Source organism: Arthrobacter liuii, from assembly GCF_014639275.1.
Classification (GTDB): domain Bacteria; phylum Actinomycetota; class Actinomycetes; order Actinomycetales; family Micrococcaceae; genus Arthrobacter; species Arthrobacter liuii.
In genome coordinates this window covers 1-56674 of the sequence record NZ_BMFW01000002.1, presented here as the reverse complement: position 1 = coordinate 56674, position 56674 = coordinate 1, and the positions used below count along the sequence as shown (strand labels likewise).

The 56674-nt window shown below is 66.0% G+C and carries 49 protein-coding genes, 1 tRNA gene and 2 pseudogenes (1 of these 52 cut by a window edge); 22 read left to right on the top strand and 30 right to left on the bottom strand.

The annotated features are described in order from the left end of the window. Both IEW19_RS02210 and IEW19_RS02205 read left to right on the top strand, forming a co-directional pair. On the top strand, nt 1-1149 hold the 3' portion of the coding sequence (locus IEW19_RS02210; RefSeq protein WP_188570063.1) for a TrkH family potassium uptake protein. 285 nt of this gene lie to the left of the window's left edge; 1149 of the gene's 1434 nt are visible here — the last part of the coding sequence; its start codon lies beyond the left edge, outside the window; the stop codon is at nt 1147-1149. Further along, nucleotides 1142-1828, top strand: coding sequence for a potassium channel family protein (locus tag IEW19_RS02205; RefSeq protein ID WP_188570062.1), 687 nt, complete (start codon nt 1142-1144; stop codon nt 1826-1828). Before IEW19_RS02210 ends, IEW19_RS02205 begins: the two co-directional genes overlap by 8 nt. Here IEW19_RS02205 and proC read toward each other — a convergent pair. From proC to IEW19_RS02180, 5 genes are all read right to left on the bottom strand, one after another. Continuing rightward, nucleotides 1825-2658 (bottom strand): pyrroline-5-carboxylate reductase, encoded by an 834-nt coding sequence (proC, locus tag IEW19_RS02200; protein WP_188570061.1) that lies wholly within the window; start codon nt 2656-2658, stop codon nt 1825-1827. The two genes, IEW19_RS02205 and proC, sit on opposite strands and share 4 nt — an antisense overlap. Nucleotides 2659-2869: 211 nt before the next feature. Beyond that, nucleotides 2870-3859 carry a Ppx/GppA phosphatase family protein gene (locus IEW19_RS02195; RefSeq protein ID WP_188570060.1) on the bottom strand — a complete coding sequence of 330 codons (990 nt, stop codon included), beginning with the start codon at nt 3857-3859 and terminating at the stop codon, nt 2870-2872. 7 nt (nt 3860-3866) lie between these two features. Beyond that, nucleotides 3867-4286 (bottom strand): SseB family protein, encoded by a 420-nt coding sequence (locus IEW19_RS02190; RefSeq protein ID WP_188570059.1) that lies wholly within the window; start codon nt 4284-4286, stop codon nt 3867-3869. A gap of 86 nt (nt 4287-4372) precedes the next feature. Next, a complete protein-coding gene (gene topA / locus IEW19_RS02185; RefSeq protein ID WP_188570058.1) occupies nt 4373-7099 on the bottom strand; it encodes a type I DNA topoisomerase in 2727 nt (908 codons plus the stop codon). 123 nt (nt 7100-7222) lie between these two features. Continuing rightward, nucleotides 7223-8896: a N5-glutamine methyltransferase family protein gene (locus tag IEW19_RS02180; RefSeq protein ID WP_188570057.1), complete on the bottom strand. Its 1674-nt coding sequence runs from the start codon at nt 8894-8896 to the stop codon at nt 7223-7225. Nucleotides 8897-8939: 43 nt separating this feature from the next. Between IEW19_RS02180 and IEW19_RS02175 the strand changes: the two genes are divergently transcribed. Continuing rightward, nucleotides 8940-9416 (top strand): DUF6023 family protein, encoded by a 477-nt coding sequence (locus IEW19_RS02175; protein ID WP_188570056.1) that lies wholly within the window; start codon nt 8940-8942, stop codon nt 9414-9416. 51 nt (nt 9417-9467) lie between these two features. Further along, nucleotides 9468-10031 carry a DUF6023 family protein gene (locus IEW19_RS02170; protein WP_229748267.1) on the top strand — a complete coding sequence of 188 codons (564 nt, stop codon included), beginning with the start codon at nt 9468-9470 and terminating at the stop codon, nt 10029-10031. A 22-nt stretch (nt 10032-10053) separates the two neighbouring features. Here IEW19_RS02170 and trhO read toward each other — a convergent pair whose 3' ends face one another. Next, on the bottom strand, nt 10054-10950 hold the full coding sequence (gene trhO / locus IEW19_RS02165; protein ID WP_188570055.1) for an oxygen-dependent tRNA uridine(34) hydroxylase TrhO: 897 nt from the start codon (nt 10948-10950) through the stop codon (nt 10054-10056). A gap of 150 nt (nt 10951-11100) precedes the next feature. On the opposite strand from trhO, the gene IEW19_RS02160 reads away from it, so the two are divergent. Then, nucleotides 11101-11793, top strand: coding sequence for a GNAT family N-acetyltransferase (locus IEW19_RS02160; protein ID WP_188570054.1), 693 nt, complete (start codon nt 11101-11103; stop codon nt 11791-11793). 70 nt (nt 11794-11863) lie between these two features. Next, the gene (gene sftH, locus IEW19_RS02155; RefSeq protein ID WP_188570053.1) at nt 11864-14239 is read left to right on the top strand and encodes a DEAD/DEAH box helicase; all 2376 of its coding nucleotides are present in this window, start codon (nt 11864-11866) and stop codon (nt 14237-14239) included. 22 nt (nt 14240-14261) lie between these two features. Here sftH and IEW19_RS23880 read toward each other — a convergent pair whose 3' ends face one another. The 7 genes from IEW19_RS23880 to ssd form a co-directional block, all read right to left on the bottom strand. Continuing rightward, complete coding sequence (locus tag IEW19_RS23880) at nt 14262-14744, bottom strand: Rv3654c family TadE-like protein (RefSeq protein WP_268236230.1); 483 nt, start codon at nt 14742-14744, stop codon at nt 14262-14264. Next, the gene (locus IEW19_RS02145) at nt 14741-15223 is read right to left on the bottom strand and encodes a TadE family type IV pilus minor pilin (RefSeq protein WP_308419963.1); all 483 of its coding nucleotides are present in this window, start codon (nt 15221-15223) and stop codon (nt 14741-14743) included. Before IEW19_RS02145 ends, IEW19_RS23880 begins: the two co-directional genes overlap by 4 nt. A 14-nt stretch (nt 15224-15237) precedes the next feature. Then, the gene (locus IEW19_RS02140; protein ID WP_188570052.1) at nt 15238-15639 is read right to left on the bottom strand and encodes a DUF4244 domain-containing protein; all 402 of its coding nucleotides are present in this window, start codon (nt 15637-15639) and stop codon (nt 15238-15240) included. Between the two features lie 222 nt (nt 15640-15861). After that, nucleotides 15862-16470, bottom strand: a complete 609-nt coding sequence (locus tag IEW19_RS02135; protein ID WP_188570051.1) for a type II secretion system F family protein — start codon at nt 16468-16470, stop codon at nt 15862-15864. After that, nucleotides 16467-17249: a type II secretion system F family protein gene (locus IEW19_RS02130; RefSeq protein ID WP_188570050.1), complete on the bottom strand. Its 783-nt coding sequence runs from the start codon at nt 17247-17249 to the stop codon at nt 16467-16469. The genes IEW19_RS02135 and IEW19_RS02130 overlap by 4 nt, the downstream gene beginning before the upstream one ends. 14 nt (nt 17250-17263) lie before the next feature. Further along, entirely contained in the window at nt 17264-18568 is a 1305-nt protein-coding gene (locus IEW19_RS02125) for a TadA family conjugal transfer-associated ATPase (protein ID WP_188570049.1), read from the bottom strand. Next, on the bottom strand, nt 18565-19605 hold the full coding sequence (gene ssd / locus IEW19_RS02120; protein ID WP_188570364.1) for a septum site-determining protein Ssd: 1041 nt from the start codon (nt 19603-19605) through the stop codon (nt 18565-18567). Before ssd ends, IEW19_RS02125 begins: the two co-directional genes overlap by 4 nt. Before the next feature lie 338 nt (nt 19606-19943). Here ssd and IEW19_RS02115 point away from each other — a divergent pair, with 338 nt between their 5' ends. Both IEW19_RS02115 and IEW19_RS02110 read left to right on the top strand, forming a co-directional pair. Next, nucleotides 19944-21680, top strand: coding sequence for a bifunctional 3'-5' exonuclease/DNA polymerase (locus IEW19_RS02115; RefSeq protein WP_188570048.1), 1737 nt, complete (start codon nt 19944-19946; stop codon nt 21678-21680). A 148-nt stretch (nt 21681-21828) separates the two neighbouring features. Continuing rightward, complete coding sequence (locus tag IEW19_RS02110; protein WP_188570047.1) at nt 21829-22011, top strand: YegP family protein; 183 nt, start codon at nt 21829-21831, stop codon at nt 22009-22011. 9 nt (nt 22012-22020) lie between these two features. Here the strand turns inward: IEW19_RS02110 and IEW19_RS02105 are convergent, their stop codons facing one another. The 3 genes from IEW19_RS02105 to IEW19_RS02095 all read right to left on the bottom strand — a co-directional run bounded on the left by IEW19_RS02105 (nt 22021) and on the right by IEW19_RS02095 (nt 24982). After that, complete coding sequence (locus IEW19_RS02105; RefSeq protein ID WP_188570046.1) at nt 22021-22698, bottom strand: NUDIX hydrolase; 678 nt, start codon at nt 22696-22698, stop codon at nt 22021-22023. Beyond that, the gene (nth, locus tag IEW19_RS02100; protein WP_188570363.1) at nt 22695-23489 is read right to left on the bottom strand and encodes an endonuclease III; all 795 of its coding nucleotides are present in this window, start codon (nt 23487-23489) and stop codon (nt 22695-22697) included. The genes IEW19_RS02105 and nth overlap by 4 nt, the downstream gene beginning before the upstream one ends. Before the next feature lie 83 nt (nt 23490-23572). Continuing rightward, the gene (locus tag IEW19_RS02095; protein WP_188570045.1) at nt 23573-24982 is read right to left on the bottom strand and encodes an energy-coupling factor transporter transmembrane component T family protein; all 1410 of its coding nucleotides are present in this window, start codon (nt 24980-24982) and stop codon (nt 23573-23575) included. Between the two features lie 409 nt (nt 24983-25391). Here IEW19_RS02095 and acs point away from each other — a divergent pair, with 409 nt between their 5' ends. Both acs and IEW19_RS02085 read left to right on the top strand, forming a co-directional pair. After that, nucleotides 25392-27413, top strand: a complete 2022-nt coding sequence (acs, locus tag IEW19_RS02090) for an acetate--CoA ligase (protein ID WP_188570044.1) — start codon at nt 25392-25394, stop codon at nt 27411-27413. Between the two features lie 96 nt (nt 27414-27509). Next, nucleotides 27510-28310 carry a DeoR/GlpR family DNA-binding transcription regulator gene (locus IEW19_RS02085; RefSeq protein WP_188570043.1) on the top strand — a complete coding sequence of 267 codons (801 nt, stop codon included), beginning with the start codon at nt 27510-27512 and terminating at the stop codon, nt 28308-28310. Here IEW19_RS02085 and IEW19_RS02080 read toward each other — a convergent pair. Next, nucleotides 28307-28873: pseudogene (locus tag IEW19_RS02080) on the bottom strand (LacI family DNA-binding transcriptional regulator); the annotation flags it as partial. The gene IEW19_RS02085 and the pseudogene IEW19_RS02080 sit on opposite strands and share 4 nt — an antisense overlap. 123 nt (nt 28874-28996) lie before the next feature. On the opposite strand from IEW19_RS02080, the gene aroQ reads away from it, so the two are divergent. Then, nucleotides 28997-29461, top strand: coding sequence for a type II 3-dehydroquinate dehydratase (gene aroQ / locus IEW19_RS02075; RefSeq protein ID WP_188570042.1), 465 nt, complete (start codon nt 28997-28999; stop codon nt 29459-29461). Nucleotides 29462-29471: 10 nt separating this feature from the next. Here the strand turns inward: aroQ and IEW19_RS02070 are convergent, their stop codons facing one another. Further along, complete coding sequence (locus tag IEW19_RS02070; RefSeq protein ID WP_188570041.1) at nt 29472-30656, bottom strand: MarP family serine protease; 1185 nt, start codon at nt 30654-30656, stop codon at nt 29472-29474. A gap of 195 nt (nt 30657-30851) precedes the next feature. On the opposite strand from IEW19_RS02070, the gene IEW19_RS02065 reads away from it, so the two are divergent. After that, entirely contained in the window at nt 30852-31529 is a 678-nt protein-coding gene (locus tag IEW19_RS02065) for a Crp/Fnr family transcriptional regulator (protein ID WP_011775987.1), read from the top strand. Between the two features lie 66 nt (nt 31530-31595). On the opposite strand, the gene arfA is transcribed toward IEW19_RS02065, so the two are convergent. The 8 genes from arfA to sp36 form a co-directional block, all read right to left on the bottom strand. After that, the gene (gene arfA, locus IEW19_RS02060) at nt 31596-33134 is read right to left on the bottom strand and encodes an arabinosylfuranosidase ArfA (RefSeq protein WP_188570040.1); all 1539 of its coding nucleotides are present in this window, start codon (nt 33132-33134) and stop codon (nt 31596-31598) included. Between the two features lie 55 nt (nt 33135-33189). Next, the gene (locus tag IEW19_RS02055; protein ID WP_188570039.1) at nt 33190-34086 is read right to left on the bottom strand and encodes a carbohydrate ABC transporter permease; all 897 of its coding nucleotides are present in this window, start codon (nt 34084-34086) and stop codon (nt 33190-33192) included. Between the two features lie 2 nt (nt 34087-34088). Then, the gene (locus IEW19_RS02050) at nt 34089-35063 is read right to left on the bottom strand and encodes a carbohydrate ABC transporter permease (RefSeq protein ID WP_188570038.1); all 975 of its coding nucleotides are present in this window, start codon (nt 35061-35063) and stop codon (nt 34089-34091) included. A gap of 25 nt (nt 35064-35088) precedes the next feature. Continuing rightward, entirely contained in the window at nt 35089-36423 is a 1335-nt protein-coding gene (locus tag IEW19_RS02045) for an extracellular solute-binding protein (RefSeq protein WP_188570037.1), read from the bottom strand. 206 nt (nt 36424-36629) lie between these two features. Continuing rightward, nucleotides 36630-37631, bottom strand: coding sequence for a LacI family DNA-binding transcriptional regulator (locus IEW19_RS02040; protein ID WP_188570036.1), 1002 nt, complete (start codon nt 37629-37631; stop codon nt 36630-36632). A 59-nt stretch (nt 37632-37690) separates the two neighbouring features. Beyond that, nucleotides 37691-38602 carry an NUDIX hydrolase gene (locus IEW19_RS02035; protein WP_188570035.1) on the bottom strand — a complete coding sequence of 304 codons (912 nt, stop codon included), beginning with the start codon at nt 38600-38602 and terminating at the stop codon, nt 37691-37693. A 15-nt stretch (nt 38603-38617) separates the two neighbouring features. Next, entirely contained in the window at nt 38618-39151 is a 534-nt protein-coding gene (locus tag IEW19_RS02030) for a RidA family protein (RefSeq protein ID WP_188570034.1), read from the bottom strand. Between the two features lies 1 nt (nt 39152). Further along, the gene (sp36, locus tag IEW19_RS02025; RefSeq protein ID WP_188570033.1) at nt 39153-39308 is read right to left on the bottom strand and encodes a Sp36 family protein; all 156 of its coding nucleotides are present in this window, start codon (nt 39306-39308) and stop codon (nt 39153-39155) included. A gap of 37 nt (nt 39309-39345) precedes the next feature. Here sp36 and IEW19_RS02020 point away from each other — a divergent pair, with 37 nt between their 5' ends. The 5 genes from IEW19_RS02020 to IEW19_RS02000 all read left to right on the top strand — a co-directional run bounded on the left by IEW19_RS02020 (nt 39346) and on the right by IEW19_RS02000 (nt 46518). Then, on the top strand, nt 39346-41649 hold the full coding sequence (locus tag IEW19_RS02020; protein ID WP_188570032.1) for a transglycosylase domain-containing protein: 2304 nt from the start codon (nt 39346-39348) through the stop codon (nt 41647-41649). 6 nt (nt 41650-41655) lie between these two features. Next, nucleotides 41656-42600: a metallophosphoesterase gene (locus IEW19_RS02015; protein WP_188570031.1), complete on the top strand. Its 945-nt coding sequence runs from the start codon at nt 41656-41658 to the stop codon at nt 42598-42600. Between the two features lie 133 nt (nt 42601-42733). Further along, entirely contained in the window at nt 42734-44542 is a 1809-nt protein-coding gene (locus IEW19_RS02010; protein WP_188570030.1) for an ABC transporter ATP-binding protein, read from the top strand. Next, nucleotides 44539-46365: an ABC transporter ATP-binding protein gene (locus tag IEW19_RS02005; protein WP_188570029.1), complete on the top strand. Its 1827-nt coding sequence runs from the start codon at nt 44539-44541 to the stop codon at nt 46363-46365. Before IEW19_RS02010 ends, IEW19_RS02005 begins: the two co-directional genes overlap by 4 nt. A 76-nt stretch (nt 46366-46441) precedes the next feature. After that, a tRNA-Pro gene (locus tag IEW19_RS02000) sits at nt 46442-46518 on the top strand. A gap of 139 nt (nt 46519-46657) precedes the next feature. Here IEW19_RS02000 and IEW19_RS01995 read toward each other — a convergent pair. Further along, nucleotides 46658-46885 carry a hypothetical protein gene (locus tag IEW19_RS01995; protein ID WP_188570028.1) on the bottom strand — a complete coding sequence of 76 codons (228 nt, stop codon included), beginning with the start codon at nt 46883-46885 and terminating at the stop codon, nt 46658-46660. 128 nt (nt 46886-47013) lie between these two features. Here IEW19_RS01995 and IEW19_RS01990 point away from each other — a divergent pair, with 128 nt between their 5' ends. Next, nucleotides 47014-48276 carry a helix-turn-helix domain-containing protein gene (locus IEW19_RS01990; protein WP_188570027.1) on the top strand — a complete coding sequence of 421 codons (1263 nt, stop codon included), beginning with the start codon at nt 47014-47016 and terminating at the stop codon, nt 48274-48276. An 84-nt stretch (nt 48277-48360) separates the two neighbouring features. Here IEW19_RS01990 and IEW19_RS01985 read toward each other — a convergent pair whose 3' ends face one another. Continuing rightward, complete coding sequence (locus IEW19_RS01985; protein WP_188570026.1) at nt 48361-49299, bottom strand: phosphoribosylaminoimidazolesuccinocarboxamide synthase; 939 nt, start codon at nt 49297-49299, stop codon at nt 48361-48363. 1 nt (nt 49300) lies between these two features. Then, nucleotides 49301-50617: a phosphoribosylamine--glycine ligase gene (purD, locus tag IEW19_RS01980; RefSeq protein WP_188570362.1), complete on the bottom strand. Its 1317-nt coding sequence runs from the start codon at nt 50615-50617 to the stop codon at nt 49301-49303. A gap of 99 nt (nt 50618-50716) precedes the next feature. Here purD and IEW19_RS01975 point away from each other — a divergent pair, with 99 nt between their 5' ends. The 3 genes from IEW19_RS01975 (at nt 50717) to IEW19_RS01965 (ending at nt 53800) form a co-directional block, all read left to right on the top strand. Beyond that, a complete protein-coding gene (locus IEW19_RS01975) occupies nt 50717-52303 on the top strand; it encodes a molybdopterin-dependent oxidoreductase (protein WP_188570025.1) in 1587 nt (528 codons plus the stop codon). 62 nt (nt 52304-52365) lie between these two features. Further along, the gene (locus IEW19_RS01970) at nt 52366-53382 is read left to right on the top strand and encodes an asparaginase (protein WP_188570024.1); all 1017 of its coding nucleotides are present in this window, start codon (nt 52366-52368) and stop codon (nt 53380-53382) included. A gap of 40 nt (nt 53383-53422) precedes the next feature. Next, complete coding sequence (locus tag IEW19_RS01965) at nt 53423-53800, top strand: sterol carrier family protein (protein WP_188570023.1); 378 nt, start codon at nt 53423-53425, stop codon at nt 53798-53800. A gap of 23 nt (nt 53801-53823) precedes the next feature. Here the strand turns inward: IEW19_RS01965 and IEW19_RS01960 are convergent, their stop codons facing one another. Then, a complete protein-coding gene (locus IEW19_RS01960; protein WP_373283549.1) occupies nt 53824-54612 on the bottom strand; it encodes an SDR family oxidoreductase in 789 nt (262 codons plus the stop codon). Between the two features lie 103 nt (nt 54613-54715). On the opposite strand from IEW19_RS01960, the pseudogene aceE reads away from it, so the two are divergent. Next, nucleotides 54716-56674, top strand: a pseudogene (gene aceE, locus IEW19_RS01955) (pyruvate dehydrogenase (acetyl-transferring), homodimeric type); the annotation flags it as partial.

Sequence of the window (56674 nt, the reverse complement as noted above, 5' to 3'; positions counted from 1 at the left end):
ACGGCGGTCCACTGGTCCTTCTTTGGCCAGCTGGTCATCCTGGTGGGCATCTTCATCGGCGGCTTGGGCACCTTGACGCTGGCTTCGTTGCTGGCGCTGATGGTGAGCAAGCGGCTGGGTGTGCGGGGCAAGATCATCGCGGCGGAATCCATGAACAACGCCGGCCGCCTGGGCGAGGTTGGCACCCTGCTGCGGATCGTCATCACTACCTCAGTGGTCATCGAAGGCATCCTGGCCCTAACCTTGATCCCGCGCTTCCTTACCCTGGGCGAGCCGTTCTGGCAGTCTGTCTGGCACGGCATCTTCTACTCAATCTCGTCGTTCAACAACGCCGGTTTCACTCCGCATTCGGACGGCATCGTGCCCTACGAGACGGACCTGTGGATCCTCATCCCCCTGATGGTGGGGGTTTTCCTGGGCAGCCTGGGCTTTCCCGTGGTGATGGTGCTGCAGCAGAACGGGCTGAACTGGAAGAAATGGAACCTCCACACCAAGCTCACCATCCAGGTCTCACTCATCCTGCTCGCCGCGGGCACGTTCCTGTGGGCGCTGATGGAGTGGGACAACGCCCGGACCATCGGGCCGATGGGCCTCGGTGACAAGATCACCCACTCGCTGTTTGCCTCGGTCATGACGCGTTCGGGCGGATTCAACCTCGTGGACCAGAACCACATGGAATCCACCACCAAGCTGCTGACCGACGCGCTGATGTTCGCCGGCGGCGGGTCGGCGTCGACGGCGGGCGGCATCAAGGTGACCACCATTGCCGTGATGTTCCTGGCCATCGTTGCCGAGGCCCGCGGCGATGCCGACGTGAAGGTGTACGGCCGGACCATTCCGCAGGGCACCATGCGGGTGGCCATCTCCGTGATCGTTGCCGGCGCCACCTTGGTTTCCGTCTCCGCCTTCCTGCTCCTGCAGTTCAGCGGTGCGTCACTGGACCGGGTGCTGTTCGAAACGATTTCGGCCTTCGCCACCGTTGGCCTGAGCACCGGCCTCAGCGCCGAGGTGCCGCCCGAGGGCGTCTACGTCCTAACGGCCCTTATGTTCGCGGGCCGCGTGGGGACCGTTACCCTCGCCGCTGCACTGGCATTGCGCCAGCGCAGCCAGTTGTACCACTATCCCGAAGAGAGGCCGATCATTGGCTAGTTCCACAGACGCCCCCCGGCGCCCCGCCCACAACGCCCCGGTCTTGGTGATAGGGCTGGGCCGCTTCGGATCATCCACCGCCGAGCAACTGGTCAAGCAGGGCCGTGAGGTCCTCGCCATCGAGCGGGACCGGAACCTGGTGCAGAAGTGGGCACCCCTCCTGACCCATGTGGTGGAGGCCGACGCGACTAACATCGATGCACTCCGCCAGCTGGGGGCCCAGGAGTTCAGTTCCGCTGTGGTGGGCGTGGGCACCTCCATCGAGTCCTCGGTACTGATCACCGTCAACCTGGTGGACCTCGGCATTGAGCACCTTTGGGTCAAGGCCATCACGCCTTCGCACGGCAAGATCCTCACGCGGATCGGCGCCAACCATGTCATCTACCCGGAGGCCGACGCGGGTGTCCGCGCCGCACACCTCGTGTCCGGGCGCATGCTGGACTTCATCGAGTTCGACGACGACTTCGCCATCGTGAAGATGTACCCGCCGCGCGAGACCGTGGGCTTCACCCTGGACGAGTCAAAGGTCCGTTCCAGGTACGGTGTGACCATCGTGGGGGTGAAGTCCCCCGGTGAGGACTTCACCTATGCCCGGCCCGAGACCAAGGTGTCCTCGCGGGACATGCTGATCGTCTCCGGCCACGTGGACCTGCTCGAACGGTTCGCCGCGCGTCCCTAGCCGAGCTGCCTGGTGATTTCCGCTGCCCGGTCGGCCGCCGCCCGGGCGCCGGCCGCGATGATCGCCGGGATGCCCTGTTCGTCGAACGTGGCGATGGCACGTTCGGTAGTGCCGTTAGGGCTGGTGACGGCTTTGCGCAGCGCTGCGGGGTCCGCCCCGGGTTCGGCGAGCATGAGGCCGGCACCAGCCACTGTTTCGCGCGCCAGCAGCAGGGACAACTCCCGGTCCAGGCCCAGTTCCTCCCCCGCTGAAGCCATGGCCTCGGCGAGGTAGAAGGCGTACGCCGGTCCGGATCCACTGATGGCCGACAACGCATCCACCTGCTCCTCGGGGACCTCGACAACAGTCCCGGCCCCCTGCAGGATGTCCTTGACCATTTGGAGCTGTTCAGGGGTGCAGTGCGTGCCGGGCGAGACGGATACGACGCCGCGGCCCAGCTTTGCGGGCGTGTTGGGCATCGTCCGGATCACCGGCTGCCCGGCAGGGAGTGCGGCCTCCAGCTGGGCGATCGACACCGCCGCGGCCACGCTGACCACCACCGTGTTCGGCGAAAGGGCAGGGCTGATATCCCGGGCCAGGTCCGCGATGCCCACCGGCTTGACGCCAAGGATGACGACGGCGGATCCCTTACTTGCCTGCCTGTTGTTGTCTGGTTCTTCCTCACCGGCGATCGCCGTGATCCCGTGGTACCGCTCGGCAAGTTCCGAGGCGCGCTCTGCGCGGCGGACCGTGGCCACCACATCCGCCGGATCCGTCCCTGCCTCCAGCAGGCCGCCAAGAATGGCTTCGTTCATGGATCCACAGCCAAGGAATGCGATTCGGTTGCTCATGCCTCCATCATTGCAGTTCGCACGCATTCACAGGCAACTCCCATCTTCAGCGCAGCCAGCGCACAACTTGGGACCCTAACGTAGTTATTACCTCATTGAGGGTGCGAGTGATGCGGCAGGCATGGGGATGTCTGCCAGGGCACCGGTGGCTCGGCAACAGGTTTTTCCCCCATTTTCCTGTTGCTGGCCCCGGTGCTTCCGCTTTTAACCGCTAGACCGCTGCTGCCACAGGTGGCGCGCCGGCTACATGCGGCGCAGGCTGCAAGGGCCCGGAAAATACCAGCTGGTCCAGGCGGCGCAGGATGAGCCCTTCACGCAGTGCCCAGGGGCAAATTCGGAGCTTCTTGAACTTGAACATCTCCAAGGCAGCCTCGGCCACCAGGGCACCGGCCAGGAGCTGGTGGGCCCGGGCCTCTGAGACTCCGGGAAGGTGCAGCCTGTCCTCCGAACTCATGGCCGAGATCCGCTGGGTCCAGATGCCAAGGTCCGAGGCGTGCAGTTCACGCTTGACGTAGGGGCCCTCGGCGCTGGGAGCGGCACCGGCGATCCGGGCGAGTGAACGGAAAGTCTTGGAGGTTCCGGCCACCACGTTTGCCCGTCCCAGGCCGTCGAATTCGCGGACGGCGGGCTTGAGCGTGGCCCGGATGTAGCGCCGGAGTTCCTTGACGCTCTTGGCCGAGGGCGGATCCTCGGCCAGCCAGTCTCTGGTGAGCCGGCTGGCGCCCAGCGGCACGGACGTGGCCACTTCCGGAAGTTCATCCTGGCCGAAGGCCATCTCGAAGGAACCGCCGCCGATGTCCAGGTTCAGGATGGGACCGGCACCCCACCCATGCCAGCGCCGCACAGCGAAGAACGTCATGGACGCTTCCTCGCTGCCGGTAAGTTCCTGGAGGGTCACCGTGGTCTCATGCTTGACCCGCGCCAGCACTGCGGGGCCGTTGGCGGCCTCGCGGATGGCCGACGTACAGAAGGCCAACAGGTCCTCGGCCTTGTGCCGGGCAGCAAACTCCCACGCTTCCAGCACGAACTCAGTCAGCTCGTGCTGGCCCTCGTCGCTGATGCTGCCATCCGGTTCAAGGTATTGCACCAGGGACAGCGGCCGCTTATGGGACGCGAAAGGAACCGGCTGCGCGCCGGGGTGGGCATCCACCAGGAGCAGATGGACAGTGTTGGACCCTATGTCGAGGACGCCTAGACGCATGGGGACATTATTGCTCGTCGGCGCGCTTGAAGTCGCGCCTGATGTTGGCCACGCCTTCGGGGTTGATTTCGAAACCGTAGGCGGCTCCGGGATTGATCACCATGCCCAGTTCTTCACCAAGGTTGGCGATGATGGCATCACCCTGCGTGCCCAGCACGTTTGGGGCAGCTTCCAGGTACTGCTGGTCCACCCTGCTGGGGTGCGAGAAAACGGCAAGGACGGGGTCGCCGTCGGCATTGGCAAGGACCAGGGGCTCCACCTGGGAGTCGACATCCTCAACGGTGTCCGAACTGATGATGTAGACCTCGCTGTTGAGGAACGACAGGATGACGTCCACGGGGTCCGCCTCAGGCTGCCCGCCGGTGGCGAGCTTCTCCTCAAGGTCATTGAGCGGGTTGGTTTCGTCGATTCCCTGCTGTTCAGTCATGAACCTAGCCGATCACGATCCGGTGGCCGGCGCAAACGCGCCGGCCAGGACACTGCTCCCAGGACACTGCTCCCAGCCAGCATGGGCTACTTCTTGGCCGTCGCCTTCTTCTTGGCCGGCGCCTTACGGGTGGCGGTCCGCTTGACGGGGCCCTTGGCGCGCTTCTCGGCCAGCAGTTCCACCGCCTGCTCACGCGTGAGCTCCTCCAGGGAAGTGGCGCGGGGAACCGTGATGTTGGTGATGCCATCGGTGATGTAGGGCCCGAACCGGCCTTCCTTCACCACGATGTTCTTCTCGGAGACCGGGTCCGGGCCGAACTCGGCCAGCGGCGGCACCGCTGCACGGGCGCCGCGCTGCTTGGGCTGAGAGTAGATCTCCAGGGCCTGTTCCAGGGCGATGGTGAAGATTTCCTCTTCGGAGCCGATGGAGCGGGAGTCGGTCCCCTTCTTCAGGTAGGGCCCGAACCGACCGTTCTGTACCGTGATGAGGTTGCCTTCAGCGTCCTCCCCCAGGGCGCGGGGCAGGCTCATGAGCTGCAAGGCCTCGTCCAGGGTCACGGACTCGACGGTCATGGACTTGAACAGGGAACCCGTGCGCGGCTTGGCCTTGACCGGTTTCTTGGCAGGCTTGGGCTTGCCGTTCTTGTAGTACTCCACCGGCTGCCTGGCCAGTTCTTCATCGGTCATCTCCGGGATGACCTCGGTGACGTAGGCGCCGTAGCGGCCGTTCTTGGCCACGACGGTGTGCCCCGTATGCGGATCGGCGCCCAGAACGCGTTCCTCGGGCGCCGCCGTCTCCATCAGTTCGATGGCCTTGGCGGCAGTGAGCTCGTCCGGGGCCAGGTCCTCGGGCACATTGGCGCGGGCCGACTCCACGATCTCACCGGTCTTCGGATCCACCACAGCGGCCGAGCTTTCCAGGTACGGGCCGAACTTGCCCACCCGGAGCGTGATCTCGTCGGTGATGGGGATCGAGTTGATTTCCCGGGCGTCGATCTCGCCGAGGTTGTTCACGATGCTCAGCAGGCCGGGGTCGGAATCCTCGCCGAAGTAGAAGTGGCGCAGCCAGGAAGCGCCCGCCTCCTGGCCGTTGGCGATCTTGTCCAGGTCGCCTTCCATGTCGGCGGTGAACTCGTAATCCACGTAATCGGAGAAGTGCTGTTCCAGGAGCCGGATGACCGAGAAGGCGATCCAGCTGGGCACCAGGGCCGAGCCCTGCTTCCGGACGTAGCCGCGGTCCTGGATGGTGGAGATGGTGGAGGCGTAGGTGGACGGACGCCCGATGCCTTTCTTCTCCAGCTCCGCGGTCAGGGATGCTTCCGTGTAGCGCGGCGGGGGTGAGGTCTCGTGGCCCACGGCCTGGATGTCCGCGGCGGTGAGGGAGTCGCCCTTGGCCACGTTGGGCAGGCGCCGGGCTTCGTCGGACTCGTCGTCGCCGCGGGTTTCGTCCTTGCCTTCCTCATAGGCGGCGAGGAAGCCGGGGAACGTGATCACGGTGCCGGAGGCGGAGAACTCGGCGTCCCGTCCGTCGGTGGACACGGCGCCCAGGCGGATGGTCGCCGTCGAGCCCTTGGCATCACCCATCTGGGAGGCGACCGTCCGCTTCCAGATGAGCTCATACAGGCGGAACTCGTCCCCGGAGAGCTGCTTGGCAACCTGGGCGGGCGTACGGAAGGAGTCACCGGCGGGGCGGACGGCCTCGTGGGCCTCCTGTGCGTTCGCGGCCTTGTTCGAGTACACGCGCGGCGACTGCGGAACGTATTCGGGCCCGTACAGCTCGGAGGCCTGCCGGCGGGCTGCCGTGACGGCCTCGTCACTCAGCGCCGACGAGTCCGTACGCATATAGGTGATGTAGCCGTTTTCGTACAGCCGCTGGGCGATCTGCATGGTGCTCTTGGAGGAGAAGCGCAGCTTGCGGCCGGCCTCCTGCTGAAGCGTGGAGGTGGTGAACGGTGCAGCCGGACGGCGCGTGTACGGCTTGGTGTCCACCGAGCGGACGTGGAAGTCGGCATTCTGCAGGCCGGCCGCGAGGGACGTTGCCAGCTCCTCATTGAGATGGGCAACGTTCCGGGAGGTGAGCTCGCCGTTGTCGTTGAAGTCGCGCCCCGTGGCCACCTTGGCGCCGTCAACGGCGGCAAGCTTGGCCTTGAACGAGCCGGAGTCGGCGCCGAACTGGCCGGTCAGGTCCCAGTAGGAGGCGGCCCTGAAGGCCATGCGTTCGCGTTCGCGGTCCACCACCATGCGGGTGACCACGGACTGCACGCGGCCGGCGGACAGGCCACGGGCCACCTTGCGCCACAGCACGGGCGAGATTTCGTAGCCGTAGAGGCGGTCCAGGACGCGGCGGGTTTCCTGGGCGTCCACCAGGTCCTGGTCCACGTCGCGCAGGTTGCCCATGGCGCGCTGGATGGCTTCCTTGGTGATTTCGCCGAACGTCATCCGGTACACCGGGACCTTGGGCTTGAGGACTTCCAGCAGGTGCCACGCGATGGCTTCGCCCTCGCGGTCCCCATCTGTTGCGAGATAGAGTTCGTCGGCGTCCTTGAGCGCGGCCTTGAGCTCGGTGACCTTTTTCTTCTTGTCCGCGGACACCACGTAGTAGGGCTTGAAGTCGTGTTCAATGTCGACGGCGAACTTGCCGACTGAGGTCTTCTTCAGCTCGGCAGGGAGTTCGGAGGGCTGCGGCAGGTCGCGGATGTGACCAATGGAGGCCTCAACGATGAAGCCCTCGCCTAGGTACTTGGCGATGGTCTTGCTCTTGGCCGGAGACTCCACGATCACGAGTTTCTTGCCGGTTTTGGCCTTGCTTGGCACGGTGCTCCTACAGAAAAAGATTGCTGGGGCAGATGAGCCCATGTTCGCCTAGTTCACCATATTTTGGGGAATCGTGCGCATTCATGTGGAAAAGACGGGGCTCCGTTAAGGGCTTGAGGGGGCTCACCCCTCAGCCGCTATCGCCGCCGGAATAAGGAAGCCGTCGCGGACCAGGTTGGCTACGTCGGCGAGCAGCGCTCCCTGGAAGGACCCGGCGTCGAACGCTCTGCCGCCGCCTTTCCCGACGTCCAGGCCACCACCCAGGAGGGCCTCCAAGGCGCCGGCGATTTGCCCGGCGGTGAGGTCGCCGTCGCACGCGGACACGAAGCCCGCCAGCTCGGTGCTCATCAGGTTGGTGCGGCGCAGCCCGGCACCCTGCCGGAGCAGGATCACGCCGGGGTGCTCCGCGCCGGGGCGCTGGTGGCGTTCCTCGGTGACATCGTCCGCCACGAGCAGGTGCGTCCCGCCAAGATCATGCGCAGCCAGCCAGTCGCTGCGTTCGACGGCGGCGCCCAGGTGGGGGCCGATGGGCTGCTCGATGGGGTAGGTGATTTCCTCGAAGCGGCTGATCGCGGCAGGCCCACCGTGAGCGGGGCGCCGCAGCCACACCATGCCAAACCCGATGCCCGCCACATTCCTGGAGGCGAAATCCGCGAGGTAGGCGGCGTAGGCCGCCCGGTAATGCTGCCGGTCCCGGGACTCCGAGGCATCCCGCAGCCAGGTTTCTGCGTATTGTTCCGGGCTGACCTGCTCGCGCTGGATGAACCAGGCGTCAGTGCCCGGCCGCACCCACGACTTAGGCCGTTCGTCCCACCCCGAACCGGCCGCCACTTCCCAGTTCCCCAGCATCTGGGCCCAACCACCGGGCGCCAGGATGCCGGGCAGGCCCGCCACCAGGGACGCCACGATCTCATCGCCCGGCAGGCCGCCGTCGCGGTAGGTGAACTGGCCGGCAGCGTCCTCCCCGGCGCTGCGCGGAGTGATGACGAACGGCGGGTTGGAAACCACCAGTCCGAATTCCTCGCCGGTCACCGGCTCCAGGAGCGAGCCCAGGCGCAGGCTCACCCTGTCCTCGAGTCGGTCCGGGTCGACGGAGAGCGCCTCTGCGTTAAGCAGGATGTTGAACCGCGCGTAGGCCAGGGCGCGCTCTGAGATGTCGGTGGCGGTCACGTGCTGGCAATGGTGCAGCAGGTGGAAGGCCTGGATGCCGCAGCCCGTACCCAGGTCCAGGGCGCGTTCGGTGTGGCGGCGGATGGTGGTCTGCACCAAAGTGGTTGATGCCTGCCCGATGCCCAGGACGTGGTCGTGCCGCAGCACTCCCGCCTGCTGGTGGGCCGCAAGGTCGCTGGCCACCCACAGCTCCGCACCGCCGCTGCCATCGTCGTTCTTGTCCCAGCCGTACGGACGCAGGTCGGCCTTCGCCGTGAGCAGCATCGAGCCTGGGACGGGCTGCACCAGCCCAAGTTCCAGGAGGCCTTCCACGCCGGTGCCCGGAAGTGCGCCGTCGAGCGTTCCGCCTTCCTGCGGCTCGGCGAGGAGCCACAGGCGGACGACGGCGGCAAGCGGCGCCACGCGGTTGTCCTCCCGCACTGCCTGCTCTGCAGCGAGCAACGCGGGGATGATCTGGTCCCGGTTCAGCGCTGCCGAGGCGGTGGGGCCAAGCAGCCGGGCCACGCCGTCGAGCGTGTAGTCCAGGCTGCGCAGGTCCGCTGCGAGTGCAGCCAGCAGCGCTGGGAGGTCGCTGCGGGGAGCATCGGGGGTGTTGCCGGCGGTGAACTCGTAAGGGGATCTAGGCACCGCACAAGTTTAGTCCGCCGTGCCTGCACGGTACGGTGGAGCCATGCCTTCCAGCCCCTCCCTCCTTCCGCGCGCCCGCACGGCAGCCGCTGCGGTCCGCCGTTCGCTGCCGGGGGCAGTGGTTGCAGCGGCCGTCTGCCTTGCCGTGGCGGGGTGTACACCAGTGGCCTCCGTGGAGAACGCGGATGTTCCGAAGTGGCGGGCCACCGCGCTGCCGTCGTCTCCGGCGGGTGTGGTGCTCCAGGACTCGGGAAAGATCCTCAACCGGGACCGCATCGTGCAGGAGTCCGCCAGGGTGTCCGCCGGCACCTACACGCTGACCGCGGTGTGTGACGGCACGGGCAAGGCGTTCTTTGCCGTGTCGCTGGACGGCAAGGCCGTGGCGGAAGCAGGGGCGGCCTGCAACGGCCGCCCGGAGACCACCAAAATCATCCTGCCCGCTGCTGGACGCGTCGAGATCAGCAGCTCCAGCGTGGACGCTCCGCTGCTTTACGCTTACCACTTGGCACCGGCGCAATAACCCTTCGTTCCGGCTCTGGTCCGCCACCTTTTACGGGCATAATGTCGGACTATGCCCAGCGTGCGGAGAACCTCCGCGCCCCCTCCCCAAAGGACAGCACGGGCGCCCCTGGCAGCGAAGCCGGCGGCCGCCGTCGCCCTTGGACTTGTGCTTGCGGCAGGTGCGCTGGCTGGCTGTGAATATACGTACGACGACGGCCGGGCCGGCAGTGCGCAGGGCACCGCAACTGTTGTCCCGGCACCGGCCTTCACCCACGACCCGCTGCAGCAGGACCCGGTCAGCGACGCGGAGCTGGGTGACTGGGTATCCCGTGCACTTCCGGGGACCACCGGCCCCGTGATCCAGGCCGACGCCGGGCTCCTGGCTGCCGGGGAAGTGCGCATCGTCCCGTCGCCGGTCCTGGAGACCGGAACCTATATCCTCGCCATCGCCTGCCGCAGCCAGCGCCGGGTGACCTTCACGGTCCGCACCGAGACCCTCACCCTGGTGGACCTGGGCCTGCGGTGCGGCATCAATCGCGAAATGGTCATCTACGTGTCAACGGACAGCGTCCTGACGGTCAGGCTGGAGGCGAGGACTGCGGCGAACTACGCGTTCCGCGTCCACCGGCTCTGACGTTTGCCTGGGCGTCCGGGCGTCAGGCCGCCGCGCAGCCTTCCGGGCAGCGGAGGGTCTCCGGGCTGGCGGCGCACCCGGCGCAGTACAGCGTCAAAGTACGGCAGCTGGGGTTGGAGCAGTTCTCGAATTTACTGGTGGGCGCCGAGCAGCGGACGCACTGGCCGATTGTCTGGGCATCCTCGCTGAACTCCAGGTGCATGCGCTTGTCAAAGACGTACAGCGAGCCTTCCCAGAGCCCCTGGTCCTTGAACGCTTCGCCGTACCGGACAATGCCGCCGTCCAGCTGGTACACCTCTTTGAAGCCGCGGTTCACCATCAGGCTGGACAGCACCTCGCAGCGGATGCCTCCCGTGCAGTAGGTGACCACTGGCTTGTCCTTCAGGGAGTCGTACTTGCCGGAGTCCAGCTCCTTGATGAAGTCGTGGGTGGTGGCAACATCGGGGACCACTGCGTCCTTGAACCGGCCGATTTGCGCTTCGAAGGCGTTCCGGCCGTCGAAGAAGACCACGTCCTCGCCGTCCTGCTTCTTGGCGTCCACAAGCTCATGCAGCTGCTCCGGTTTGAGGTGCGTCCCGCCGCCCACCACGCCGTTGGCATCGACCTTGAGTTCTCCGGGCGCGCCGAAGGAGACGATCTCATCCCGCACCTTAACGCTGAGCCGGGGGAAGTCCTCCGCGCCGCCGTCGGACCATTTAACGTCGATGCCCCGGAATCCGGGGTACTCGCGCGTGGTCTTGACGTACTGTTTTACGGCGCCGATTTCCCCGCCCACGGTGGCGTTGATCCCGTCCCTGGAAATGATGATGCGCCCGTTCAGGCCCAGCTTCTCGCAAAGGGCTCGCTGCCAGAGCCGCACGGCGTCCGGGTCGGCGATGGGGGTAAAGCCGTAAAAGAGCACAATCTTGTTCAAAGCCACGTATTTAAGGGTACCGGCTGCGCTGCGGGCCCAGTCATGGCCCGGCGCAGGTCCCCGCACACGGTGGCGGGCGGCTGGGGACTTATCACAATTGCATAAGCACTTCCGCACCCCCTGTTGCTGACGATCGGGCTGGAATAGTCTCTTGCCATGAGTCCGGAAACCCTGGTTGAAGACATCACTGGCCTGCTTGAGGTGTGGGTTGCCGGCTGGGCAGGGTGTCGTGGTTACCAGACCTCCGTTGAGGGCCGTTTTCCTGCCGCGCTCCGCGCTGACACCAGCGGTGAGTGGGAAGTCTTCGCGTCCGAACCCACTGATGTCGAGTTCGCCGTGCTGGCCGGCAAGACGGCGGAATCCCCTGCCCGGGTGCTGACCATCCTCACCAACGATCCCTCACGCTATGCCGCCCTGGCAGCCCGGCAAGGGCTGAATGTCACCTCTGACTCGCAGACGATGATGATCGTGGACATGGAAACGCAGGACGCCGAGGACCCCTGGCTTTCCGACGACGACCTGAGCCTGTCCACATTCGAGCAGGATGGCGTCCACTACGCCGAGGTCCGCTCCGGAGACGCCATCGCGGCCAGCGGCCGGGTGTTCGTTGTGGGCGATACCGCAGTGTTCGACAAGATCATCACCGAACCGGCGTTCCAGCGCAGGGGCCTGGGCAGTTTCATCATGCGTGCGCTGGCGGCGCAGGCTTTGGGGCACGATGTCCGCAGCGGCCTGCTGCTGGCGTCCCTGGACGGGCAAAAGCTCTACTCACACCTTGGTTGGACCACGGTCGCCCGGGTTCTGATGCTGTCGGCGTCCCATGACGGAGCGGACCTCTCGCTGAGCTGAGCCGGGTTTTCGGTTTCCCCATAGGCGAACCGCGGGGGTACGCCGTGGCGCCGGATGAAAGAATGGTGGGGTGAATCCCCATGACTCCCTGATTCCTTTGCTGGGCCGCGGCCCGGACCCGGAACAGCTCCGTCATATCCGCACCATGCCGGCGCGGGAGGCAGTCCACGCAGCGTGGCCAGCCTGGTTGCACCCGGACATTGCCGAGGCGTACGGGGCCTTGGGGATACGGGAGCCATACCGTCACCAGGTGGACGCGGCCCATGCAGCCCACTCGGGGGAGCACGTTGTGGTGGCCACCGGAACTGCTTCCGGGAAGTCCCTGGCGTACCAGTTGCCGGCGCTGGATGCGATCCACCGGTCCGAACTGCGTGTGCTCGCGGACCCCGGCAAGATTCACGACGACGGCGCGGTCACCCTTTATCTCTCCCCCACCAAGGCGTTGGCCGCCGACCAGCTAAACGCCATCCGCGCCCTGAAATTGCCGACGGTCCGGGCAGAGACTTACGACGGCGACACCGATCCCGCTGCCCGCCGATGGATCCGGGACCACGCGAACTTCATCCTGGCCAACCCCGACATGCTGCACTTTGGCATCCTGCCCAACCACGCCTGGTGGGCCGGGTTCTTCCGCCGGCTGCGCTACGTCATCGTGGACGAGGCCCACAGCTACCGGGGCGTCTTCGGATCGCACGTGGCCAACCTGATGCGCCGCCTCCGCCGCATCTGCTCCTACTACGGGGCGGGAACCGCATTCCCCGAACCCGTGTTCATTGCCGCCTCCGCCACCGCTTCCGAGCCCGATGTCTCGTTCTCACGCCTCATCGGCGCCCCCGTGAAGGCAGTGTCACGCGACTGCTCGCCCCATGGGGCCACCACTGTTGCGCTGTGGGAGCCGGCGCTGACCGAGGTACGCGGCGAGAACGGGGCCCAAGAGCGGCGCACCGCCGTGGCCGAAACATCGGACCTGCTGGCCAACCTGGTATCCGCACGGATCCGCACCATCGCCTTCATCAAGTCCCGTCGCGGCGCCGAGACCATCTCTGCCATTACCAAGCGCCTGCTGGATGAGGTGGATCCCAGCCTTCCGCAGCGCGTGGCAGCATACCGCTCGGGTTACCTGCCGGAGGAACGCCGTGCGGTGGAGAAGTCCCTGCGTTCGGGCCAGCTGCTGGGTGTTTCCAGCACGTCAGCCCTGGAACTCGGGATTGATATTTCCGGACTCGACGCGGTCCTGGTGGCCGGCTGGCCCGGCACGCGGGCATCCCTGTTCCAGCAGATTGGCCGGGCCGGCCGGGCAGGCCAGGACGCCATCGCTGCGTTTGTGGCCAGCGATGACCCGCTGGACACGTTCCTGGTGAACCACCCCGAAGCCATTTTCGACGTGTCGGTGGAAGCAACCGTCTTCGACCCGTCCAACCCCTACGTTCTCGGACCACACCTGTGCGCGGCGGCAGCGGAACTTCCGCTGGGCCCCGCCGAGCTGGACCTCTTTGGCGGGACTGCCGAAGCGCTCCTGGACCGGCTGGTGGCGCAGGGCTACCTCCGGCGTCGGCCAGCGGGCTGGTTCTGGACCCATTCCCAGAGCGCCGCGGCCATGGTCAACCTCCGGGCCGACGGCGGAGGTCCGGTCAGCATCGTGGACGCCGAGACCGGCTCCCTCCTGGGAACCATGGACTCGCCGCAGACCCACTACCAGGCCCACACCGGAGCGGTGTACGTCCACCAGGGCGATACCTACGTGGTGGAGGACCTGAACGAGGACGACCACTGCGTCATGGTGCGCCGGGCGAACCCCGACTACTACACCACGGCACGGGATGTCACCCAGATCGAGGTCCTGGACACGGTGCGGACCATGCAGTGGGGCGACGTGACCGTCCACTTCGGCGACGTGAAAGTCACCACACAGGTGGTCTCCTTCCAACGCAAGGCCCTAATTTCCAATGAGGTCCTGGGCGAGGAACCGCTTGAGCTGGGAGCCCGGGAGCTCTTCACCAAGGCAGTATGGTTCGTGGTGGACAACCGCTCCCTGACGGGGGCAGGCCTCATCGAAGCGCAGTTCCCGGGGGCCCTGCATGCGGCGGAACACGCTGCGATCGGTCTTCTGCCCTTGGTGGCTTCCAGCGACCGGTGGGACATCGGCGGGGTCTCCACGGCACTGCACGCCGACACCGGGGTGCCCACCATCTTTGTGTATGACGGGCACCCCGGCGGGGCGGGGTTTGCCGAACGGGGTTTCGACAAAGCAATGGTGTGGCTGTCAGCAACCCGGGACGCCATCAAAGCCTGCGAGTGCGACTGGGGTTGCCCGTCCTGCGTCCAGTCCCCCAAGTGCGGGAACAAGAACAACCCCCTGGACAAGGCCGCCGCGGTGACCCTGCTCGACGTCCTGCTCAAGGACGCAACAGAAGCCGTGCCGGTGGGTTTGGAAGCCAGGAGCTGACTATTGTTCGAAGCCGTCAACTCTATGGCGGAGGCCCTGCCCGGGCATGTCCGGTTGCTGCTCCCAGCAGCGAACGCTCGCGGAGCCCGGTCCGCACCTCAACAGTCTGTGCCGGGCCTTCCGAGCAGCTAAGGACGGTGGCCGCGTGGCGGGCTGCCACTTCGGCCGCGACGGTGCAAGGGTCACCCGTGGTGATGCCGCGAAGGGCATCCGCAGCGGCAAGGGCCGCCAGGTCCGCAGCCGCTGCCGCCCTGCTTGCGAGCACGGCCGACTGGGCCAGCAGGAGCATGACCGCCATAGCCGTCATGACCACCAGTGCCAGTCCTGCGGCCAGGACCGTCCCCGAGCCGCGCTCGGGGTGATCCCCTGTGCCCCGCCCGGGATGCCCGGCAGCAGCGTGGGGCCACCGGACCCTGGGGTGGCCCCACCTGCCCCGCGGATGGAGCGGCTCCATGCCAGGCTGGCGTCTACCGGCATGATGCCGCACCTCGACTTCCTCCATCATTTGAGGCCCCTGCGGTCGGCCAAGGCGCTACCAACGCCGCTGGCAGCCCCGGTCCCCGCTGTCTCGCTCCGTGTTGACGCACGTGCGGTGAGGGTCCACGGGATCGAGGCCCCCAGGGGCCCGGGCACGTGGTCAGTGACTGTGACGCTGAACCACTCGCCGTCGGCAGCAACTGACGCGGCCGCCGAGCCGCCGGCAAGCGTCCGGACTGTCCGTTCCACCGCTGCGGGGTCGTCGCCGCGGGCCAAGGCCCTGGCACCGGCACGGGCCCCCTCCTCGATGCGCAGCTGCGTCATGCCCGCGGCGGCCCCGGCAAGCAGCATGGCCAGCAGTGCCAGCACGGCAGGCAGTGCAACGGCGAACTCTGCTGTCACGGTGCCCCGGGCGTCCGAGGCTCCATCTGCTGTTCCCTGGTCCCCTTTGCTGCAGGCAGTGTTGCCGGTTGCTGATGCTTCATTGGGTGCCCTGGGAGGCGGCATGCCCGCCGCCTGCCTCACGGGAGTGCCAGGGCGGTTCGGATGAGGTTGAGCAGGAAGCCGCGCACCTCGTCGCTGCGGAGGATGAACACGAGAAGCCCAGCAAATCCGACAGCCGCCAGGGTAGCGATGGCGTATTCCGCAGTGGCCATGCCGGCCTCTGATCCCAGCAGCCTTGCGCTTCGCCGGGCCGGGGACGGGGCGCTGCCGGAACGGGGGTAGAGCTCCACCACGTTGTCGGGCAGCGGGACGGATGCGTTTGTGGCAGCCGAGTCCAGGACGGATGATGCAGGGGCAGAAACGTACGGGGCGCCGCCGGTCCTGCGCGGGCTGCCGTCCCGTCCCGTGGGCCTCTGCCTGGAAGCGGCGAGCGCTGACGTTCCGGCGGAGTAAATGCTGCGGCGGTGGTTCATGGACATCTCATTTCCTTTCGTTGCTGCCGGTGGAATCACCGGCTGTCTTGACTCTTCCCGGCCGCATTCAAGCCGGTAAGGGAGGGGGTGCGCTAAGTGGAAAAGGTGGGCCGCTCCCGCGCTGTGGAGGAAGGGATCATCGGGTGGAGAAAGGGACCAGTGGAGGAAAAGACCATGGTGGAGGAAAGGTCCGGGGCGGAGCGATTCGCAGGGTGGAGGAAGGAATCGCTAGGACCCGGATGGCACCAGTGCCAGCAGTACCGGCACGACGCCGAGGCAGATAAAGGCAGGCAGCGAGCACAGGCCCAGCGGAATTACCAGCTTCACCCCGAGCGAAGCGGCCCTCTTTTCCGCTGCCCGGAACCGTTCCCTGCGGAGCCTTGCGGCCTGGGCGTAGAGGATCGCGGAAGACGGTGCGCCGGTGACCGCGGCGAAGCCAAGGGCGTCCCGGAGCTCCAGGATTTCCGGGAGGCGGACGGCGGAGCTGCGCCATGCTGTTTCCCAGTCGGCGCCAATGGCCAGCGCAGAGACCACCGGCCGCAGGGTGTCCCTGTACCGGGGCGCGGCGGAGGCCGCCACAAGCTCAAGGGAACGCCCGATTCCGGCTCCAGCGTCGAGCATCGCCGCCACGAGTTCGAGCATCATGGCGGTATCCTTCAAGCCTCTTCCGCGGCTCCCGGCAGGCCCCTCGGCGGCGGCACCCTCCTTTGCCCTTGAACCGGCAGGAAGCACGTGCCGCAGCCGTTGACGCGAAAGGCCATGGCCGGAACAGGCAAGCCAGACGCCTGATGCGAACAGCAGGAACACTGCAAGTCCCGGGGTCCAACCCAGTGTCATGGTGCTCCTGCCCCCGCTGCCGCCGAAACGAGCCGGGCGGACCAGGCCCTCCCCGCTGCGGTGAGGACCACGCCGCCCACCAACGCAGCCAGGCCAAGGGGTGTTCCCAGCAAGGTGGCCAGCGGATCCACGCCCAGGGCAGCGCCGAGTCCAAGACCCATCAATGGAAGCCACGTCAGGAGGCGGACCGTGGCTTTAGGCCCGGCGAGGGCCGTCTCCCGGGCCGCGTCTGCGTCATCCTCCGCTTCCAGCTGGGCTGCGAACCGGGTCAGCACGTCGGCCAGCGGACACCCGCTGGCTTCTGCGATGTCAAAGCAGGCAGCGAGCTCGGTCCAGGTCCTTGCCTCCCTGTCCCGGGGTGGGAACGCCATGGAGACCGCACGCCGGATGGCCGCCGAAACGGGAGCACCGGTAGCCGCAGCCGCCCGCGCGGATGCCAGCACCGCAGTTGAACCTTCTGACAGCCCTGTCCCGGGCGCGCGTGCCCCTTCAAGCTGCTGCCCATTTTCACCCGGGTTGCCGTATACGGTCCACAGCTCGTCCCACAGCCGCCCGGGCGTCCGTCCGCCCCGGAGCAGCGCCGCCAACTGCTGCACCACCAGGGCCACGCCCCGCCCCCGCGCCCTTGACGCGCTCCCGCCTGCCGGTCGGCGCCACGGCAGTGTCCAATCCTTCCCCGAACGTGGCGCCTTCGTGCTCCTGCCGGTTGCCGCGCGCAACCTGGAAACAGCGTTCAAGGGCGGCTTGAGGAGCAACAGCACTGCTCCGCACAGAACCATAGTGAAGACGAGGATCACAGGATGCCCCCGGAGTCCATCCCCAGGCGGGCTGCCAGCGCAGGCCATGCGGCGCCCGGAACACCTGATTCCCCAATGGCCGGCTCCACGGTCAGTCCTTCCGGGCCCTGGCCAATGAGTCCAACGCACAGCACTTCCCTGCCCCGCGGTGTCCTGCCGACATGGATGACAACATCAAGGGCGCTGGCAGCCTGCAGTTGCACGGCGTCGGGACCGAGCCCGGCGAGCGCGCCAAGGGCGTTGAGCCTTGCCGGGACGGCGGCTGCCGTGTTGGCGTGGATGGTGCCTCCGCCTCCGCTGTGCCCGGTATTCATCGCGGTGAGGAGCTCGCGCACCTCGGCACCCCGGCATTCCCCCACCACCAACCTGTCCGGGCGCATGCGGAGCGCCTGCCGGACGAGTTCCCCCAGGTCCACAGCTCCGCCGCCCTCAAGGTTCCCGTGGCGTGATTCCAAAGCGACAACGTGGGGGTGGACAGGGTTCAGTTCGGACGCATCCTCGATCAGGACCAGCCGTTCCTCCGCCGAACACAGGCCCAGCAGGGTGGACAGCAGCGTGGTCTTCCCGGAACCCGTGGCACCGCTGATCAGGAAGCTTAACCTCCTGTCCACAATGCTCTCCAGCACCGCCTGCACTCCCGCGCCGAACATGCCGGACAAGCGCAGCTCCGCCATGCTGAAAACCCGCTCCCTGCGGATCCGGACGCTCAGCAGCGTCCCGGATGTGGAGACCGGCGGCAACACGGCGTGGACACGGTAGCCGCCGGCGAGCCTGACATCGACACACGGTGAACCGTCATCGAGGCGCCGGCCGCCGGCGGCCACAAGCCTGCAGGCCAGGGCCCGCAACTGGGCCTCGCCATCGAACAGGATACGAACGCGCTCAATGCCCCGGCCGCGGTCCACCCAAACGGAATCGGGCGCGTTGACGAAGATGTCTGTTACGGCAGGGTCCCGGGTGAGCTCCTGCAGCGGCCCCAGTCCGTTGAGCTCGGCGCTGATCCGCTCCACCGCGGCAAGCGATCCGGCGGTGCCCAACAGCTTGCCAGTAGCCTGCACGGCGGCGGCCACACGCGAAGGCGTTACGGCTCCCGCCTCGGCCATCATCGACTCGCGGACGGATTCCAGCAGCCCGGAGTCGACGGTCCTGCCAGTTCCTGCAGCGTCCCGGCGTCGGAACTGGCGGCCGGCCTGGCCCGCTTCCAGGATCCGGGCGCTGCGCCGCGCGTCCTGGCTTCCCGCACCAGCTGCGCTGCCAGTTTCACGGGGCGGAGCTGGCGGAATACCCGGCGCCCGCCTCATGCCACATCCCCCGCCTGCAGGTCTTCTCCGAGCCAATCGAGCACCGTGGCGCCGAAGTGCCGGATGGTCCGCCGCTTCCCGAGGTCGAGCAGGCGGCCGGACTCCATGGCTCCCGTGACGGCCCGCAGTTCGGGTATGCGGCCGTGCACCGGCAGCCCTACGGCGTCAGCGATCAGGGCGCTGTCCAGCGCCGCTCCGGGCCGCCCCCGCACCAACAGCGCCGCCTCCACCGGTGGAAGCTCCTGCAGGAGGCGCACCGCGGCCACTGCTGCTTTCAGCTGCGCCGGCACCACCACCAGGATCCGGTCGCAGTCCCATGCCACCGTGCGGAGCGGCTCCGCACCCCTTCCCACATCGACCACAACCAGCTCGTAGCCGCGTCGGGCAGCGTCAAGCACGCCCGCCGCGGCAGCAGCAGCGACAGGAAGCGGCTGCTCCCGGGTGGCAGGCCAGGACAGGAAGGAGAAGCCTCCGGCCACGGGCAGGGAATCCGAGAGCTGCAGGGGGTCGATGCTTCCCCTGGCCTCGGCAAGGTCGGGCCAGCGGAGGCCGGGATTTTCCTCGGCTGCGAGCGCCAGCTCCAGGCCTCCTCCCCAGGGGTCTCCGTCAACCAGCAGGACCCGCGCCCCCAGCCCTGCCGCGGCCTGCGCGATCCAGATGGCCGCAGTGGTGGACCCGGCCCCGCCGCAGCCGCCGGTAATGCCAAGGACCAGTCCGCCAGGACCCGGCGAGCGCGAACGGCTGAGATGGTCCGCCAGCCACGCGGCGGCATCGGGCAGCACCGCAACACGTTCGGCACCCAGGGCAGCGGCAAGGTGCCAAAGACTGTCCCCTTCGCCATCGAGGCCCACCATGACCGCGGGTGTGCGGCGCCGCGGCGGCAGCTCCCTGATGTCACTGCCCACCAGGACGGCAGCGGCAGCATCCCAGTAGCGTCCACCCTCCACTGCATCGGGGACTACGTGCAGGTCAGCCCCGGCGGCGGCCACGATGCGCTCCACTTCGGCGCGGAGAACGCCGGACGAGGTGACCAACAGGACCTCGCCCGGCCCCGCCGGCACCGAACCACCCGTCCCTGAACCACCCGCCGCCGGACCAGAAGTCCCGGGATCATGTGGCACTGCAGCGTCCGGCAGCCACGGCGCAGCGGACGCGGCGGCACTGTCCGCCTCAAGGCTCCCACGGGATAGCGATGCCGCGTCCGGTGGCCGCCAGGAGGAACCTCCGGAGTGTTCCTGCCCGGGCGGGGATGCATTCAGCTGGTGCCTGCTCATGGAGCCAATGTGCCGCCGCTGCCTAGCACAGTTAAGGGAGCAAGTGCCGTATGTGGACAACCCGGACCTGGCCGGCTCCGGCAGCAGGGCACAATGGGAGCATGTACCTGCTGCTCGCCGCCCACCCCCGTGGCGCGGCCGTGCAGGAACTGATGCAGGCCGGCCACGCCCGGCCGGCCAACCCTGAACCCACTTTGGTGGCACTGAGCGACCTTGCCGCCGTCGTCCGTGAACTGGAAGCCAAGCGCCCCGGCGGCCAGCCGCCCCGCTGGATCTGGCACCGGACCCAGGACTGGTACCCCGCGCTGCTCGCCTCAGGCGTGGAGGTGGAACGCTGTTATGACCTCACTCTTTGCGGCAACATCCTGGCCTTTTCGCAGTTCAGTGCCCACACCGCGTACGCCAGGAACACCGACAGGGTCCCGGTGGAAGATCCCCTGCTTCCCCCGAAGGCACTGCTGCCGCCCCGTCCCCCGGCGGACCAGGCCGCACTGTTCGAGGAACCAACTGGCGCCACGCCATCGGGTGTTGCCCTTGCGGACCTTCAGTCCGAATACGCGGCCCAGCAGGGCGCACTGGCGGAGGTGGGTCCGGAGGAGAACCGCCGGAGCCGTCTGCAGCTGCTGCTCGCGGCGGAGTCCGCCGCCGCCATGGTGGCCGCCGAGATGCAGCATGCCGGCGTCCCGTGGCGGGAGGACCTGCACGAACAAATACTGGCCAACCACCTGGGTCCCCGGCCGCCCGCCGGCCAGCGGCCGCAGAAACTGGAGGCGTTGGCCGCGGAACTGCGCGCCCTTCTTAACTCCCCTGCGCTCAACCCGGACTCGCCGCAGGACCTGATGCGTGCCCTGCACCGTAACGGAATCGAGGTGAAGAGCACCCGGAAATGGGAGCTGAGGGAGTCCAGCCACCCCGCCATCGAGCCGCTGCTGGAATACAAGAAGCTCTCCCGCCTGCACACGGCCAACGGGTGGTCCTGGCTGGACGCCTGGGTGGACGGCGGCCGGTTCCGCCCCGAATACGTGGTGGGCGGCGTGGTTTCGGGCCGCTGGGCGTCCCGTGGCGGCGGCGCGCTGCAGATCCCGCGCCAGGTCCGCGGCGCGGTGCACGCCGAGGCAGGCCACAAGCTCATCGTCGCGGACGCCTCGCAGCTGGAACCGCGGGTCCTGGTCGCCTTGGCGCAGGACTCCTCCATGGCGGAGGCCGCCAGGGACCAGGACCTCTACGCCGGCATCGCTGCCAAGGGCTTTGGCGGGGATCGGGCGAAAGCGAAAATGGCCCTCCTGGGCGCGATGTACGGCGCCACCTCCGGCGAGGCAGGCCGCCTGATGCCGCAGCTGGCACGCACCTATCCGCGTGCCGTCGACTTTGTGGAGCGCGCGGCGCGGTCGGGCGAAGCCGGCGGGACAGTGACAACCAGGCTGGGCCGCAGCAGCCCTCCACCGTCGGAACGCTGGTTCCTGAGCCAGCGCTCCACCACGGCGGAGGAGCAGCGCCGGGCCGAGTCCATCGCCCGGTCAAGGGGGCGTTTCACCCGGAACTTCGTGGTCCAGGGCTCGGCCGCGGACTGGGCGGCGTGCTGGCTTGCGGAATTACGACGGCGGCTGCGCACCTTGCGGACGGCAGGAACCGCCGGGAGCGGCGGCCCCGTGCGGGCCGAATTGGTCTTCTTCCTGCACGACGAAGTGATGGTGCATGCACCGTCCAACAGGGTCGACGCCTGCATCGAGGCCATCGAGGAATCAGCCGCGGCAGCGAAGGAACTGTTGTTCGGCCCAATCCCCGTCGAGTTCCCGGTGAGCCTCGCCGTCGTCGACTCCTATGACCTCGCCAAATAGCTCCCCCAAGGCCTGCCTTCGAGACGCAAGGTAACCTACCCGGCGGTAGCTATGCGGGTCCGTTGACGGACGTTACAGTCAAAACTGCGACTGAACCAGACCGGTCCGCACGCTGATGCAACGACGCATACCAGGGAGGTCCCCATTTATGGCGGGAAGATTTGAAATCCACCGCACGGCCGACGAGTTGTACCGGCTTCGGCTCACCGATTCCGATGGCAACACAGTTGCAGTTTCGCCAACCTTCAAGTCCCTGAACCTGCTCCGCGACGGCATCAGGGCCATGCGTGAGAACGCCGCCACCGGGGTCGTAGTGGACTTGCGCCAATAGGCCTGGAAGCTAGACCGCCATCGGATGCAGCCGGTTCCGGTCCCAGGGAACCGACCAGCCGAGTTGGTCGAAGAGGCCGCTCAGTACAATGCCGGTGAAGCCCCACACCACCACGCCGTTGACGGTGAAGGCGGGGCTGTCGAAGGTGCGGCCTGCGCGATGGACCGTGGCCATCACGCGGTTGTCCGGGTCGAGAAGGTCCCGGACAGGCACGCGGAACACCTGGGCCGATTCGCCGTAGTCCACCACGCGGACGGGAGAGGGTGACTGCCACCAGCCAAGGACCGGCGTCACCAGGAAGTTGCTGTGGGCCAAGCCCAGTTCCTGGAGCGTACCCAACACTTCCACCCCGCCTGAATCCAGGCCGGTTTCCTCCTCGGCTTCCCGGAGCGCAGCCGCCACGGGGGTCTCGTTCCGGTCGATGCTGCCGCCAGGGAACGCGACCTGTCCGGGGTGGGACCCCAGGGTGTGGGCGCGTTCAAGGAGCAGGACGTCCAGGTCTGCCGGCGCCAGCGGTTTGCCGGACTTGGCCGGGACGTCATCGAGTACGCCGAAGAGCATCAGGACGGCGGCCCTGCGGGCTCGTGCGGCGTCAACGGTCAGTGCGGCCCAGCGGGGATCAGGGGGCCCGGCCGTTCCGGATTCCGCCCGCCTGACCAGCCCGGCGAGGTCGTCGCGTGCGCTCATGGGGTCCTCTTTTGGGAGGCCATCCGGATTTCCGCTGCCCGGTGTTGTTCGGACAGGTACTGCTCCAGCAACGCCTCGCTGCCGGGCGCCAGCTCATATTTGAGGAGTTTGGCTGCCTTGGCCGGATCGGTCTCCCCCAGCCCATAGCTGGGGCACCAGTTGGCCACCGGGCAGGCGCCGCAGGCGGGCTTCCTGGCGTGGCAGACGCGGCGGCCGTGGAAGATCACCCGGTGGGACAGCATGGTCCAGTCCTTGCGCTCGAACAGCTCCCCCACGTCCTGTTCAATTTGCACGGGATCCTCGGACTGGGTCCACCCAAACCGCTTCGCCAAACGGGCGAAATGCGTATCCACGGAGATGCCCGGGATGCCAAAGGCATTGGCGAGCACCACATTGGCCGTCTTGCGGCCCACGCCGGGCAACGTGACCAGGTCTTCCATCCGGCCCGGAACCTCGCCGTCAAAGTCATCCACCAGGCGGGTGCACAGTGCGAGGACGTTCCTCGATTTGGCACGGAAGAATCCGGTGGGCTTGAGGATGGTCTCGAGCTCCGTGGGGTCCGCCTCTGCCAGGGACCGAGCACTGGGATAGAGCGCGAACAGCACTTTGGTGACCTGGTTGACCACGACGTCGGTGGTCTGGGCGGACAGGACGGTAGCCACCAGCAGTTCGAACGGGTTGCGGAAGTCGAGTTCCGCATGGGCGTAGGGGTATTTCTCGGCCAAGGCCCTGTGGATGCGCCTTGCCCGCCTTTTAAGCGCAAGGACGGACTCGGAGGAGACCAGGGGCATCCCGGCGGCCTGGCCTGTTCCGGCCCCCTTCCCGGCGGGAACGCTCCCGCCGGGGCCTGCCACCTGCAGCCCGGCCACGGGGGTCAGCCGCGCTCGATGTTGCTGAGGTCGCGCAGGACGCCCAGCCGTCCGTCAGTATGCTGGACCAGGAATTCGTGGCCGCGGTCCTCGAGTGCCAGCACCCAGCCGCCAGGTTCGATGACGAAGGCCGGAGCACCGGTACGGGGGTCGAAGGCGGTGCGGTGCTGGGCGACGGCAAACCAGAAGGCCTCGTGGATCGGCTGGCCTTCAGCCTCCTGGTGGCGGCTGTCCGGGTCCACCGTTGCTCCGATGGGATGGTCGGAACGGACCTGCTGGTGGACCGCGGTGGCTGCCGGCGGCTCCCAAGCCGCCTGGGGAGCATTGGCTGTAGGGGCACCCCCGTGCCGGGTTTGTTCCGCGGCAGGCGTTGCGGCAGGACGGACGACGTCGGCCGCCTGGGTGGGCGGCCCGGCGTCCACTTCAGGGGTCCGGTCGGAGGCTTCGGGGGCTGTCGATACGGGCGTTGAGCTTCCGGTCCGGGCACCGGTGGCACCCGCGCCGGCACCTGCTGCAGCCGTTGCCGCACCGGCGGATGCGGCACTGCTGGTTCCTGCATTGGGCGCTCCCGCATTGGCAACCCCTGCACTGGCCACGGGAACGGCAGCGGTGGCTGGCGCCTGCACAGACGGGGCAGGCGGGGCAGGCTGAGGGCTGGAACCGGGGCTGGTGGACCCGGGCTGGACCGCGGAGGACCCTGCGCCCGCGCCGCCAAAGAGCCCGGCGCCCTTCATGCCTTTCGAGCGGGTGGCACCGTTGTCAGGCTTTGGCGCTTTGGGGACCCGCGGCATCCGCGCGGGGACAGCGGCTTCTCGTGCCACAACGTGGGCCGGCACCTCGGCCCGGTCCTTGAAGTCGCCGGAGAGGTACGGAAGGAAGCGGGCCAGCACCGTGGCAGCGAAGAGGACCAGCGAGCCGATCAGGCCCACCAGCAGGCTGGTCACAAAAGCGCCAGCAACCGACAGGAAGAAGAAGGCGACGGCAAAGGAGGCCACCACGGAGGCGAACTGGTCGATCGAGAGCGAACCCACCCGGATCCTGGTGGCAGGGGCCAAGCGGCGTGCCGCGAACAGGGCGCTGGCGATCAGCGGCAAAATGATGCCTAGCCCCAGGAAGAACAGGTTGTTCAGGTTCCACAGGTTGTACCGGGCACCGAAAAGGGGCAGCAGGGACGCGACAAACAGGATCAGGGTGCCGGCGAAGACGGCCAGGTCGCGCACGGTGAACGGACCGAGAACCGCCTGGTTGGCCTTCGGGTCGATCTTGGCGAAACCAGCTTTCTGCCCTGCAGCCGGTCCCTTGGCGGGGTTGCCGGTGGCCGTGGGGTGCCCTGGTCCCCCGGCGGCGGATCCGGGGCCTCCGGGCACTGCCTCGGTGTCCGGGCCCGTTCGCTGGCCGTAGCTCTGCTGGTTCATTCTGCTCTCCTTAGCGTGGCGGCACCGGGCCCGGTCCGGACCCGAAAACTGTGCCGTCTTGACATGCGGTGCCGGTCCGGCAAGGCACTGGTGGAGCCTGGCCGGAGCGGTCCGAAGTGAAGTCACAATTCCATCTCAGCCTAGTCAACAGCCAGGCTGATCACTAGCCGGCGCAGGCCTTCCGGCACCCGGGACGGGTCATGAAGACACCATTCACCGCTTAAAAAATGCCGCTCGCGGTCGTGTCTGTGACGGGGAGCACAGAGGATGCGCGGCAAGCATTAGGCTTGGTTGCGGAACAGTTCCTTGCGGTTTGTCCGCCCCCGGCTGGAGCCCAGTGCCGTGCGAACGGAGGGCCATGCGGTGGCGGCGTGCCGCGCGGCAAAGATCGATGAATGATGAGGTTCACATGTCCCAGGACACTCCCAGCTCCACGGCCACCGTTCCGTCCGCTTCCGCCCAGCCGGCAGGCCAGCAAGGCCACCAGGGCGATGCCTTTGCGAACCTGCTGCATGAGACGCGTACCTTCCCACCCTCCCCGGAGTTCGCGGCCGACGCCGTTGTCACCGCAGCCGAGTATGGGGAAGCGAATGCTGACCGGCCGGCGTTCTGGGCCAAGAAGGCACGGGAACTGCTGACCTGGAGCAAGGACTTCACCCAGGCACTGGACTGGTCCAATCCACCGTTCGCCAAATGGTTTGTCGGTGGTGAGCTCAACGCCGCCTACAACGCCCTGGACCGCCACGTCGAGGCTGGCAACGGGGACCGCGTCGCAATCTATTTCGAGGGCGAGCCCGGCGATACCCGGACCTACACCTACGCGCAACTGACCGAAGAAGTAAAGAAGGCAGCCAACGCCTTCGAGTCCCTGGGCGTGGCCAAGGGTGACCGGGTGGCCGTGTACCTGCCCATGATCCCGGAGGCCGTCATCACCCTCTTGGCCTGCGCCCGGATCGGCGCGGTCCACTCAGTCGTGTTCGGCGGCTTTTCCGCCGAAGCACTCCGTTCACGGATCGATGACGCCGAGGCCAAACTCGTGGTTACCGCAGACGGCACCTATCGCCGCGGCAAGCCCAGCCCGCTCAAAGCGGCCGTCGACGACGCCCTGGCCCATGACGGCCACACGGTGCAGAACGTGGTGGTGGTCAAGCGCAACGGCCAGGACGTGGACTGGACCGAGGGCCGGGACCACTGGTGGGCGGACACCGTGGACACGGCCCCCGCCGAGCACACCGCTGTGGGCCACGATGCGGAGCACCCGCTGTACATCCTGTACACCTCCGGGACCACCGGGAAGCCCAAGGGCATCCTGCACACCACCGGCGGCTACCTTACCCAGACCGCCTACACCCACAAGGCAGTCTTTGACCTGCACCCGGAAACGGACGTGTACTGGTGCACGGCCGACGTCGGCTGGGTCACCGGCCACTCCTACGTCGCCTACGCCCCGCTCCTCAACGGCGCCACCCAGGTCATGTACGAAGGCACCCCGGACTCCCCGCACCAGGGCCGCTGGTGGGAGATCGTGGAAAAGTACAAGGTCTCCATCCTCTACACCGCGCCCACAGCCATCCGCACCTTCATGAAGTGGGGCGCGGAGATCCCGGCGAAGTACGACCTCTCGTCCCTGCGCGTGCTGGGTTCGGTGGGCGAACCGATCAACCCGGAAGCCTGGATGTGGTACCGCAAGGTCATCGGCGGCGACAAGGCTCCCATCGTGGACACCTGGTGGCAAACCGAAACGGGCGCGCAGATGATCGCCCCGCTTCCCGGAGTCACCGCCACCAAGCCCGGCTCGGCACAGGTACCGCTGCCCGGCATCGCCGTGGACGTCGTGGACGAGATGGGCGAGTCCGTCCCCAACGGCCACGGCGGCTTCCTGGTCATCCGCGAACCCTGGCCGTCGATGCTGCGCGGGATCTGGGGTGATCCGGAGCGGTTCAAGGACACGTACTGGTCCCGGTTCGAGAGCATGTACTTCGCCGGGGACGGCGCCAAGAAGGACGAGGATGGGGACATCTGGCTCCTGGGCCGCGTGGACGACGTCATGAACGTCTCCGGGCATCGCCTCTCCACAACGGAGATCGAATCCGCCCTGGTGAGCCATCCCTCCGTTGCGGAGGCCGCCGTCGTGGGCGCCACGGACGAAACCACCGGCCAGGCCGTCGTGGCGTTCGTCATCCTTCGCGGCGACGCCGTGAACAACGGCGATGCCACCGTCCAGGAACTGCGCAACCATGTGGGCAAGGAAATCGGGCCCATCGCCAAGCCCAAGAACATCCTCGTGGTGCCGGAACTGCCCAAGACCCGGTCCGGCAAGATCATGCGTCGACTGCTCAAGGATGTGGCCGAAGGCCGCGACCCCGGCGATGCCACCACCCTCTCCGATCCCACCATCATGCAGCAGATCGCAGCTTCGCTCCGGAAGTAACCGGCACCGATATGGCGACGGCGCCGCCCGGCTTGGGTGGCGCCGTCGCCGTATGCTGGGAGCCAACCTGTAACCCGCGTTGAAGGATCCGCCTCCATGCTGCCTGCCGCCCGACATCAAGCAATCCTGGATGCAGTACAGCGGGAGCGGGTGGTCCGCGTATCGGACCTGGCCCACCAACTGGGCGTCTCCTTGATGACCGTGCGGCGGGACATCGAACTGCTCGAAGAGGGCGGCAAGCTGGAACGTATCCACGGCGGCGCCAAGCTGCCCGGTGACGCCAGCACGCATGAGCCCGGGTTCGAGCTGAAGTCCACTCAGCTGACTGCGGAGAAACGCGCCATCGCGGTGGAGGCGGCCACCCTGGTCCATGAGGGCATGGCGGTGGGCTTGAGCGCAGGCACCACCACGTGGGCGCTTGCCAGGGAACTGGCCGGGGGTCCGCGCGTCACCGTGGTGACCAACTCGGTCAGGATTGCGGACCTTTTCCACCATGCTGCCTCGTCCGGCTCAGCCCGCCATGCGTCCACGGTGATCCTCGTGGGTGGCGAGCGCACGCCGTCGGACGCCCTGGTGGGCCCCATCGCGACCGGAGCCCTCAAGCAGCTGCACCTGGACGTCCTGTTCCTGGGCGTCCACGGAATGGATGCCGATGCCGGGTTCACCACGCCCAACCTGCTCGAAGCCGAAACCGACCGCGCCTTCGTGGCAGCCGCGCGCAAGACTGTAGTCCTTGCGGACCACACCAAGTGGGGCATGCTGGGAATCAGCTCAATCGCCGCCCTGGATGAGGTTGATGAGGTCATCAGCGACGCCGGGCTCAGCGCCGAAGCCCGGCGGGTCCTGCAGGAGCGGGTAGGGCGCCTGCGACTGCCGACGGTGCAGTCGGCCGGCTAGGGGCAGCCGCAGGATTGGCGTATGTGCAGGTTGGTGGGGAAAATCCGGTGCCGCGGCCTCTCGCCCCTGCTGGCTCCCACGAGTGCCGCCACGGCAGCCTCCGCCATGGCAGCCACAGGCTGTTCAACAGTGGTCAGCGGCGGCCAGGAGTATTCGGAGTCGGCCGAACCGTCAAAGGACGCCACTGCAATGTCGCCCGGGACGGAAAGTCCCGCTTCATGGATCGCCCGCAGGAGCCCTATTCCTTGCATGTCGGACGTGGCGAAGATCGCCGTTGGCCGATTTACCGATGCCAGCAGGCGTTGCCCGGCGCTATAACCTCCCGGACGGGTGAAGGCACTGTAGGAAATGGGCCCCTCGGGCAGGCCTGCTGCCTGGAGCGCCTGCCGCCACCCCACCTCGCGGCCGTCCGTTTCCCCCGAGACATTGGTTCCCATCGCCAGGCCGATGTTGGAGTGTCCATGACCGATGAGGTGCTCCACTGCGGCCTTGGCCCCCGCTGCCAGATCCACACCGATGCTGTTGAATCCGGGTGCGTCACGTTCCTGGTTGAGCAGCACTGAGGCACCCCATCGATTGCTCCGTGGATGTCGTTTTAGTCGCTCAAAACGACCCTTACCCAGCGATCGATGGGGTGGGGGCGTAAGAATGCGCGGCGGGCAGCGCCAAGCGATAGATTTGCAGGCATGACTGAAGCCTCCTCCACTGTCGAAGCCGGCCGCGGCACCATCCTGGTCATCAATGGCCCCAACCTGAACCTGCTCGGCACCCGGGAGCCGGAGAAGTACGGCACCTCCACCCTTGCCGACGTGCAACAGTTGGCCACTGTAGCGGGCGAAAAACACGGTTTCGCGGTGGAGTGTGTCCAGTCCAACCATGAAGGGGTCCTGCTTGATGCCATCCACGCAGCCCGTGGAACGGCGGCGGGAATTGTCCTGAACGCCGGCGCCTTCACGCACACGTCCGTGGCACTGCGTGACGCCCTGGCCGCTGTCCAGCTGCCCACCGTCGAGGTTCATATCACCAACGTGCACCAGCGGGAGGAATTCCGGCACCACTCCTACCTGTCCCCGGTGTGTGCGGCGGTGATCGTGGGCGCAGGGGTATTCGGTTACAAACTTGCCATCGACTACCTGGCCGAGGTCCTGTAACCGGCAGGTACTACTTCTGGATGCACTGCCCGGAGGAAACGGGTGAGGACAGTCCAGGCGCCTGGCCTGCGACAGGGTCCAGGTCATTCATGGTGATGGCGAATCCTACTTCCGTGTCAGAAGTGGCCTTGGCGAAAATCACGCCGGCTACTTGGCCATCAGTGGTGAGCAGCGGGCCGCCGGAGTTTCCGGGCTGCACGTCCCCGGCCAGGCGGTAAATGTCCTCAGGCGAGGGGTTATTGCCGTAGATGTCCGGGACCAGGACCGTGGCGATGTCCTGGACTGTGGCGGGCTTGGACTGGAAGGGTCCGCCGTGCGGGTACCCGGCGAAGGCAGCTTGGCTGCCGCCGGGCAGGTCTCGGCTGAGCGGCAGCGGCTGGGAGGGCAGCTTGTCCACGGCCAGGACCGCCAGATCGCGCCTGGTATCGAAATACACCACACGTCCCGGCATCGCCCCGCCGTCGGGCATCTCCACAACAGGCTGCGACACGCCGGCAACGACATGGGCATTGGTCACCACGCGGTCCGGGGCAACCACGAAGCCGCTGCCGGTCTGGTTCTGGCCGCATTCGTAGGCCGTGCCGGCGATCCTCAGGACGGACTGCGCCGCCTTGTTGAGCGCCGGCGTATTGGTGCTGGTGTTGGGCACCTGGACCGCCTGGCCCTGGTCCAGTCCCTCGATCAAGGTGGGGATGCCGTTGCCGATCACCGTGGAACGCAGCTGCGCCATGGTGGCCTTCACTGGAGTCGGGGTGAGCCCATCGATGAAACGGATCACTTTGGACTCCGCCAGCTGCTGCGACACGACAGGCACCCCGAGGGAGCTGACGCTGAACGCCAGCATGGACATCACAAGCGCAGAGACCACCAGGTTCAATGCCCCGCCCACCAGCCGGTCCACTGCCCGCAGCGGCCGGATCCGCACCACGCCACGAAGTTGCCGCCCCACCATGGTGCCCAGGCCATGTCCCAGAGCCATCAGGACGACGGCGGCAGCGATGATGGCGGTGAGCCTCCACCCGGAGTCCTCGACGAAGGTGCTGACGAGGGGAACGGCAAAGAATGCGGCGACGGCGCCGGCCGCAAACCCGGCGAGGCCGCCGACAGTGACCAGGAACCCGTTGCGGAGGCCGTAGACCAGGTATGACAGCAGCGCCAGGATCAGGACGATGTCCAGGACAGTCAGGCCGACCACAAAGGCTCCTTATTAACAGTTGAAGCCCCATTCTAGTGGCGGACGCTGACAAAATTCTGTGGGGTATGGCACCCCTTGGTGGGCCCATGCCCGGGCGCCCGCAGGCGTTTCGGCTGCCAAGTTCGTCACAGAACCTTGAAAATTCTGAAACAATGGCACAAGCGCCACAGCCGATACTTTTACGTAGGAGATTTCATGGACATCGAGGTACTGCGCCGAGCACCCCTTTTCGCCACGCTCGACGACGACGCATTCCGTCTGCTGACGGACGAGCTCACCGAGGTGGACCTTTCCCGCGGCGCATCGGTGTTCCGCGAGGGCGACCAGGGTGACCAGCTCTACTTCATCGTCTCCGGCAAGGTGAAGCTCGGCCGCACCTCCCCCGACGGCCGCGAATCCCTCCTGGCCATCCTCGGCCCGGGCGAGCTCTTTGGCGAGATGGCGCTGTTCGATCCCAGTCCCCGCACCGCCACCGCCACCGCGGTGTCCGAAACCCGGCTGGCCGGGCTCAAGAATGAGAGCCTGAACGCCTTGCTGCGCACCCGCCCCGAGGTGTCAGCCCAGTTGCTGCAGGCCCTGGCCCGTCGCCTGCGCCGCACCAACGACTCCCTGTCCGACCTCGTCTTCTCCGACGTCCCGGGCCGCGTCGCGAAGGCCCTCCTGGACCTCGCCGACCGCTTCGGCCGCCCGGCTACCGACGGCGTCCTGGTTGCACACGAACTCACCCAGGAAGAGCTTGCCCAGCTGGTGGGCGCTTCCCGCGAAACCGTCAACAAGGCCTTGGCCGAGTTCGTCCAGCGCGGCTGGCTCCGGCTCGAGGCCCGCGCCGTGGTCATCCTGGACATGCAGCGCCTCCGCCAGCGCTCCCGCTAAGGAACCAACAGACCAAATGAAAAAGGCCGCCCCGTGGGGCGGCCTTTTTGGTACCTCAACGCAGGGTCAGCTCTTCGCCACGTCCAGTTCGACGACGGCCCATGACAAGGCGGGAAGGCTGAGGCGCAGCTCGGAGCCGTTGGCCTTTGCTCCCTCAAGGGGCCTCAGGCCCACCCGGCCAGGGTTCTCCTGGTTGTTGATGGTGAAGCGGTCGCCGCCGTCGGGGATTTCCAGGACTTCTGCCCGGAGCACCCGTTGTGCGTCGAAGCCGCGCAGGTTGACCTCCACGTCCGCCGCCTCTTCAAGGCCGCGGTTGGCAAGGAACAGGGCCACGCGGCCCGTGTCCTCGTTCCAGGTGGCGCTGACATCGACCAGGTCGGTGTCGCCAAACCGCGCGTTGGCGTACTTGTCCGAGTCAACCGACAGCCGCAGGATCTGGCCCTTGGCAAGTCCTGCCATCTGTGAGAAGGGGTGGAAAATGGTCTGGCGCCAGGCAGGCCCGTTCTCCTCGCTGAAGATGGGGGCAATGACGTTGACCAACTGCGCCTGGTTGGCGATCTTGACCCGGTCGCCGTGGCGGAGCAGTGAGTTGAGCAGGGTACCGACGACGACGGCGTCCGTCACGTTGTATTTGTCCTCGATGACCCTGGGGTGCTCACGCCAGCCGGCCTTGGAGACGTTGTGCGGCTGGTCCTCCGTGTCCCGGCCGCGCTGGTACCAGACGTTCCATTCGTCGAAGGACAGGTTGATGTGCTTCTTGTGCTTGCCCTTGGCCCGGACCGCGTCGGCGGTGGCGATGACCGATTCGATGAAGTAGTCCGTGTCCACCGCACTGGCCAGGAAGCTGCCAACGTCGCCGTCGCGCTCCTGGTAGTAAGCGTGCAGTGAGACGTAGTCCACCTGGTCGTAGGCCTGGGACAGGACGGTCTGCTCCCAGGCCCCGAACGTGGGCATTCCTGAGTTCGAGCTTCCGCAGGCCACCAGTTCAATGCCCGGATCAACCAACCGCATGGCCTTGGCAGCCTCTTGTGCCAGCCTCCCGTACTCTTCGGCGGTCTTGTGGCCGATCTGCCAGGGGCCGTCCATCTCATTGCCCAGGCACCACAGCTTGATGTTGAAGGGGTCCTTGTGGCCGTTTCTGGCCCGCAGGTCCGAAAGACGGGTGCCGCCGGGATGGTTGGCGTACTCCACGATGGCCCGGGCGGCATCCACTCCCCTGGTGCCGAGGTTGATGGCTTCCATGATTTCGGTGCCTGCCTGCCGGGACCAGTCCACGAACTCGTGGAGGCCGAAGGCGTTGGTCTCCACGGTGTGCCACGCGCCGTCAAGCCGGCGCGGGCGTTCTTCGCGGGGGCCGATTCCGTCTTCCCAGTCATAGCCGGAGACGAAGTTGCCTCCGGGATAGCGGATTACGGTGGCCCCGAGTTCCTTGACGAGCTTGAGGACGTCCTGGCGGAAGCCGTTCTCGTCCGCCTCGGGGTGGCCCGGTTCGTAGATTCCGGTATAGACGCAGCGGCCCATGTGCTCCACGAAGGAGCCAAACAGTCGGCGGGGCACCTCTCCGATGGTGAAGTCGCGGTCGAGGGTGATTCTGGCGCGGGACATAAGAACTATCTCCTTGGTTGTGCAACAGGTACGTGGTGGAACGTGAAGGTGGCCATCAGGTGCCGGCGAGTCCCGTCGTCGCAACGCCCTTGATGATCTGGCGCTGGAAGAACAGGAAGAGCAGGATCAGGGGCAGTGCCGCGAGCAGCGCCGACGCCATGTTCTGGGCGTACTGGATGCCATAGGCGCTCTTGATGGTCTGCAGTCCCACAGGGAGGGTCAGGACGGACCCGTCGTTGGTGGCGATGAACGGCCAGAGGAAGTTGTTCCACGCACCGATGAACACGAAGATTGCCACAGCAGCGAGGATGGGTCGGGACAACGGCAGGACCACCTGGAGGAAGATCCGCATGCGGCTGGCTCCGTCCATGACCGCGGCTTCCTCCAGTTCACGCGGGATCTGGTCGAAGAACTTCTTGAGCACGAACACCATGGCAGGGTGGATGACCTGCGGCAGGATGATGGCCCACGAGGTATCGATCATGTGCAGTGCCACCATTTGGTAGAACAGCGGAATGATCAGGACCGGCGGCGGAACGATGATGGACGCGATGATCACCGTCATCAGGACATTCTTGCCCCGGAAGTCGATGCGGGACAGGGCGTAGGCAACCAGCGCGGAAATGGCCAGCGTTATCACCGTGATGGCGGCGGACGTGTAGAGGGAATTCCAGGTCCAGAGCGGGATGTTGCCGTCCTGGAATACCTTGACGAACGCGTCGGCGGTAAAGCCCGACGGCGGGATCCAGCTGATCTTCGGAGCGGCGGCATCCGTCTCGCTCTTGAAGGCGGTGACCGTTGCCCAGGCGAAGGGCACCAGCCAGAGGACGGCCAGCAGCGCGGCGACTGCCAGGACCGCGATCCGGCCCGGGGTCATCCGGCGGCCGTTTCTCCGGCCGGCATACGGCGTTGCGGCGGAGGTAGCGGGGCGGGCGAGGGTTTCAGTTGCCATGGCTATGCACTCCTGCGGCGGGTGATGAGGAACTGGATGACTGAAACGGCCACGATCAGTCCGAAGAAGATGTAGGAGATGGCCGCGGAGTAGCCAAGGCGGTATCCGGTGAAGCCCGTTTCGAAGATGTACTGCACCACGGGACGGGTGGCACCGCCAGGCCCGCCGGCTGTCATTTGGTAGACCTGGTCGAAGATTTTCAGCGATGCCAGGATCTGGAGGAGCACGATCATCACGGTGGTGGGCGCCAGTTGCGGCAGGGTGATGGAGAAGAACTGCCGCCAGGCACCGGCACCATCCAGCGACGCCGCCTCATAGTGCTGTGCAGGGATGTTCTGCATCGCTGCCAGGTACAGCAGGAAGTTGAAGCCCACGGTCCACCACAATGTGGCGAGGACTATTGCCCACATCGCTACGCCCGGGTCGTTGAGCCAGGCGACTTTCGGCAGCCCGATATTGACCAGCGCGTCGTTGATCAGACCGAGCTGGGGGTTGTACATCCAAGTGAAGAACAGGGATACGACGGTGGAAGCCAGCAGGTACGGGGCAAAGTAGGAAAGCCTCCACAGCCATTGCGCCGGCAGCCCGACATTCACCAAAGCCGCCATGACCAACGCAACGACCACCAATGGCACGGTACTGATGACGGTGAAATAGAGGGTGTTGCCCAGTGAATGCCACATGTCGGAATCGGCGAGGGCCTCGGCGTAGTTGGCGAAGCCAATGACGCTGTCGTTCGCGCCGGTAAGGGACTTACCGGTCATGCTCATGTACAGCCCATAAAGGAGGGGCCAGACGAGGAAGACCAGGAAGAACGCCAGGAACGGGGCGGCGAATGCCCAGCCGTTGAGGTTGTCCCTGCTTCCTTGAGAGCGGGCGGACCTGGACCCTGCCCGGTTGGATAATCTTTGGCGGGACAGTCCGGGCAGCGATCCCGCCTGCCCCTCGCTGTCGTGTGATGTTGCTACGGAACTCATTTGGACTCCTGTGTCGCTTGGCGGTTCAAACCGGGTTGGGACGGGAAAGCAGGGTGTTGGTACGTCGCACGAAGGCATTCCAGCCGTCTGTTGCCTTGTCGCGGCCGAGGAGCACGTTCTGCACGGTCTCCGCAAAGTAGGTTTGCCAATCGGAGCCGGATCCGCTGAACCAGGCCTCCGGGTCGTAAGCGATGATGTCCGCGGCCTTGGCGTAGTGGATCTGGGGCGTGAGTTCGCGGTAGGCCTGGGACTGCACCACCGGCTGGAAGGCGGGGATATGCCCTGCCTCGGCCCACGACAGCGAGCCTTTGAGGATGTCGCTCACGAACTTGTACACGTCCCGCCGTTTTACGTCGTCGACATTCAACTGCCGGGGAAGCACGAAGGAGTGCGAGTCAGCGTAGGCCGCCGGCGTGCCGTACAGAGTGGGGATGGTGGCGGCGTCAACGGGCAGGTTTGCCTTCTTGAAGGTGGGAAGTTCCCAGACCCCGCTGAACAGCATGCCTGATCCGCCGCGTGCGAATTCTGCGATGCCGGTGCTGATATCACCGCTCTGCGCCGCGATGGTGTCATCGAAGAGCGACCTCATGAACTCCAGGGACTCAACAGCGGCCTCGTTGTCGGCAACCATTGGCTTGCCGGGAGTCAGCTCCATCTGTGCCCCGTGCTGCCGGTAGAGGGTGTAAAAGAGCCGCCACATCTGGGATCCGCTGCCAAGGTAGCCGAAGGACAAGCCGTGGGCCTGCGTCACCTTCTGCATTTCCCGGGCCATGCTGAGGAATTCTTGGGGCGACTTAGCCTCCTGCAGCAGCCCGTTGCTGCCGAGCAGTCCCGCCTTCCCGGCCACGTCACGGTTGTAAAACATGACAAAGGGATGCGAGTCCAGGGCGATGGAAAAGACTTTGCCGTTGTTCTGGCTCTTGTCCCAGATCCTCGGTGCGAAGCTTTTGTCCGTGACGCCGAATTCCGACAGCATGTCCAGGTCCCATGGGTCGATCAGGCCCCCGGGGGCATAACCCGGAACCCGGCTGGCGTGCATGATGGCCAACTGCGGCGGCCGGCCGCCGGCCGACGCCATGGCGAGCTTGGTGTAGTAGGGCGGGCCCCAGGCAAGGACGGTGGGGTGCACCTTGAACCCGGGGTTGGCGTCGTTCACCTTGCTGATCAGCGCCTGCATCTTGATGCCGTCGCCGCCTGACAAGAGATGCCAGAACTGGATATCCCTGGGAGCCGCGGCGGAAGCGTTCCCGCCGCACCCGGACAGGGTTGCCGCGGCGAACACGCTTCCCAACGCTGCGGTTCCCGACAGTAGCTGCCGCCTGGACAGTTGCCTGCCCGCGAAAAAATCAAACTGCTTCACCCGTCACTCCTTTGGATGGGTCCGCTGAAAGTCATTCCGTTGCCACAGGCCCTTGCTGCCGGATGCCCTCATTGCATGTCCTGCAGCCCTGGGTGTGACGCACGCCTCACGTTACATCGATGTAATGTGAGGCGCAACGAAAAATTGTTAGCGTTCGCCAACTGGGTTGGGGGTCTCGGTTCCAGCCGGGATGGAACTTGGCGAAGCTAGGGTGAGGTGCTCTCCCGCTCCACGATTTCGTAGTCCACGGCCACCACCCGTTGCGGCCCTTGGCGGTCGGCCATCCGTTCGGTAAGGAGGCGCAGGGCCTCTCTGGCCATGTGGCGCTTGTCGAAGGAAACGGTCGTCAGCGACGGCACCGCGTATTTCGCATCCGCGATGTCGTCGAAACCGGCGACGGCAACGTCATCGGGAACCCGCAGGCCGCGTTTCCAGAGCACACTCAGGGCACCGATGGCCATGGAATCGGTGAAGCAGAAAAGCGCCTCGGGCACCGGGTTCGAGTCAAGGTATGCGGACAGCGCCCGGGCTGCCGAGTCGGGGCTCCACTTTTCGCACGGGATGATCAACGAGTCGTCCAAGGCGATGCCGAGTTCCCCTAGTGCGGCCTGGTAGCCACGGGTCCGCAGGATGGCTGCGGCGGAGCCCCGGACTTCGGCGGTTCCCAGGACGGCGATGCGCCGCCTGCCCGTCCTGCCGAGTGCCAAGGTCATGTCCCGGGCGGCAGCGACGCTGTCCACCCACACACGGTCAGCCAGCTTCTGGGACACCTCCCCCAGCAGGACAACCGGAGGGAGGGAAACACCCACTTTGACGGCACTCTCATCCAGGACCACCGGGTTGAGGATCAGCCCGTCCACCAGGTTGGACCGGGCGCGCGACATCAGTTCATACTCGCGGGTGGGATCGGATCCCGTCTCCTCGATTTGTACGCTCCACCCCTGTTCGTGGGCTACTTCGACCACACTGTGGGCAATCTCGGCGGAATAGGGCGTGCCCAGGTCCGGCAACGCCAAAGCGATGACGCCCGACCTGCCGTTGCGCAATCCGCGCGCGGAGAGATTAGGAACGTAATCCAGTTCCGCCATGGCCTGTTCCACCCTGAACCGGGTGGGGCCGCTGACCGGGACAATTCCGTTCATGACGTTCGAAACCGTCTTTGGCGAAACCCCTGCGAGGCGCGCTACGTCCTTGACCGTTGCGCGCAAAGGCGCCCCCTTGCTCCCGGTGTGGCTTTGGTGACGATTTTACTCCGGCCCACGGAACGTCAGCGTTCGCGCTGGTGGTCCCCCGCCACGGTCTTTGCTGCTTCGACTTCAAGCATGAGCCTGCCGTCCTCTTCGACCAGGGTTGGCTGGTACACATGGGGCTTGCGTTTGTAGCTCAGGTAGGCGATGCAGCCGTTGGCGGCTGCCATCTTCTCAAGCATGATCTCGGAACCGGGAACCAGCAGTTCACCCAGGGGACGGCCCACGGTGTTCTCCTGGCCGGCCTCGTCGCCCAGCGCGCTGCTGTTCCGTTCCTGGACCACGTGCGCGGCGTTGACCCATCGGCCCCAGACACCCTTGCCGTCAAGCAGCGACGGTTCCTGGCCCAGCGGCACGGTGGCGGCAAAATACCGGGTGTCGAAACGGCGGTGGGCAAAATCAGGACTGCGCCAGTTGACCAGGGATTTGAGCAGGTCGGTGCGCAGGGAGAGGCCGCGCTTGCCCAGGACCTGGGCAAGCGTCTTCTCCTGGTCGGCGACGGCGACGCGTGCACGCATCCACTCGGACGTGGACGTGGCCTCGACGGTATTGGACATGTCCGGACCGGCCAGCAGTACGCCCGTTTCTTCGAAGAGCTCGCGGATGGCGCCCACCACGTGTCGCCGCGCCAGCCCGACGTCGGCCGTTCCCATTTGCTCAGCCCAATGCTGCGGCGACGGGCCCAGCCAACCCATGGCGTCGTCGTCGGCCGGGTCAAGGGACCCGCCGGGGAAGGCGAGGACCCCCAGCGGCGAGGAGCCGGGCCGGTAGCCCAGCCACGTTTCCAGGCCGGTGGGGGAATCCTGCAGGAGGACGACGGATGAGGCGTAGCGCGCGGCCCTGGGGGTCCGCTCGCCGTGTTCGAGCCAGCTTTGCGCTGCCCCTTCAAGATCCTGGGGAAGTGCAAAAAGGCGTCGTGCGAGGTGAGGCAAGGGAATTGTCCGGTCTTAGCTGAATTCGGCGATCAGCTCGACCTCTACGGGAGAGTCGAGCGGAAGAACGGCAACGCCGACGGCGGAACGTGCGTGCTGCCCGGCGTCACCCAGGACGCGGCCCAACAGTTCCGAGGCGCCGTTGACGACGGCGGGCTGGCCAGTGAACGAGGGATCCGAGGAGACGAATCCCACAACCTTGACGATGCGTGTGATGCGGTCCAGGTCCCCGATGACGCTCTTGACGGCGGCCAGGGCGTTGACAGCGCAGACAGCGGCATAGCGCTGGGCGTCTTCAGGGGACACGGTGGGCTCGTCCGCGAAGCCTTCCGCGCCGGCGGACACCTTGCCCGTAGCTTCGAGTTTGCCGTTAATAAACGGCAGCTGGCCCGAGGTGTAGACGTGGCTGCCGGAGACGACAGCGGGAACGTAGGAAGCCACCGGGGCGGCGACTTCCGGAAGGGTAATGCCAAGTTCCGCGAGGCGCTGCTCGACGGCGGATGCCGGCGCCGTTGCGGCGCTGGACTGGGCTTCTGCGGGCGTGCCCATGCTACTGCTTCTCCCTCTTGAGGTAGGCGACAAGGCCGTTGCCGTCAGGTCCGGGGACTACCTGGACAAGCTCCCAGCCGTCCTCTCCCCACTGGTCCAGGATCTGCTTTGTGGCGTGGATGATGAGCGGAATCGTCGCGTACTCCCATTTGATCATGAGAGAAAGCGTAGTCCTTGCCGGTAAAGTGGAAAACATGGCGACTCGCAACAACCCCTTATTCGACACTGCCACCACACTGGGTAAGATCCTTCTTTTCCTCGGTGTGAGCGCAATTTGCGGTGTCCTCGTGGCGGGCCTGCTGGTCCCTGCCGCTGCCGTCTCCGGCAGTGCTGCAAGCGGTTCCATCGACTTCTTCGACTCCCTTCCGGCGGAGCTGAAGGTCGATCCCCCGAGCCAGACCACGCGGATCCTGGCTGCGGACGGCAGCGAGATCGCCAGCGTTTACACGGAGAACCGCACCAAGGTTCCGCTGGACCAGATTTCACCGAACATGAAGAACGCCATCATCGCGGTGGAGGACAGCCGGTTCTACGAGCACGGCGGCGTGGACACCACAGGCATCCTGCGTGCGCTGGTGGCCACCGCCCGCGGCAACAAGCAGGGCGCCTCAACCATCACGCAGCAGTACGTCAACAACGTCCTCAACGCGAACCTCGCGGCCGCCGGCGAAGAGGACCAGATCAAGCTCAACGGCGTCAACAAGGGCGTGGGCGACAAGCTCCGCGAAATGAAGCTCTCCATCGCGCTCGAGAAGGAGTTCACCAAGGACCAGATCCTTGAGGGCTACCTGAACATCGTTTTCTTCAACCGTGACGCGTACGGCATTGAGGCCGCGTCCCGTTACTTCTTCAGCACCACGGCCAAGGACCTGACCCTGCCGCAGGCAGCACTCCTGGCAGGCCTGGTGAACAGCCCCTCCATGTTCGATCCCATTACCAATCCGGAAAATTCCAAGCAGCGGCGCGACCTGGTGCTGGGACTGATGCTCAACCAGGGCAAGATCACCCAGCAGGAGCACGACGCCGCCGTGGCCACGCCGGTGCAGCCCAAGGTGACCCAGCCCAAGCAGGGCTGCGCCTATGCCGCTTCTGCCCCGTACTTCTGTGACTACATCCTGCATCTGCTGGAAAACAACACGGCCTACGGAGCAGACAAGTTGGAGCGCCAGCGCCTCATCTACGGCGGCGGCCTGACCATCACCACAACCCTGGATCCCAAAGCCCAGGCCACGGCGCAGGAGCAGGCCAACGCCGCTGCCGGCGCGAACCCCGATAAGTGGGGCGCCTCCATGGTGTCGGTACAGCCCGGCACCGGCAAGATCATCTCGATGGCCCAGAACACCACATTCCTGCCCGGCCAGGGCTTCGATTCCCAGTTGAACTTCAACGTGGACAAGCTGGACAAGGATGGCAACGACCTCAATGGCATGGGCGGTGCCCAGCCCGGGTCCACCATGAAGCCGTTCACCTTTGCCGAATGGCTCAATGAAGGCAAGACCATGAACACCATGGTCAATGCAGCCCAGCGCGTCTACCCCATCGGCTACCCGTGGCGCAATACCTGCGGCAAGGTGCAGGGTGCCTACAGTACGGCCCAGAAGAACGCCGGCCTGGACGCTGCAGATGACCTGCAGAACGCGGAACCGCAGTGGTACAGGCCGCTGACCGTCCTGGAAGGCCTCTACAACTCGATCAATACCGTGACGTTCGCGTCCGCGGCGCAGCTGGACTTCTGCGGCATCCAGAAGATCGCCGACGCCGTAGGCCTGCACAGCGGTTTGCCCTCAGCCGACGGCAGCGAGGCGAATCCCAACGTGAACATGATGACCCTGGGCAACCTGCTGGGGTCCACCCAGACCTCGCCGCTGACCATGGCCAGCGCGTTTGCCACGTTCGCCAACGACGGCAAGTACTGCGAGCCCATCGCCATCACCTCGGTCACGGATGCCACGGGTAAGCAGCTGCCCGCGCAGTCCAGCAGCTGCCGGGACGCCATCAAGCCCGACGTTGCGCGCGGCGTAAATTATGCCCTCCAGGAGGTGCTGAACCGTGGTTCGGGAGCGCTGATCCAGCCGCGGATTTCGACCAAGACTTCGTTCCCGATCGGCGCCAAGACCGGTACGTCCAACAACAACGGCTCCACCTGGGTCGTGGGGCACACCACCGGCCTGGCAACCGCCGCCTGGTTCGGCGATCCGCTGGGCGCCCAGGACCGCGCGGGACAGAACATCACCGTCAATGGCAAGTTCTACCCGGGCATTGACGGCTACATGATCGCCGGGCCCATGTTCTCCAACTACATGGCCAAGATCGCTCCGGCGTACGGAACAAACCCGTTCCCGGCTGCACCGAGCAACATGATCAACGGAACCACCAGTTCCGCCCCGGCCAGGACGACGCCCCAGGCCACACAGGCTCCCGTCCCGTCCGCGCCGGCAACGCAGGCACCTGCCCCCAGCAACAACGGGAACGGCAACAATGGCAAGGGAAACGGCTAAGCGCGCATGAGCATCGATAGCCTGGCAAGCCGCGCCCGTTCAATCGGGCGCGGCTTTGCCGTCACTGCCGGTGCCGGAGCTGCTGCCGGAATGGCCGCTTTCGGATACGGCCTTTGGGAAAAGAACCAGTTTGTCCTCCGCGAGGAGACCCTGGCCATCCTCCCTCCCGGCCGCGGACCGTTCCGCGTCCTGCACCTGAGCGATATCCATTTCGTGCCGGGACAGCGGAAGAAAGCTGAATGGCTGGGGTCGCTGGCCGACCTCCGGCCGGACCTGGTGGTCAACACGGGCGATAATCTCAGCCATGTCAAGGCCGTTGACCCGCTGCTGGATGCGTTGAGGCTGCTGCTGCAGTTTCCGGGCGTGTTCGTCCCGGGTTCCAACGATTACTTTGCTCCCAGCCTGAAGAATCCTGCCTCATATCTGCTGGGACCGTCCAAGGCAAAGCCGAAACCGGTGGCCCTCGACTGGCCGCGCCTGCGCTCCGGGTTCGGCATGAGCGGCTGGGTGGACCTGACCAACCGCCACCAGTCACTGGTCCTCAATGGCATGCGCTTTGACTTCTCCGGCGTGGACGATCCCCACTTGAACCGGGAACGCTACGCCGGCTGGCCCCGCGGAACGGTCAGCCAGGACGCGAATGACCATCTCCGGATCGCGGTGATCCACGCCCCCTACCAAAGGGTGCTGGACCACTTCACGGAAGGCGGAGCGGACCTCCTGCTGGCCGGCCACACACACGGCGGCCAGCTGTGTATCCCCGGGTACGGGGCCGTCGTCGCCAACTGCGACCTTCCCACCTGGCGCGCGAAGGGGCTCAACGACTGGTCAAGCAATGGAAGCACGACGCCGGTCAACGTCTCCGGCGGCATCGGCACCTCGCGCTTTGCCCCGGTAAGGATCGCCTGCAAGCCCGAGGCGGTCCTACTGACCCTCACGGCGCGCGAGTAGCCCGCCGCATTACGGACCGCAATAAGTGGGCAAGCCCGGGGGCCATTCCGCGCTCCCTGTGAACCACCTCACGCCATGGCATAGGGTTGTTGCTAGAGGAAACTACATTCGTTTTAGAGCTTGAGAAGCGGGCATGTCCAAGCAGACTTCATTCTTTCGATCCATCAGCCGTCTTTATCCCCACGTCCGGCCCATCATCCCCCGGCTCCTGTTGGGGCTTCTCTCCGCGCTGCTGGCCAGCGTCGTGGCCCTCACCATCCCGCAGGTGCTTCGGGTGCTCGTCAACACAGCCCTCCAGCCCGGGGGCGCGCCGGAGGCCGTCTGGACCTCTGCGGGCGCCATCCTGCTGCTGGGCGCCGCCGAAGCTGTCCTGGTGGCCCTGCGCCGGCAGTTCGTCATCAACCCAGCCACCACCGTGGAAACCCGGATGCGGGTGTCCCTCTACGACCATCTGCAGGAACTGACGGTCTCCTTCCATGACCGCTGGGGCTCCGGACAGCTATTGTCCCGGGCCATGACGGACCTGAACTTCCTGCGCCGCTGGATGGCCTTCGGTGCCATCATGCTGGTGGTCACCACCCTCACCGTGGTTATCGGCATCGTGGCTATGTTCACGATGAGTTGGCAGCTTGCCCTGATCTTCCTTGCGGCGGCTGTTCCCATCACCATCAACAGCTTCCGGTTCCGGACCCGGTTCAGCAAGGTTGCCCGGCGAAGCCAGGACCAGGCCGGCGACCTTGCCACCACCGTGGAGGAATCAGTCCACGGCATCCGCGTGCTCAAGGCATTCGGCCGCAGCCGGGAGGCCCTGGAAACCTTCAACGAGCAGGCCGAGGAACTCCGCCAGACCGAGATTGCAAAGGCTCGCCACCAAGCAACATTCACCATGGTGGTCACCCTGCTTCCCGAGCTGGCCCTGGGAGCCGGGCTCGTGGTTGGCATCATGCTCTGTGCCAGCGGTCAACTGAGCATCGGAGCCTTGGTGGCGTTCTTCGCCACGGCGGCAGTCATCGCTTCCCCCGTGGAATTCTCCGGCATGCTGCTGGCCATGGCACTCACGGCGAAGACCGCCGTCGACCGCCACTATGAGGTGATGGACACGCAGAACACCATCACCAGCCCGGCCGAGCCGCGGCATCCAGGCGAACTGGCCGGTGCGCTCCATTTCAACAACGCAACCTTCGCCTTCGAGGACGCGCCGGACAAGCCCATCCTCAGGGACATCACCCTGGACATCCGGCCGGGCGAAACCATGGCCCTGGTCGGCATCACCGGCAGCGGCAAGAGCGCGCTGATCCAACTGGTGCCCCGCCTGTATGACGTCACCAGCGGCGCAATCACCATCGACGGCGTTGACATCCGCGACTTCGAAGTCGAGGAACTGCGCCGTATCGTGGCCGTGGCCTTCGAGGACACCACGCTGTTCTCCAATTCAGTGCGGGACAACGTGCTGCTCGGCGCCCCAGTCCGCACCGAAGAGGTGCTGGAGGAGGCCCTGGACGTGGCGCAGGCGCACTTCTCCTACTCCCTGCCACAGGGCGTGGATACGCTGATTGGTGAGGAAGGCCTGAGCCTGTCCGGCGGCCAACGCCAACGCATTGCCCTGGCCCGCGCCATCGCAGCCCGTCCCCGCGTCCTGGTTTTGGACGACCCCCTCTCAGCCTTGGACGTCCACACCGAGGAGTTGGTGGAAGCCCGCCTCCGCGAGGTGCTCAAGTACACCACCACGCTGATCGTGGCCCACCGGCCGTCCACCGTGGCCCTTGCCGACCGGGTGGCGCTGCTGGAGGACGGCCGCATCACCGCCGTCGGCACGCACACGGAGCTGCTGGCCAGCAACCAGCATTACCGGTATGTCATCGCAAGCCTGGACAGTGAGCCTCGGGACCTGGACTCCGAATTGTCGGCGCTTGAGGACCAGGCCGAGGAAGTGACCCGATGAGCACCGCAACGTTCGGCACTGCCAACGAAGACAACGCCCACCTCAGCAAGAGTGACAGCAGGGCAGTACGACGGCGGTCGCTCGCCTTGCTGGGGTCGCTGATCCGTCCGGTGCGGGTGCGGTTCTGGCTGACCATCGCCATGGTGGTCCTTTCACAGGCCGCACGCGTCGCGGGTCCGGCGCTCATCGCCTTCGGCATCGACCACGCGCTTCCCGCGCTCCGGACCGGCGACAACGTCCCGCTGGTGTTTACCGGCGTCGCCTACCTGCTGGCAGCCATTGCGACGGCGGGGCTCACGGCCCTCTACGTCATCTCCACGGCGCGGCTCAGCCAGGCCATGCTGCTGGATCTTCGCGTCCGCGTGTTCCGGCACACCCAGCGGCTCAGCCTGGAGTTCCACGAAAAGTACACCTCCGGCCGGATCATCGCCCGGCAGACGTCTGACCTGGAGGCGCTCCGTGAGCTCCTCGATTCGGGTGTCAGCTCCCTGGCCTCCGGAATGCTCTTCATGGCCTTTACCGCAGCCACCATCTTCGCCCTGGACTGGCGCAGCGGCCTACTGGTGCTGGCCGCCGGGGTGCCAATGTTCTTCCTGTCCCGCTGGTACCAGAAGCATTCGCAGATCGCCTTCCGCGAGTCCCGGGTGGTCTCCGCCCGGCTGATCGTGCATTTCGTGGAGACCATGACTGGCATCCGAGCGGTGAAGGCTTTCCGCAAGGAGAAGGAGAACTCGGAGACGTACGGGAAACTTGCCGAGGATTACCGGCTGGTCACCGTCCGCTCCATCAACCTCAACGGCATTTTCCAGCCGGGCCTGGTGCTGATAGGCAACGTCTGCGTGGCTGTGGTCCTGCTCGTTGGCGGGTTCCGGGTGCTGGGAGGCGGCTTGGCCGTGGGCGTGCTCCTGGCCCTCATCCTCTCCACCAAGCGGTTCTTCCAGCCGGTGGACCAGATGGCCATGTTCTACAACTCCTTCCAGAGCGCCCAGGCCGCCCTTGAAAAGGTCTCCGGCCTCCTCGAAGAGGTGCCCACGGTCCTTCCGCCGAAGAACCCGGTCTCACTGCCCGCCGCCAAGGGCAGTGTCGACTTCAACGATGTCGAATTCCGTTACGGCGACGGCCCCCTGGTGGTACCCCGCCTGGACCTGCACATCCCGGCCGGCCAGACCGTGGCGCTGGTGGGTCAGACCGGCGCCGGGAAATCCACCCTGGCCAAACTCATCGCCCGGTTCTACGACGTCACCTCGGGCACCCTCACCCTTGACGGGGTGGACCTCCGCGAACTGGCCACCGCCGACCTCCGCCGGAATATTGTCATGGTCACCCAGGAGGCGTTCCTGTTCAGCGGCTCGGTGGCGGACAATATCGCCCTGGGCCGGCCGGAAGCGTCACGTGACGAAATCGAAGAAGCCGCCAAGGCGGTGGGGGCACATGATTTCATCCTGGAGCTCCCCGAGGGCTACGACACGGACGTCAACAAGCGCGGCGGCAGGGTTTCCTCCGGCCAGCGGCAGCTGATCAGCTTTGCCAGGGCGTTCCTGGCCCGTCCTGCCGTGCTGATCCTGGACGAGGCCACCTCCTCGCTGGACATCCCGTCCGAGCGGCTGGTGCAGGCCGGGCTGGCCCGCCTGCTGGCCGGGACGGAATCGGCACGGAGGACTGCACTGATCATCGCCCACCGCCTGTCCACGGTGGAGACGGCGGACCGGGTCCTGGTGGTGCATGACGGACGGATCGTGGAGGACGGCACGCCCGAGGAACTGATCGGCGGCGGCGGACGCTTCGCGGATCTGCACGGCGCGTGGAAAGACTCCCTGGTCTGAGCCCGGGACCGGGGTTCACGATTTCGCATCGGGACCCTGGATCGGCTATCCTTGTAAAGTTGCTTTTGCAGCGGATCGGGATGTAGCGCAGCTTGGTAGCGCGCTTCGTTCGGGACGAAGAGGTCGCAGGTTCAAATCCTGTCATCCCGACCATAAAGAAAAGAGGGTCTCCTTGCGGAGGCCCTCTTTTTGCATCTCGATCCGGTCACGGGCGTCGTCCTGGAAGTTAAAGGGAGTGGCCCCGGAGCTGACGCTCCGGGGCCACCCTCGCCTCCTGTTGTGAGGAAGCTTTTTATGCGGGATCAGGCCAGTTGCCGATATAAGTGGTGACGGTGGAGTCGGTGGTAGTGGTCTTCTTGTCCTTCTTCACCTTGGTTGAGGCGGGGTCAGGCCAGTTACCGATAGCTACCGACGTACCCGAGTTATCGGCGATGGAACCTGCAGACAGGACGGCCGGGGCCGCCGCGGAAAAAGCCAGGGCCCCAGCCAAGGCAGCCGCGGTTGCGATCTTCTTCAACATATAAGTTCCTCAATACGAGTCGGATTCGTTACAAAGCCAGCACTGTCCTTGTTGACACACATTGTAAAATATTTTCCACAGGGGCTGTCAAGCACTAGACGCCCCAGCTGTCCAGAAGGAGGAAACGCGTGGGCAACGGATTCGGAGAAAAGCTCCGGGCGGAGCGCCTTGAGCGTGGACTGACACAGGCCGAACTGGGCAAGGACCTGTATTCACCCAGCTACATCTCTTTGCTCGAGACTGGTCGGCGTGAACCGACGGCTGAAGTGATTGAGGAATTGGCCCGGAGGCTTGAGCTGGCACCCAAGGCACTGGAGGCTTGGAGCCAGCCAATTTCCGTCAGCGATGCTGAGTACGTGCTGGCAGGGCTGTACGCCCGCCAGGCTTGGGACTTACGCGATTACCCTCTGGCTGCAAGCCATGCGGCATCGGCTGCTCAGATTGCGCTTGAGGGCAAGAACACCAGTGCTTGGTGGAATATGACGTATATGCAGGCTGAGTGCCTCATGAAACAGGGCGACCTGCAGGAGTGCCAAAAGATAATTGAGCGCCTCCTTGAGCACCCTATGGCCAGGGAGTCAGTCGGCCTCGGCGTTCGCGCCCGCCAAATGCTGGCTGCGGTGTGCCACGGTCAGGGCCAGCTGGCCCTCGCTGTAGAGCACGCGCTCGAAGCTGTAAAGCTTTCTGTCAACCTGCCCAGAGGTTCCACGGTTCTCATCGGTGCTCACCGGATCCTAATTGGCGCCCTAGCCGAAAGTGGCCGGTTGGATGAAGCCTGGAAGTACTGCCAGGCTCTTCTCGACCAAGTGGACGAGCATTCCATGTCCCAACTCGCCGGCGAGGTCGCCTGGGTTGTCGGCAATGTGGCGTTCATGCGGCACGACTACACCGAAGGCGTCAAACACCACGAGCGGGCAGCACGGCTGCTCTCCCCTGCGAACGACATCGAACTGTGGGCACGTTTCAACAAAGCGTCTGCTGCCGTTCGGCTTTCGTCGGGCATCGTCGAGCCAGAGACGCTGGCCGCTATCGAACGCGCAGAGCTGGCCTTCTCGATTGTCGGTGGAACCAAGAGCGACGAACTGGAGGTCGCCTTCATCCGCGCCCGGTGGCTCTACTTGACCGGGGACATCGTCGCCGCCGTCGAAAAACTCCGCGAAATCCATGCCGAACGCGACGCACTCGGCAAGCACACGGCGGGTGAAGTTTCACTGCTGCTTGGCAAGTCCCTCAAGGCCTCTGGAGAAACCGAGGAGGCACTCGTGCACCTCGAGGAAGCCCGGAAGGCCTTCGCCGCAGCCGGCGCCCAGGACCGAGTCCAGCAGGCTCTGGACGCGATCCTCGAAATCAAGCTGGCACAAAATCGCGCAGCAGCCGCCAAGGCCAGTTAACGAAAGCCGGTCAACCAAAAGCCATGTAAACCCACGCATCGCGGACTTACCTGGCTTCCCTCACAGCTTCAGGAAGTCACAGCTTCAGGAAAAGCTCTTCCCCGTAATCTTCTCGTAGGCCTCGACGTATCGGCTGCGGGTACGCGCCACCACATCCGCGGGCAGCGCCGGCGGTGGCGTATCGGAGGACCTGTCCCAGCCGGACTCGGCCGAGGTCAGCCAGTCCCGCACATACTGCTTGTCATAGGAAGGCTGGGCCTGGCCCGGCTTGTAGGTGGCAGCGTCCCAGAAACGCGAGGAATCGGGGGTCAGCACCTCGTCGCCCAGGGTGATTGACCCGGACACTGCGTCATACCCGAATTCCACCTTGGTGTCCGCCAGGATGATGCCGCGCTCCCGGGCGATCTTTTCCGCCGTCGTGTAGATCTTCAGCGTCAGCTCGCTCAGGCGGCCGGCGATGTCGTCCCCCACCAGGGCCACCACGGCGTCGTAGGTGATGTTCTCATCGTGTTCGCCAATCAGGGCCTTGGCAGACGGCGTGAAGATGGCGTGCTCCAGCCGCGATCCGTCCACCAGCCCTTCCGGCAGCGGGACGTTGCATACTGTGCCGGAGGCGTTGTATTCCAGAAGTCCGGAACCCGTGAGGTAGCCGCGTGCGATGCATTCCACCGGGAACATGTCCAGCTTTTTGCAGATCATCGCCCGGCCTTCGACCTCGGCCGGCACGCCGTCCTCCACGGTGGAACCGAGCACGTGGTGTTCAACGCCCAGCTGGTCGAACCACCAGAGGCTCAACTGGGTGAGGATGCGTCCCTTGTCCGGAATTTCGCTGGACAGCACGTGGTCGTAGGCGCTGATGCGGTCGCTGGCCACCACCAGCACGCAGTCCTGGCCAACGCGCTGCAGGACGGAGTCATCGGCGGGCTCGTAGAGGTCACGCACCTTCCCCGAGTAGACGTGCGTCCAACCAGGCAGGTCCAGGGTCTCGGTGGCGTAGCCACGGTTCTCTGAAGTGTCAGTCATGTCAGGCCTTTGCTTTCACGATGGGCATAGAGCCGGTGGCACCGTACGGAACCTTAATTTCCCCGCGGGCCGCCTTGCGGGCGATGTCCGTGCGGAACTGCGAGCCTTCCAGCTGGACCAGCTCGACGCCGTCGTACGCTCTCTCGCGCGCCTCCACCAGATCACTGCCCAGGGCCACCACGGCCAGGACACGACCGCCGGCGGAAACCACCTTGCCTTCCTCATCCAGGGCGGTTCCCGCGTGGATGACGTGCACGCCGTCGAGGGCTTCGACCTTCTTGAGCCCTCGGATGCGGTCACCGGTGCGCGGCTTGTCCGGGTAATTTTCCGAGGCAATCACGACGGCGACAGCGGCTTCCTTGGACCACCGCAACTCATCTGCATTGTCCAGTTCGCCCTTGGCGGCTGCCATCAGCAGCGCACCGAAGGGGGTCTTGAGCCGCGCAAGGACTGCCTGCGTTTCGGGGTCACCGAAACGGACGTTGAATTCGATCACCCGGGTGCCGCGCGAGGTGAGGGCGAGGCCAACGAACAGGACGCCGACGAACGGGGTGCCACGGCGGGCCATCTCGTTGACAGTGGGCTGGGCCACGCGGTCCAGGACCTCCTGCACCAGGCCTTCCGGGGCCCACTCCAGCGGGGTGTAGGCGCCCATGCCGCCGGTGTTGGGGCCTTCGTCGTTATCGAAGATGCGCTTGAAATCCTGGGCGGGCGAGAGCGCCAGGGTGTTCTGGCCGTCGCAGAGCACAAAGAGGGAAACCTCAGGCCCGTCCAGGAACTCCTCGATGACCACCGAGCCGCCGGCGTCGAAGCAGGACTGTGCGTGGGCCAGGGCTTCGTCGCGGTTCCTGGTGACCACCACGCCCTTGCCGGCGGCCAGGCCGTCGTCCTTCACAACGTAGGGAGCGCCAAAGGTGTCCAGTGCCGAGGCGGCTTCCTCGGCATTGGTTGCCACCATGGCCATGGCGGTAGGGACGCCGGCCTCGGCCATGACCTCCTTGGCAAAAGCCTTCGAGGCCTCCAACTGGGCCGCTGCCTTGCTGGGCCCGAAGACGGGGATGCCGGCTTCCCGCACGGCGTCGGAAACACCGGCGGCCAGCGGAGCCTCGGGGCCCACCACCACCAGGTCCACGGTGAGCCGGGTGGCCAGCTCCGCAACCGATTGGGGATCGTTGCCGTTGATGTCATGTGTGGGGACCAGCTTGCTGATGCCGGCATTGCCGGGCGCCGCGTGGACTTCGGACACGTTGGGGTCGGCAAGCAGGGAGCGGACAATGGCGTGTTCGCGGCCTCCGGGGCCAATGACGAGTACCTTCACAGTGTCCAAGGGTACTTTGTGCACCCTTCCCGCTCCTAAGGTGTGTCCTTCCCCGGCTGCCCGGTCAATCCGGACTCCCGGCCGCTCCGAACCATAGACATGACAAAGCTCCGGAACCGGATTACTGGCCCAGCCGCCATGGCCGCACTGGCAGGCGTGGTGGCGGCCGCCGTCGTACTTGCCGTTGCGGAGCTGATTGGCGCATTCTTCACCGCCAGGGCAACCCCCCTGTTCGCCCTGGGGTCCACCTTCATCGATTTCACGCCGCCCGGCCTGAAAGACTTTGCGATCGCCACCTTCGGCACCAATGACAAGACCGCCCTGTTCGTGGGCATGGGACTGACCATCGCGGTGCTGGCCTGTGTCCTGGGAGTGGTGGCCTACCGGAAGTGGGCGCTGGGGGTCTTGGGGGTCCTGTTCATGGGAGCCGTAATCGTGGCCTGCGTGGTGACCCGCGCAGGCGTCAGCGGTGCGGACGCCATCCCCTCTGTGCTGGGAACCGTAGCCGGACTGGTGGTCCTCCGCCTCCTGTTGGTGCCGTTGTGGGGGCTGAAGGCGTGGCCCGAGGCGCCGGCGGACCAAGCGGCCGACGACGACGCCCGGCTACGCGGCGAAGGCACCAGCCGCCGTCGTTTCTTTGCTGCTGCCGGAATTACCGCCGTGGGCGCAGGCATCGCTGCCACGGGCGGCCGTCTGCTGGGCGCAGCGCGCAGCAATGTGGCCCGGGCCCGGGAAGCCCTTCGCCTGCCGTCGCCGGCAAAGGCAGCAGCCGCAGTGCCGCCCGGAGTTCAATCTCCGGTATCAGGCGTTGGCCCCTGGCTGACACCAAACGGCGAGTTCTACCGCATCGACACGGCCCTGAGCGTGCCGGAGATCAACGTAGATGATTGGGAACTGCGCGTGCATGGACTCGTGGAGAACGAAGTGACCCTCACGTTCCAGGACCTGCTCGACGCCAACCTGATCGAATCGCATGTGACCCTCACTTGCGTCTCCAATCCCGTAGGCGGCAATCTCGCCGGAAACGCCAAATGGCTGGGCCTTCCCATCCGCGAGGTCCTGGCCCGGGCCAAGCCCAAGGACGGGGCGGACATGGTCCTCTCAAAGTCCATTGACGGCTTCACCGCCTCCACTCCCCTGGAAGTCCTGCAGGACGGCCGGGACGCCATGCTGGCCGTCGGCATGAACGGTGAGCCGCTGCCGCTGGAGCACGGCTATCCGGTGCGGATGGTGGTTCCGGGCCTTTACGGGTTCGTCTCCGCCACCAAGTGGGTGGTGGACCTGGAGGTCACCCGCTTTGCCGACAACAAGGCTTACTGGACCAACCGCGGCTGGTCCGAGCGCGGCCCCATCAAGACCATGGCGCGCGTGGAGGTGCCCAAGTCCTTCGCCAAGGTTCCTGCCGGCAAGGTGGCCGTGGGTGGAACCGCCTGGGCACAGACACGGGGCATCGCCAAGGTGGAGATCCAGATCGATAACGGGAATTGGGTGGAAACTACCCTTTCGACCGAGGCCTCCACCATCACCTGGCGCCAGTGGTCCTACGAATGGGACGCAACGCCCGGACCCCATTACATCAAGGTCCGCGCCACCGACGGCACCGGCGAAGTGCAGACGGACCAGCGCGCCGACCCGGTTCCTGACGGCGCATCGGGCTGGCAATCGGTAATGGTCACCGTGCAATAGGAAGGCCAGACCGCGCCACCCCGCTGGCCGGCATCCGTGGGGCTGGCCCATAGACTGGCAATATGCCGCACAACCCGCATGCCACCTTCACCGTGGACTCCGCCGTCGAACTGGCCGTGATCGAACGCAGCGGCTTTGTGGAGTCGCGGCACATCGGTTCGGCCGTCCTCCTGTCCGCCGACGGTTCTGTGGTCACCGAGCTGGGCGACATCAACACGCCCATTTACGCCCGGTCCACCCTGAAGCCGTTCCAGGCGCTGGCAGCCATGCAGTCCGGGGTTCCGCTGCGGGGCGCCCAGGTGGCCATAGCGTGCGGAAGCCATACGGGATCCCTGGATCACATGGATGTGGTGGCGGGCATGCTCAAGGCGGCCGGAGTCCGTGAAGACCAGCTGCAGTGTCCTGAAGCCTGGCCACAGGATGAAGCCGCGCGGAACTGGCTGGTGCGCTCGGAAAAGGGAAAGTCACGGCTGGCTTACAACTGTTCCGGGAAGCACGCGGCGTTCCTTTGGGCCTGCACCGAGAACGGGTGGGACACGCACAGCTACCTTGAGCCGAACCACCCCCTGCAGCAGCGGGTCCGGAGCGTCATCGAGGAATACACGGATGAGAAGATCGCGCACCTGGGAATCGACGGCTGCGGCGCCCCCGTTGCGGCTGTTTCCCTCAAGGGCCTGGCCCGGGCTTACTCCCAGCTGGCCAAGGCTCCGGGCGATCAGAGCTTCAGCGCCAGGGCCGCCACCATTGCCACTTCAATGCTCGACTACCCGTGGGCCGTCCAGGGCCGCGGTGAAGCCAACACCCTGGTGATGGATGAGCTGGAGATCATCGCCAAAATCGGGGCTGAGGGGGTCCTGGCCATGGCCACGCCGCAGGGCGTTTCCGTGGCCGTCAAGATCCTTGACGGAAACGTCAGGGCCACCTCGCTGGTGGCCCTGACTTTGCTCGCCGCGGCGGGCGCCGTGGAGATCCCGGGCGTTGCCAGCGCCCTGGAAAAGGTGGTGGAACCCGTGCTTGGCGGCGGCCGACCCGTGGGCAAGATCCGGCTGGGGCCGGCGGTTTCCGCGCTCCTGGACTGATCCCCTGTCCTGAACGAGAACCCAAAGGAAGACTGAAAGCATGGCCGTAGCCCGCCGCCGTATTGACGTCCAGGAAGGCAAGGCAGCACTGAAGGCATGGCTGGAAGGTGCGCAATCACCGTCGGACGCTCCCCTGCCGCGGACCGTCCTGGCCACGGCCGTGCGGTATTCGTTGGAGGAGCTGACGGCGCGTGCGCCGGGCAACTCGGTGGAGGTGCGCGTGCCGCCGTTTGGCGTCACCCAGTGCGTGGAGGGCCCGCGGCACACGCGCGGCACCCCGCCCAACGTGATTGAGTGCGACGCCGCCACCTGGCTTGAGATGGTGACGGGGCAGATGGCGTGGGCGGACGCAGTCGCTGCCGGGAAGGTGGCGGCTTCCGGCCTGCGCGCGGACCTCTCGGCCCTGCTCCCCCTATAGCCCCCTGCCGTTCCAGCGGAGCGTCAGCCGCGGCCGATGAAGGGCATGCCCGCCGCGGTGACCACCACTGAACCCACGCTGGCCGAGGCGGGCATGTTGGCCATCATCAGTACCGCACGCGCCGCGTCCGCCACCGGGAACATCGGTTCGATCTTCCGGCTGCCGTCCGCCTGCAGGGCGCCGGAGCCAACCCCGATGGTGTCCATGATTTCGGTGGCTGTGTTGCCGATATCGATCTGCCCGCAGGTGATGCCATAGCCTCGGCCGTCCAGCTCGATGCTCTTGGTCAGGCCGGTCATGGCGTGCTTGGTGACCGTGTACGCCACGGTTCGGGGGCGGGGCGAATGGGCCGAGATGGAGCCGTTGTTGATGATCCGGCCGCCCTGCGGCCCCTGCGCCTTCATAGTCCGGACGGCGGCCGCGGCGCACAGCATGGACCCGGTGAGGTTCACGGCCAGCGTGGCGTTCCAGTCATCCAGGCTGATCTCGTCCACACCGGCTGCCGGACCGAAGACACCGGCGTTGTTGAACAGCACGTCCACGCGTCCCCACTGTTGGCGGGCAGCTTCGAAGAGGCGTTCGACGTCGGCGGCCCGGGTGACGTCGCACGGCACCACGAGCGCGTCCGGGTGGCCTTGGGCCGTTTCAGTGAGCAGTTCTTGCCGGCGGCCTGCAAGGACCACGCGGTAGCCCTCGGCCAGCATCTGCCGGGCAACCTCGCGGCCGATCCCGGAGCCGGCGCCGGTGACGACAGCGACTTTCCGGTTCTCCTCAGAGGTGTTCATCGCGTTCTCCCCGCCTGGTCCGGTCATAATTGCATCGTACGTCCTCGGCTCCCTAGTCTCGAATAGCAAAACTGTTTTCTCACCATACGAAAACAGGTGCCTATACATTCAAAGATGAAAAGAGGCTGCCGTGGCTGCAGGAGAAGAGACCTCCCATATCCTCAGCGGGTTGACTAACCAGCTGCCTGATCGTGATCCGGAAGAGACTGCCGAGTGGGTTGAGTCCCTGGATGCGTTGATCAGGGAACAGGGCACCGAGCGTGCCCAATACATCATGCGCAGCCTGCTGCAGCGTGCGGGCGCGCAGAGCGTCGGGGTGCCGATGGTGACCACTACCGATTACGTGAACACGATCCCGGTGGACCAGGAAGCACCGTTCCCGGGTAACGAGGAGTACGAGCGCCGGTACCGGGCGTACATGCGGTGGAACGCCGCGGTCATGGTGCACCGGGCGCAGCGGCCCGATATCGGGGTCGGCGGGCACATCTCGACCTACGCAGGTGCCGCGACGCTGTACGAGGTCGGGTTCAACCACTTCTTCCGTGGCAAGGATGCCCCCGGCGGCGGGGACCAGGTCTTCTTCCAGGGCCACGCCTCCCCGGGCATGTACGCCAGGGCGTTCATGGAAGGACGGCTCTCCGAGGAGGACCTGGACGGGTTCCGGCAGGAAAAGTCCCGCGCCGGGCATGCCCTGTCCTCCTACCCGCACCCGCGCCTGATGCCGGAGTTCTGGGAATTCCCCACCGTGTCCATGGGCATCGGGCCGATGAACGCGATCTACCAGGCGCAGAACAACCGGTACCTGCACAACCGGGGCCTGAAAGACACCAGTGACCAGCAGGTCTGGGCGTTCCTGGGCGACGGGGAAATGGACGAACCCGAATCCCGCGGCCTGCTCCAGCTCGCCGCGAACGAGAACCTGGACAACCTGAACTTCGTGATCAACTGCAACCTCCAGCGCCTCGACGGGCCGGTGCGCGGCAACGGGAAGATCATGCAGGAACTCGAAGCGTTCTTCCGCGGCGCGGGCTGGAACGTGATCAAGGTCGTCTGGGGCCGGGAATGGGATGACCTGCTCACCCGCGACACCGACGGCTCGCTCGTGAAAATCATGAACGAAACCGTCGATGGGGACTACCAGACCTACAAGGCCGAATCCGGCGGGTTCGTCCGCGAACACTTCTTCGGCAAGACCCCGCAGACCAAGGACCTCGTCGCGGACCTCACCGATGATCAGATCTGGACCCTCAAACGCGGCGGCCACGACTACCGCAAGGTCTACGCCGCGTACAAGGCAGCGACCGAATTCAAGGGCAAACCCACCGTCATCCTCGCCCACACCGTCAAGGGCTACGGCCTCGGACCGCACTTCGAGGGCCGCAACGCGACCCACCAGATGAAGAAACTCACCCTCGATGACCTGAAGAAGTTCCGCGACCACCTCCGGATCCCCGTCACCGACGAACAGCTGGAGAAAGACACCTACCAGCCCCCGTACTACCACCCCGGCACCGACGCCCCGGAAATCAAATACATGATGGAACGCCGCGCCGCCCTGGGCGGGTCCGTCCCCGAACGCCGGAACACCCACACCGACATCGTGNCACCATGGCCTTCGTCCGGCTCCTGAAAGACCTGATGCGGGACAAGGGCTTCGGCAAACACATCGCCCCGATCATCCCCGACGAAGCCCGGACCTTCGGGATGGACGCGTTCTTCCCCACCGCGAAGATCTACAACCCCAAAGGCCAGAACTACCTCTCCGTGGACCGCGACCTCGTCCTGGCCTACAAGGAATCCCCCGCCGGGCAACTGATCCACCCCGGCATCAACGAAGCCGGCGCCGTGGCAGCATTCACCGCCGCCGGGACCTCCTACACCACCCACGGCATCCCCCTGGTCCCGGTCTACGTGTTCTACTCCATGTTCGGCTTCCAACGCACCGGCGACGCGTTCTGGGCAGCAGCAGACCAAATGACCCGCGGGTTCATCATCGGCGCCACCGCAGGCCGGACCACCCTCACCGGCGAAGGCCTCCAACACGCCGACGGCCACTCCCCCCTGCTGGCCTCCACCAACCCCGCCGTCC

What these genes read in the sequence shown, in the direction of transcription:
- proC (WP_188570061.1), bottom strand. Translation starts at nt 2,658, where the DNA reads ATGAGCAACCGAATCGCATTCCTTGGCTGTGGATCCATGAACGAAGCC.
- IEW19_RS02195 (WP_188570060.1), bottom strand. Translation starts at nt 3,859, where the DNA reads ATGCGTCTAGGCGTCCTCGACATAGGGTCCAACACTGTCCATCTGCTC.
- IEW19_RS02190 (WP_188570059.1), bottom strand. Translation starts at nt 4,286, where the DNA reads ATGACTGAACAGCAGGGAATCGACGAAACCAACCCGCTCAATGACCTT.
- IEW19_RS02175 (WP_188570056.1), top strand. Translation starts at nt 8,940, where the DNA reads ATGCCTTCCAGCCCCTCCCTCCTTCCGCGCGCCCGCACGGCAGCCGCT.
- IEW19_RS02170 (WP_229748267.1), top strand. Translation starts at nt 9,468, where the DNA reads ATGCCCAGCGTGCGGAGAACCTCCGCGCCCCCTCCCCAAAGGACAGCA.
- IEW19_RS02160 (WP_188570054.1), top strand. Translation starts at nt 11,101, where the DNA reads ATGAGTCCGGAAACCCTGGTTGAAGACATCACTGGCCTGCTTGAGGTG.
- IEW19_RS23880 (WP_268236230.1), bottom strand. Translation starts at nt 14,744, where the DNA reads ATGATGGAGGAAGTCGAGGTGCGGCATCATGCCGGTAGACGCCAGCCT.
- IEW19_RS02145 (WP_308419963.1), bottom strand. Translation starts at nt 15,223, where the DNA reads ATGCCGCCTCCCAGGGCACCCAATGAAGCATCAGCAACCGGCAACACT.
- IEW19_RS02140 (WP_188570052.1), bottom strand. Translation starts at nt 15,639, where the DNA reads ATGTCCATGAACCACCGCCGCAGCATTTACTCCGCCGGAACGTCAGCG.
- IEW19_RS02135 (WP_188570051.1), bottom strand. Translation starts at nt 16,470, where the DNA reads ATGACACTGGGTTGGACCCCGGGACTTGCAGTGTTCCTGCTGTTCGCA.
- IEW19_RS02130 (WP_188570050.1), bottom strand. Translation starts at nt 17,249, where the DNA reads ATGGTTCTGTGCGGAGCAGTGCTGTTGCTCCTCAAGCCGCCCTTGAAC.
- IEW19_RS02125 (WP_188570049.1), bottom strand. Translation starts at nt 18,568, where the DNA reads ATGAGGCGGGCGCCGGGTATTCCGCCAGCTCCGCCCCGTGAAACTGGC.
- IEW19_RS02115 (WP_188570048.1), top strand. Translation starts at nt 19,944, where the DNA reads ATGTACCTGCTGCTCGCCGCCCACCCCCGTGGCGCGGCCGTGCAGGAA.
- IEW19_RS02110 (WP_188570047.1), top strand. Translation starts at nt 21,829, where the DNA reads ATGGCGGGAAGATTTGAAATCCACCGCACGGCCGACGAGTTGTACCGG.
- IEW19_RS02105 (WP_188570046.1), bottom strand. Translation starts at nt 22,698, where the DNA reads ATGAGCGCACGCGACGACCTCGCCGGGCTGGTCAGGCGGGCGGAATCC.
- nth (WP_188570363.1), bottom strand. Translation starts at nt 23,489, where the DNA reads ATGCCCCTGGTCTCCTCCGAGTCCGTCCTTGCGCTTAAAAGGCGGGCA.
- IEW19_RS02095 (WP_188570045.1), bottom strand. Translation starts at nt 24,982, where the DNA reads ATGAACCAGCAGAGCTACGGCCAGCGAACGGGCCCGGACACCGAGGCA.
- acs (WP_188570044.1), top strand. Translation starts at nt 25,392, where the DNA reads ATGTCCCAGGACACTCCCAGCTCCACGGCCACCGTTCCGTCCGCTTCC.
- IEW19_RS02085 (WP_188570043.1), top strand. Translation starts at nt 27,510, where the DNA reads ATGCTGCCTGCCGCCCGACATCAAGCAATCCTGGATGCAGTACAGCGG.
- aroQ (WP_188570042.1), top strand. Translation starts at nt 28,997, where the DNA reads ATGACTGAAGCCTCCTCCACTGTCGAAGCCGGCCGCGGCACCATCCTG.
- IEW19_RS02065 (WP_011775987.1), top strand. Translation starts at nt 30,852, where the DNA reads ATGGACATCGAGGTACTGCGCCGAGCACCCCTTTTCGCCACGCTCGAC.
- arfA (WP_188570040.1), bottom strand. Translation starts at nt 33,134, where the DNA reads ATGTCCCGCGCCAGAATCACCCTCGACCGCGACTTCACCATCGGAGAG.
- IEW19_RS02055 (WP_188570039.1), bottom strand. Translation starts at nt 34,086, where the DNA reads ATGGCAACTGAAACCCTCGCCCGCCCCGCTACCTCCGCCGCAACGCCG.
- IEW19_RS02050 (WP_188570038.1), bottom strand. Translation starts at nt 35,063, where the DNA reads ATGAGTTCCGTAGCAACATCACACGACAGCGAGGGGCAGGCGGGATCG.
- IEW19_RS02030 (WP_188570034.1), bottom strand. Translation starts at nt 39,151, where the DNA reads ATGGGCACGCCCGCAGAAGCCCAGTCCAGCGCCGCAACGGCGCCGGCA.
- sp36 (WP_188570033.1), bottom strand. Translation starts at nt 39,308, where the DNA reads ATGATCAAATGGGAGTACGCGACGATTCCGCTCATCATCCACGCCACA.
- IEW19_RS02020 (WP_188570032.1), top strand. Translation starts at nt 39,346, where the DNA reads ATGGCGACTCGCAACAACCCCTTATTCGACACTGCCACCACACTGGGT.
- IEW19_RS02015 (WP_188570031.1), top strand. Translation starts at nt 41,656, where the DNA reads ATGAGCATCGATAGCCTGGCAAGCCGCGCCCGTTCAATCGGGCGCGGC.
- IEW19_RS02010 (WP_188570030.1), top strand. Translation starts at nt 42,734, where the DNA reads ATGTCCAAGCAGACTTCATTCTTTCGATCCATCAGCCGTCTTTATCCC.
- IEW19_RS02005 (WP_188570029.1), top strand. Translation starts at nt 44,539, where the DNA reads ATGAGCACCGCAACGTTCGGCACTGCCAACGAAGACAACGCCCACCTC.
- IEW19_RS01995 (WP_188570028.1), bottom strand. Translation starts at nt 46,885, where the DNA reads ATGTTGAAGAAGATCGCAACCGCGGCTGCCTTGGCTGGGGCCCTGGCT.
- IEW19_RS01985 (WP_188570026.1), bottom strand. Translation starts at nt 49,299, where the DNA reads ATGACTGACACTTCAGAGAACCGTGGCTACGCCACCGAGACCCTGGAC.
- IEW19_RS01975 (WP_188570025.1), top strand. Translation starts at nt 50,717, where the DNA reads ATGACAAAGCTCCGGAACCGGATTACTGGCCCAGCCGCCATGGCCGCA.
- IEW19_RS01970 (WP_188570024.1), top strand. Translation starts at nt 52,366, where the DNA reads ATGCCGCACAACCCGCATGCCACCTTCACCGTGGACTCCGCCGTCGAA.
- IEW19_RS01965 (WP_188570023.1), top strand. Translation starts at nt 53,423, where the DNA reads ATGGCCGTAGCCCGCCGCCGTATTGACGTCCAGGAAGGCAAGGCAGCA.
- IEW19_RS01960 (WP_373283549.1), bottom strand. Translation starts at nt 54,612, where the DNA reads ATGACCGGACCAGGCGGGGAGAACGCGATGAACACCTCTGAGGAGAAC.